This is a genomic window from Paenibacillus sp. P13VS, from assembly GCF_015143645.1.
Taxonomy (GTDB): Bacteria; Bacillota; Bacilli; order Paenibacillales; family Paenibacillaceae; genus Paenibacillus; species Paenibacillus xylanilyticus_A.
In genome coordinates this window covers 1-57,671 of record NZ_WYEV01000009.1, presented here as the reverse complement: position 1 = coordinate 57,671, position 57,671 = coordinate 1, and the positions used below count along the sequence as shown (strand labels likewise).

At 47.2% G+C, this 57,671-nt stretch carries 59 protein-coding genes, 1 rRNA gene and 1 riboswitch (1 of these 61 running past the window's edge); of the genes, 47 read left to right on the top strand and 13 right to left on the bottom strand.

All coding sequences use genetic code 11. From position 1 onward, the window contains the following. Window positions 1-161, top strand: the 3' portion of a protein-coding gene (locus tag GUA98_RS21745; protein ID WP_193724360.1) for a YcdB/YcdC domain-containing protein. It extends 2,221 nt beyond the left edge of the window; 161 of the gene's 2,382 nt are visible here — the last part of the coding sequence; its start codon lies off the left edge, out of view; it ends in the stop codon at window positions 159-161. 196 nt (window positions 162-357) lie between these two features. After that, window positions 358-1,485: a transglutaminase domain-containing protein gene (locus GUA98_RS21740; protein ID WP_183526069.1), complete on the top strand. Its 1,128-nt coding sequence runs from the start codon at window positions 358-360 to the stop codon at window positions 1,483-1,485. A 100-nt stretch (window positions 1,486-1,585) separates the two neighbouring features. On the opposite strand, the gene GUA98_RS21735 is transcribed toward GUA98_RS21740, so the two are convergent. Together GUA98_RS21735 and GUA98_RS21730 are read right to left on the bottom strand one after the other, a co-directional pair. Continuing rightward, window positions 1,586-3,064, bottom strand: coding sequence for an amino acid permease (locus GUA98_RS21735; protein ID WP_193724359.1), 1,479 nt, complete (start codon window positions 3,062-3,064; stop codon window positions 1,586-1,588). A gap of 117 nt (window positions 3,065-3,181) precedes the next feature. Beyond that, window positions 3,182-3,403: riboswitch (Lysine riboswitch) on the bottom strand. A 145-nt stretch (window positions 3,404-3,548) separates the two neighbouring features. Continuing rightward, window positions 3,549-4,691 carry a virulence factor gene (locus tag GUA98_RS21730; RefSeq protein ID WP_153979971.1) on the bottom strand — a complete coding sequence of 381 codons (1,143 nt, stop codon included), beginning with the start codon at window positions 4,689-4,691 and terminating at the stop codon, window positions 3,549-3,551. 225 nt (window positions 4,692-4,916) lie between these two features. Between GUA98_RS21730 and GUA98_RS21725 the strand changes: the two genes are divergently transcribed. Beyond that, window positions 4,917-5,381: a hypothetical protein gene (locus GUA98_RS21725; RefSeq protein ID WP_193724358.1), complete on the top strand. Its 465-nt coding sequence runs from the start codon at window positions 4,917-4,919 to the stop codon at window positions 5,379-5,381. Between the two features lie 15 nt (window positions 5,382-5,396). Here GUA98_RS21725 and GUA98_RS21720 read toward each other — a convergent pair whose 3' ends face one another. Continuing rightward, entirely contained in the window at window positions 5,397-6,095 is a 699-nt protein-coding gene (locus GUA98_RS21720) for a response regulator transcription factor (protein ID WP_193724357.1), read from the bottom strand. Window positions 6,096-6,436: 341 nt separating this feature from the next. On the opposite strand from GUA98_RS21720, the gene GUA98_RS21715 reads away from it, so the two are divergent. The 6 genes from GUA98_RS21715 to GUA98_RS21690 all read left to right on the top strand — a co-directional run bounded on the left by GUA98_RS21715 (window position 6,437) and on the right by GUA98_RS21690 (window position 15,114). Continuing rightward, complete coding sequence (locus tag GUA98_RS21715; protein WP_193724356.1) at window positions 6,437-9,283, top strand: ATP-binding protein; 2,847 nt, start codon at window positions 6,437-6,439, stop codon at window positions 9,281-9,283. Window positions 9,284-9,639: 356 nt separating this feature from the next. Beyond that, on the top strand, window positions 9,640-10,986 hold the full coding sequence (locus GUA98_RS21710; RefSeq protein ID WP_193724355.1) for a cytochrome ubiquinol oxidase subunit I: 1,347 nt from the start codon (window positions 9,640-9,642) through the stop codon (window positions 10,984-10,986). Then, complete coding sequence (locus GUA98_RS21705) at window positions 10,983-12,017, top strand: cytochrome d ubiquinol oxidase subunit II (protein ID WP_153979957.1); 1,035 nt, start codon at window positions 10,983-10,985, stop codon at window positions 12,015-12,017. Before GUA98_RS21710 ends, GUA98_RS21705 begins: the two co-directional genes overlap by 4 nt. A 5-nt stretch (window positions 12,018-12,022) precedes the next feature. After that, a complete protein-coding gene (gene cydS, locus GUA98_RS21700) occupies window positions 12,023-12,175 on the top strand; it encodes a cytochrome bd oxidase small subunit CydS (protein ID WP_153979956.1) in 153 nt (50 codons plus the stop codon). 67 nt (window positions 12,176-12,242) lie between these two features. Continuing rightward, on the top strand, window positions 12,243-13,283 hold the full coding sequence (locus tag GUA98_RS21695) for an MBL fold metallo-hydrolase (RefSeq protein ID WP_193724354.1): 1,041 nt from the start codon (window positions 12,243-12,245) through the stop codon (window positions 13,281-13,283). A gap of 205 nt (window positions 13,284-13,488) precedes the next feature. Beyond that, window positions 13,489-15,114, top strand: a complete 1,626-nt coding sequence (locus tag GUA98_RS21690) for an ABC-F family ATP-binding cassette domain-containing protein (RefSeq protein WP_193724353.1) — start codon at window positions 13,489-13,491, stop codon at window positions 15,112-15,114. 113 nt (window positions 15,115-15,227) lie between these two features. On the opposite strand, the gene GUA98_RS21685 is transcribed toward GUA98_RS21690, so the two are convergent. Beyond that, on the bottom strand, window positions 15,228-15,416 hold the full coding sequence (locus tag GUA98_RS21685; RefSeq protein ID WP_095292429.1) for a hypothetical protein: 189 nt from the start codon (window positions 15,414-15,416) through the stop codon (window positions 15,228-15,230). Window positions 15,417-15,707: 291 nt separating this feature from the next. Here GUA98_RS21685 and GUA98_RS21680 point away from each other — a divergent pair, with 291 nt between their 5' ends. Continuing rightward, on the top strand, window positions 15,708-16,595 hold the full coding sequence (locus GUA98_RS21680) for a cation diffusion facilitator family transporter (RefSeq protein ID WP_153979953.1): 888 nt from the start codon (window positions 15,708-15,710) through the stop codon (window positions 16,593-16,595). A 93-nt stretch (window positions 16,596-16,688) separates the two neighbouring features. Here GUA98_RS21680 and GUA98_RS21675 read toward each other — a convergent pair whose 3' ends face one another. Then, the gene (locus tag GUA98_RS21675) at window positions 16,689-17,150 is read right to left on the bottom strand and encodes a hypothetical protein (protein ID WP_193724352.1); all 462 of its coding nucleotides are present in this window, start codon (window positions 17,148-17,150) and stop codon (window positions 16,689-16,691) included. Between the two features lie 407 nt (window positions 17,151-17,557). Then, complete coding sequence (locus GUA98_RS21670; protein WP_082704249.1) at window positions 17,558-17,722, bottom strand: DUF1328 domain-containing protein; 165 nt, start codon at window positions 17,720-17,722, stop codon at window positions 17,558-17,560. 217 nt (window positions 17,723-17,939) lie between these two features. Between GUA98_RS21670 and GUA98_RS21665 the strand changes: the two genes are divergently transcribed. The 11 genes from GUA98_RS21665 (at window position 17,940) to GUA98_RS21615 (ending at window position 30,185) form a co-directional block, all read left to right on the top strand. After that, complete coding sequence (locus GUA98_RS21665; RefSeq protein WP_193724351.1) at window positions 17,940-18,452, top strand: DUF948 domain-containing protein; 513 nt, start codon at window positions 17,940-17,942, stop codon at window positions 18,450-18,452. 98 nt (window positions 18,453-18,550) lie between these two features. Then, window positions 18,551-19,063, top strand: coding sequence for a hypothetical protein (locus GUA98_RS21660; RefSeq protein WP_227779950.1), 513 nt, complete (start codon window positions 18,551-18,553; stop codon window positions 19,061-19,063). 102 nt (window positions 19,064-19,165) lie between these two features. After that, entirely contained in the window at window positions 19,166-19,510 is a 345-nt protein-coding gene (locus GUA98_RS21655) for a general stress protein (protein ID WP_095292442.1), read from the top strand. A 334-nt stretch (window positions 19,511-19,844) separates the two neighbouring features. Further along, on the top strand, window positions 19,845-21,014 hold the full coding sequence (locus GUA98_RS21650; protein WP_153979949.1) for a PP2C family protein-serine/threonine phosphatase: 1,170 nt from the start codon (window positions 19,845-19,847) through the stop codon (window positions 21,012-21,014). After that, a complete protein-coding gene (locus tag GUA98_RS21645) occupies window positions 21,011-24,730 on the top strand; it encodes a response regulator (protein ID WP_193724349.1) in 3,720 nt (1,239 codons plus the stop codon). Before GUA98_RS21650 ends, GUA98_RS21645 begins: the two co-directional genes overlap by 4 nt. A gap of 71 nt (window positions 24,731-24,801) precedes the next feature. Next, a complete protein-coding gene (locus GUA98_RS21640; protein ID WP_127539871.1) occupies window positions 24,802-25,674 on the top strand; it encodes a CheR family methyltransferase in 873 nt (290 codons plus the stop codon). Window positions 25,675-25,690: 16 nt separating this feature from the next. After that, window positions 25,691-27,364: a response regulator gene (locus GUA98_RS21635; protein WP_153979947.1), complete on the top strand. Its 1,674-nt coding sequence runs from the start codon at window positions 25,691-25,693 to the stop codon at window positions 27,362-27,364. An 86-nt stretch (window positions 27,365-27,450) separates the two neighbouring features. Continuing rightward, entirely contained in the window at window positions 27,451-27,789 is a 339-nt protein-coding gene (locus GUA98_RS21630; RefSeq protein ID WP_095361785.1) for an STAS domain-containing protein, read from the top strand. Between the two features lie 18 nt (window positions 27,790-27,807). Beyond that, a complete protein-coding gene (gene rsbW / locus GUA98_RS21625) occupies window positions 27,808-28,260 on the top strand; it encodes an anti-sigma B factor RsbW (protein WP_095361786.1) in 453 nt (150 codons plus the stop codon). Next, complete coding sequence (locus GUA98_RS21620; RefSeq protein WP_095292462.1) at window positions 28,257-29,030, top strand: sigma-70 family RNA polymerase sigma factor; 774 nt, start codon at window positions 28,257-28,259, stop codon at window positions 29,028-29,030. The genes rsbW and GUA98_RS21620 overlap by 4 nt, the downstream gene beginning before the upstream one ends. Before the next feature lie 126 nt (window positions 29,031-29,156). After that, window positions 29,157-30,185: a magnesium transporter CorA family protein gene (locus GUA98_RS21615; protein ID WP_321573903.1), complete on the top strand. Its 1,029-nt coding sequence runs from the start codon at window positions 29,157-29,159 to the stop codon at window positions 30,183-30,185. An 11-nt stretch (window positions 30,186-30,196) separates the two neighbouring features. Here the strand turns inward: GUA98_RS21615 and GUA98_RS21610 are convergent, their stop codons facing one another. The 4 genes from GUA98_RS21610 to GUA98_RS21595 all read right to left on the bottom strand — a co-directional run bounded on the left by GUA98_RS21610 (window position 30,197) and on the right by GUA98_RS21595 (window position 32,193). After that, window positions 30,197-30,562 (bottom strand): DUF5665 domain-containing protein, encoded by a 366-nt coding sequence (locus tag GUA98_RS21610; protein WP_193724348.1) that lies wholly within the window; start codon window positions 30,560-30,562, stop codon window positions 30,197-30,199. Between the two features lie 78 nt (window positions 30,563-30,640). Then, the gene (locus tag GUA98_RS21605; protein WP_193724347.1) at window positions 30,641-31,048 is read right to left on the bottom strand and encodes a YtxH domain-containing protein; all 408 of its coding nucleotides are present in this window, start codon (window positions 31,046-31,048) and stop codon (window positions 30,641-30,643) included. 63 nt (window positions 31,049-31,111) lie between these two features. Further along, window positions 31,112-31,369: a GlsB/YeaQ/YmgE family stress response membrane protein gene (locus tag GUA98_RS21600; RefSeq protein WP_127539878.1), complete on the bottom strand. Its 258-nt coding sequence runs from the start codon at window positions 31,367-31,369 to the stop codon at window positions 31,112-31,114. A gap of 128 nt (window positions 31,370-31,497) precedes the next feature. After that, a complete protein-coding gene (locus GUA98_RS21595; protein ID WP_153979944.1) occupies window positions 31,498-32,193 on the bottom strand; it encodes a phosphatase PAP2 family protein in 696 nt (231 codons plus the stop codon). Between the two features lie 179 nt (window positions 32,194-32,372). Between GUA98_RS21595 and GUA98_RS21590 the strand changes: the two genes are divergently transcribed. Together GUA98_RS21590 and GUA98_RS21585 are read left to right on the top strand one after the other, a co-directional pair. After that, entirely contained in the window at window positions 32,373-33,392 is a 1,020-nt protein-coding gene (locus GUA98_RS21590; RefSeq protein WP_153979943.1) for an asparaginase, read from the top strand. Window positions 33,393-33,534: 142 nt separating this feature from the next. Further along, complete coding sequence (locus GUA98_RS21585) at window positions 33,535-34,260, top strand: pirin family protein (RefSeq protein ID WP_153979942.1); 726 nt, start codon at window positions 33,535-33,537, stop codon at window positions 34,258-34,260. Between the two features lie 123 nt (window positions 34,261-34,383). Here the strand turns inward: GUA98_RS21585 and GUA98_RS21580 are convergent, their stop codons facing one another. Next, entirely contained in the window at window positions 34,384-34,608 is a 225-nt protein-coding gene (locus GUA98_RS21580) for a DUF1128 domain-containing protein (protein WP_095292560.1), read from the bottom strand. A gap of 158 nt (window positions 34,609-34,766) precedes the next feature. Here GUA98_RS21580 and yyaC point away from each other — a divergent pair, with 158 nt between their 5' ends. From yyaC to GUA98_RS21555, 5 genes are all read left to right on the top strand, one after another. Further along, entirely contained in the window at window positions 34,767-35,309 is a 543-nt protein-coding gene (gene yyaC / locus GUA98_RS21575) for a spore protease YyaC (RefSeq protein ID WP_227779948.1), read from the top strand. Between the two features lie 111 nt (window positions 35,310-35,420). Next, complete coding sequence (locus GUA98_RS21570; RefSeq protein WP_153979940.1) at window positions 35,421-36,215, top strand: alpha/beta fold hydrolase; 795 nt, start codon at window positions 35,421-35,423, stop codon at window positions 36,213-36,215. Between the two features lie 208 nt (window positions 36,216-36,423). Beyond that, window positions 36,424-37,113: a DUF6483 family protein gene (locus GUA98_RS21565; protein WP_153979939.1), complete on the top strand. Its 690-nt coding sequence runs from the start codon at window positions 36,424-36,426 to the stop codon at window positions 37,111-37,113. 110 nt (window positions 37,114-37,223) lie between these two features. Then, the gene (locus tag GUA98_RS21560; protein ID WP_227779946.1) at window positions 37,224-38,498 is read left to right on the top strand and encodes a class I SAM-dependent methyltransferase; all 1,275 of its coding nucleotides are present in this window, start codon (window positions 37,224-37,226) and stop codon (window positions 38,496-38,498) included. A 259-nt stretch (window positions 38,499-38,757) separates the two neighbouring features. Beyond that, a complete protein-coding gene (locus GUA98_RS21555; protein WP_193724346.1) occupies window positions 38,758-41,160 on the top strand; it encodes an O-antigen ligase family protein in 2,403 nt (800 codons plus the stop codon). Window positions 41,161-41,271: 111 nt separating this feature from the next. Here the strand turns inward: GUA98_RS21555 and GUA98_RS21550 are convergent, their stop codons facing one another. Then, complete coding sequence (locus GUA98_RS21550) at window positions 41,272-41,619, bottom strand: dehydrogenase (protein ID WP_095292492.1); 348 nt, start codon at window positions 41,617-41,619, stop codon at window positions 41,272-41,274. Window positions 41,620-41,780: 161 nt separating this feature from the next. On the opposite strand from GUA98_RS21550, the gene GUA98_RS21545 reads away from it, so the two are divergent. The 17 genes from GUA98_RS21545 (at window position 41,781) to GUA98_RS21465 (ending at window position 55,349) form a co-directional block, all read left to right on the top strand. Next, entirely contained in the window at window positions 41,781-42,395 is a 615-nt protein-coding gene (locus tag GUA98_RS21545; protein ID WP_153979936.1) for a DedA family protein, read from the top strand. Between the two features lie 2 nt (window positions 42,396-42,397). Then, entirely contained in the window at window positions 42,398-42,967 is a 570-nt protein-coding gene (locus tag GUA98_RS21540; RefSeq protein ID WP_095361800.1) for a thioredoxin family protein, read from the top strand. 6 nt (window positions 42,968-42,973) lie between these two features. Next, window positions 42,974-43,606, top strand: a complete 633-nt coding sequence (locus tag GUA98_RS21535; RefSeq protein WP_193724345.1) for an MBL fold metallo-hydrolase — start codon at window positions 42,974-42,976, stop codon at window positions 43,604-43,606. A 332-nt stretch (window positions 43,607-43,938) separates the two neighbouring features. Further along, window positions 43,939-44,190, top strand: coding sequence for a hypothetical protein (locus tag GUA98_RS21530; protein WP_153979934.1), 252 nt, complete (start codon window positions 43,939-43,941; stop codon window positions 44,188-44,190). 109 nt (window positions 44,191-44,299) lie between these two features. Then, window positions 44,300-44,827, top strand: coding sequence for an RNA polymerase sigma factor SigY (gene sigY / locus GUA98_RS21525; RefSeq protein WP_153980848.1), 528 nt, complete (start codon window positions 44,300-44,302; stop codon window positions 44,825-44,827). Between the two features lie 2 nt (window positions 44,828-44,829). Then, window positions 44,830-45,168 (top strand): DUF5345 family protein, encoded by a 339-nt coding sequence (locus GUA98_RS21520; protein ID WP_153979933.1) that lies wholly within the window; start codon window positions 44,830-44,832, stop codon window positions 45,166-45,168. Continuing rightward, a complete protein-coding gene (locus tag GUA98_RS21515; protein ID WP_227779943.1) occupies window positions 45,161-45,376 on the top strand; it encodes a hypothetical protein in 216 nt (71 codons plus the stop codon). The genes GUA98_RS21520 and GUA98_RS21515 overlap by 8 nt, the downstream gene beginning before the upstream one ends. A gap of 146 nt (window positions 45,377-45,522) precedes the next feature. After that, window positions 45,523-45,906 (top strand): ATPase, encoded by a 384-nt coding sequence (locus tag GUA98_RS21510; protein ID WP_095292512.1) that lies wholly within the window; start codon window positions 45,523-45,525, stop codon window positions 45,904-45,906. A gap of 220 nt (window positions 45,907-46,126) precedes the next feature. After that, window positions 46,127-46,414, top strand: a complete 288-nt coding sequence (gatC, locus tag GUA98_RS21505) for an Asp-tRNA(Asn)/Glu-tRNA(Gln) amidotransferase subunit GatC (protein WP_095292515.1) — start codon at window positions 46,127-46,129, stop codon at window positions 46,412-46,414. Between the two features lie 28 nt (window positions 46,415-46,442). Then, the gene (gatA, locus tag GUA98_RS21500) at window positions 46,443-47,900 is read left to right on the top strand and encodes an Asp-tRNA(Asn)/Glu-tRNA(Gln) amidotransferase subunit GatA (protein WP_095292518.1); all 1,458 of its coding nucleotides are present in this window, start codon (window positions 46,443-46,445) and stop codon (window positions 47,898-47,900) included. A 26-nt stretch (window positions 47,901-47,926) separates the two neighbouring features. Beyond that, a complete protein-coding gene (gene gatB, locus GUA98_RS21495; RefSeq protein WP_095292521.1) occupies window positions 47,927-49,366 on the top strand; it encodes an Asp-tRNA(Asn)/Glu-tRNA(Gln) amidotransferase subunit GatB in 1,440 nt (479 codons plus the stop codon). 141 nt (window positions 49,367-49,507) lie between these two features. Beyond that, window positions 49,508-49,972, top strand: a complete 465-nt coding sequence (locus GUA98_RS21490; RefSeq protein ID WP_153979932.1) for a GNAT family N-acetyltransferase — start codon at window positions 49,508-49,510, stop codon at window positions 49,970-49,972. A gap of 33 nt (window positions 49,973-50,005) precedes the next feature. Continuing rightward, the gene (locus GUA98_RS21485; RefSeq protein ID WP_127539905.1) at window positions 50,006-50,716 is read left to right on the top strand and encodes an MgtC/SapB family protein; all 711 of its coding nucleotides are present in this window, start codon (window positions 50,006-50,008) and stop codon (window positions 50,714-50,716) included. 146 nt (window positions 50,717-50,862) lie between these two features. Next, entirely contained in the window at window positions 50,863-51,456 is a 594-nt protein-coding gene (locus tag GUA98_RS21480; RefSeq protein WP_153979931.1) for a hypothetical protein, read from the top strand. 26 nt (window positions 51,457-51,482) lie between these two features. After that, window positions 51,483-52,886 carry a DUF4097 family beta strand repeat-containing protein gene (locus GUA98_RS21475; protein ID WP_193724344.1) on the top strand — a complete coding sequence of 468 codons (1,404 nt, stop codon included), beginning with the start codon at window positions 51,483-51,485 and terminating at the stop codon, window positions 52,884-52,886. Window positions 52,887-53,057: 171 nt separating this feature from the next. Beyond that, window positions 53,058-53,480, top strand: a complete 423-nt coding sequence (perR, locus tag GUA98_RS21470) for a peroxide-responsive transcriptional repressor PerR (protein WP_024631328.1) — start codon at window positions 53,058-53,060, stop codon at window positions 53,478-53,480. A gap of 120 nt (window positions 53,481-53,600) precedes the next feature. After that, window positions 53,601-55,349, top strand: a complete 1,749-nt coding sequence (locus GUA98_RS21465) for a glycosyl hydrolase family 18 protein (RefSeq protein ID WP_193724343.1) — start codon at window positions 53,601-53,603, stop codon at window positions 55,347-55,349. A gap of 143 nt (window positions 55,350-55,492) precedes the next feature. On the opposite strand, the gene GUA98_RS21460 is transcribed toward GUA98_RS21465, so the two are convergent. Further along, entirely contained in the window at window positions 55,493-55,891 is a 399-nt protein-coding gene (locus GUA98_RS21460; RefSeq protein ID WP_095292538.1) for a DUF2614 family zinc ribbon-containing protein, read from the bottom strand. A 131-nt stretch (window positions 55,892-56,022) separates the two neighbouring features. On the opposite strand from GUA98_RS21460, the gene GUA98_RS21455 reads away from it, so the two are divergent. Both GUA98_RS21455 and GUA98_RS21450 read left to right on the top strand, forming a co-directional pair. Then, a complete protein-coding gene (locus GUA98_RS21455; RefSeq protein ID WP_227779968.1) occupies window positions 56,023-56,895 on the top strand; it encodes a nucleotidyltransferase-like protein in 873 nt (290 codons plus the stop codon). A gap of 453 nt (window positions 56,896-57,348) precedes the next feature. Further along, a 16S ribosomal RNA gene (locus tag GUA98_RS21450) occupies window positions 57,349-57,671 on the top strand; the annotation flags it as partial.

Sequence of the window (57,671 nt, the reverse complement as noted above, 5' to 3'; positions counted from 1 at the left end):
CCGTATCTCTTAGCATGAAGCTGGGATTGCTTCCTTCCATTGAAGGACGTTTCATGCCGGCGCGCAAAGTGACTGTTGCTGAAGCGTCACAGGTACTGGAGCGATTGGCCAAGCTGCAGGGCAAGACAGATTCATTTATGACAGGTAGTCGTCTGTATTAAGAGGTATTCTTGCATAACCCGCTCTGGTAAGTCATAGGCTGGATATAGCGGGTATGTGTTTTTTTGCTGAAGACAAGGGAGACCTTCTGCGGAAGGTCTCTTTTGATGCTTTTCGACAAAACTAGAAGCCTGACGTCAGATCCTTTTGTGATACAATGAGGCTTGAGAATGTTGCAAAGAGAGGTGGTATCCTTTCATGGGCAAAAACGGAAAACGAGTGATCACCATATTGCTGGCAGGCTGTCTGATTGCGGTGGCTTTACCTCGTGCGGTTGACCTGGATCAACTGTATGCTGCATCCGACACATCAGATATTTCCACAACCAAGGATTTACGTCAGACGCTGCTTACAGCCATGTCACAGCGAACGGAGGAGCTTGTATTTACATACAAGGGCGATGTGAAAGGACTCAAAAAGCAGCTCCAGAGCTCCATTGATGAAGCAATGACCAGTGATCCCTATATCCAATATACCGTCAAGAGTTATGCTTTTAATTATAAAGGTTCCAACGTGTCGGCCGAGGTCCATGTGAATCTGTCCTACCGGGAGACCAAGGAACAGACCGATTACGTTAACCGCAAAGTAACCCATGTTTTAAAAGAGATTATTACACCTGGCATGACGAATCATGAAAAGGTAAAAGCGATCCATGACTGGATTGTTCTCCATCTTGCCTATGATACTTCTCTTCAGAAATACACGGCCTATGATGGACTTGTCACGGGCAGCACCGTATGTCAGGGGTATTCCCTGCTGGCATACCGGATGCTGGAACAGGTCGGCATTGAGAACCGGATTGTGGAAGGTACGGCAGGTGATCAGCTGCATGCGTGGAATATTGTGAAGCTGGACGGCAAATGGTACCACATGGACACGACCTGGGATGATCCGACACCTGACCGTAAAGGGAAAGTTAGCCATAATTACTATTTGCTCAGCGATGACGAGATGGCACGTGACCATATCTGGACGGGCAAAGGCAAATATCCGACTGCACCAGCTCCTTACCGGGAGGCCCTGCAAACCTTGATACAGAGCGGCGGCAGCAAGGCACCTGCGTATCAGAAGCTGTACCACACGCTGGAATATTCGCTCTATGACGAGAAAGATGCGGTTAGTGGACATTCCGCACTGGAAACCAAGGTGCAGAATGTGCTGAAGGAAGGTGGAACCACACTGACTTTCAGGTACAAAGGTACCGAGACCAGTCTGGTTGAAGATTTGCAGAATTTGTATCAGCTCGGGATGAAATCGATATCGTATTATGTGTCCAAAATGGAAGATACAACGGATCTGCGTGTGAAGATCAATTGGACGTTATGAATCAAGGCGGATGTAATAACGCCTTCATCTTATTCAAAACAAAATCCCCCTGCTTCTAAACCGTACAGAACGGTCAGAAGCAGGGGGATTTTCTATGAGATTACTGCGCAGAGGAATCCGTAGGGGAGAAGTCACATTCCTTCAGCGGCACCACTTTGGTTTTCTTGATCCACTTGTAACCAAGCCATAGAATCAGGAACAGCGGTACACTCAGGTAGGCAACAAGCGCTCCGCTCCAGTCGATCTGATCGCCCGTAAAGGCCTGGTAGTTCTGTCCGATAATAACGATGATACAGAGTACAAAAGCGAATATCGGTCCGAACGGGAACCAGCGTGCGCGATAAGGCAAGTCTTTCAAGTCCCTGCCCTGGGCAACATAAGCCCGGCGGAAGCGATAATGGCTGATGGCGATGCCTAGCCAGGTGATAAATCCACACATGCCGGAGGCATTCAGCAGCCAGGTATACACAATACCGTCACCGAACAGGGAAGCGAGAAACGCCAGCATGCCGACAGCTGTAGTTACAAGCAGGGCATTCATTGGAATGCCTTTTTTGTTCAGTCGTGCAAGGAAACGCGGCGCCTTGCCATCACGGGCAAGAGCATAGAGGACCCTGCTTGAAGCATACATGCCAGAGTTGCCGGCAGACAGCACAGAGGTCAGAATGACTGCATTCATGACCGAAGCTGCAATGGCAAGCCCGGCTTTTTCAAATACCAGCGTAAATGGACTGACACCGATATTGTTCAGATCACCTTTGAGCAGGTTCGGATGCGTATACGGGATGATCAAACTGATTACCGTGATAGCCAAAATGTAGAAGATCAGAATCCGCCAGAATACCTGCCGAATGGCACGAGGTACATTCTCACGCGGATTTTCACTCTCACCCGCAGCGACACCAATGAGCTCGGTTCCCTGGAAGGAGAACCCTGCAGCCATGAACACACCAAGTACGGCGAAGAATCCGCCATGGATGGGCGCATCACCCACTGTAAAGTTGCTGAAACCGACGGCTTCTCCGCCCATAATACCGAAGATCATCAGCACACCTACGGTCAAAAAGATAATGACGGTAGCCACTTTGATGATGGCAAACCAATATTCCGATTCGCCATAACCTTTAACAGAGAGCACATTCAGAGCAAAGATTAAAACGAGAAATAGCAGGCTCCATAACATGGACGAGCTGTCAGGGAACCAATACTTGATGAGTACCGTAGCTGCAGCCAGTTCGGCCGCAATGGTGACGGCCCAGTTGTACCAGAAATTCCAGCCCATGGCGAAGCCAAGTGCGGGATCAACGAAACGAGCGGCATACGTATTAAATGAACCGGAGTCAGGCATAAATGTAGCCAGTTCTCCAAGGCTTGTCATCAGAAAGTAAACCATGATGCCGACGGCGGCATATGCAATCAATGCTCCACCCGGTCCGGCTGTGGAGATGGCGGTACCACTTGCGAGGAACAGCCCTGTACCGATGGAGCCACCGAGGGCAATCATCGTCATATGCCGTGCACGCAATCCCTTTTTCAGGGAACCGTTTCCTGCTGTTGTTTGCTTGTTGCGGTCTTGCAATGAAAACACTCCTTCACTCAGCGTACTGATGATATGGATCAATGGCACTATACACACAAAAGACCGCAGGCTTCAGCCTGCGGTCTTGATATCCATTGTCCGCACCTGTCCCAGATGTTATAAGATAGCTCAACACAGAAGAATTCATACCCACCCATGCGGGCTGGTGTGCATCTCTGTGACAGTTCTGTACCTTTCGGCAGCAGCCCCAACCATACTGGACAAATGTAAGGAACCGTCCAGCAGGCTTCGGCGGGTGCACCTTTCGGCTGATCTCATGAGCGGCTCCTTAGCGCCTCCTTCAGCTTACTGATCGCACCCGCGACCTCTACCTCATCATCATGGATGAGGTGTATCTATTGTCTATGAAATTAGTGAATAGCAGAACGTTACATGCCATGTTCTGTTGCTCAAACAGACATTCAGTATACCTTTCCTTGTTTCATCATGCAATAACAAAAGTTGGATGTTCTCTTAACAAGGACTATTCCGTCTTTTTGTTGCGTCCGGCCATTTGCTGCCATACGGTACCTGCAGCCTGTTCACCGGATTCAATTCGCTCCAGTGCCATCTTGGCCTGCAGGCTAACTTCAAATTCAGGATCGTCCGCTGCCTTCCGCAGAGCTGGTTCTGCTTCTTCGGTTCCCACTTCATATAAGAAACGGGCTGCCCGCCAGCGCACGAGTTTGCTGCTGTCGGTGAGCGTAGCCGTCATCGCAGCGGTTGCAGCCGGGTCGCCGATATCGGACAAGGTGTCTCCAGCGGTACGACGTACGGCAGGGGAGCTGTCTTTGAGTGCTTCATACAGCAATTCCATGGCTTCCGGCGTTTTGATATCTCCAAGATAGACTACCGCCAACCGGCGTATCTGCATTTTACTGTCATGCAGAGCGCGGGCAATAAGCGGCAATCTCTCTTCTGTAGGCTCCATACCGTCAAAAGCTGCATAGCGTACATTCCAATCCTCACTGCTCAGTGCCGCTTCCAGCTCGGCACCTTCCAGCTTGCGGCGGCGTTCCACAAACTCTTCTGTATTGGTTCCGTGCGCAATGGCCTGTTCAATGACCTGCTTCAGACGCTCCGGAGGATAGGCTGCCTCCAGCTCCTGCTCAACCTCGCGGGCAATATCCGGCAATTCGCCGTACCGTACGCCGTAATCACTTAACTTACGTTCTTTGATCAGCGTTGCACTGGCCACTTCGGTAACGGCCTTAACGAATCGATCGGAGAGAGAGATTCGTTCTTCCTTTGCACCGGCTTTAACCCGAATCTGCATCGGAACCCCGCGGAAAAACTGTACAAATACCTGTGCTTCGCCAAAATGCTCGCCTGACGCATCCTCGGATTCAATCCAGTCGAGGTCAATTCCTTGTTGGCCCAGACGGTTCTGGACTTCTCCCAGAATGACGGACCAGTCGGCATTCCCCTTGCGATCCAGCGCCACGAAGTCCGTGGTATGAAACACACTTTTAACACCAGGAATATGGAGCATCTGGCGGATAAACGCTGGAGCAGAGCGTTCATTATCCAGCGTGTAGGTTCTGCGGATCCCGTCTTCGAGTCGCTCATCAAGATGAAGCATCATCGTATTGGGACTGGGTGTTGGTTCAATGGAAACAATATTCATCGGTTCATAACCTCCTGTACCGGATTCATCATTTAAGTTCCCGTGATAGCAACGGGTATATTCCTATTTTACATGAATGGAGGCAAACTGCGAAATGGATGACAAACCTTACATAGTTGTGTGAGAAGTACTAAGATTGTTAACACTTCTTTCATGTTCACTCACAAACATTTTTAAATGAAGATCGGCACAATAAGTAAAATGAAACAACTGGAGGTTACAACTATGGAACGTATAACCGTACTTTCGGACGGAAGCCGCGGTATTGCTTATGAGCATATTATCGATTTGTTTAACGAGTGGATGGAGGAAGAGCAGGAAGAACGCATTCGAAGCGAGGAACAAAACCAGAAGCCGGGTTCAAGATCTACTTGGGGCCGATCATGTTATTGCATTGTCGATTACATGGATGCAAGCCAGGCCGTCTCGGCATCCAATGCCATTCGTGCCTTTTTGCCACAGCTTCCACTTCTGGTCATTACCGATTTCCAATCGTCGATTCGCAGACAGCATGTGCAGCAGATTACAGGTAACGGACTCATTAAGATGATGCTGTGGAATCAGAGCGAGCCACATCAGCTTTATTTGGATATTCAGAAATGGCTGTACTCCACACTGCAGGAGCAAGAAGAAGCCATGCCCTCTGCCATGTCGATACAGAAATACACACGGAGAGGGCATAGCCACTAATTAAGGATTATTGAATTAGGTCACATACTTATAACCTGTTCCCCAAACGGTCTTGATATAGCGTGGATTTTTGGGGTCAGGTTCGATTTTCTTACGCAAACTGGAAATATGAACATCAATGGTACGGTCCAGGTAGGCTCGTTCCGATCCTTTAATTCGGTCCATAAGCTCATTACGGGTAAATACCTTGCCTGGATATTTGTACAATTCTTTCATGATCTCAAATTCAATATGAGTGACTTCGATTTCTACCCCGTTGACGAACAGTGTCCGTCTATACTCATTTACACTCACATGTCCCGTATGTTCTGATGGTTTATCCTCTTTTGCTGGTTTGTCAGGATAAGAAATGGCGGATCTGCGCAGCAGTGCCTTGATCCTTGCGTCCAGCTCCTTCAGACTAAAGGGCTTACATAGAAAATCATCCGCACCGTTATGTAATGCTCGGAGCCGGTCATTCAGCATTGTACTTGCTGAAATCATGAGAATCGGTACAGTGGAATGCTGGCGAAACGCATCTACCAGATCATTTCCATCCATTTCGGGCAGCATCAGATCAGTCACAACAATATCCGGCCCGAACTGCGGGAATCGTTGAAGTGCCTCACGGGCGTGATGAACCCGTTCTGTTATGTATCCTTCCTCCTCAAGAAAGAAAGCAATCATGTCAGCCAGATTTTTCTCATCTTCTATAAGAAGTACTTTGATAGACATAGAGGTCACACTCCTGATGAAAAGAATTTGTTAAGAAATTACTAAAAAAAAACTGAGTTTAGTGTAGAAATACCACAAATTTTTTAATGTTTATATTCCAATATATAGGATGTATATGTAGGGGAGTACAAACTTGAGAAGAGATTCAGTATTTTACCATGGCTGTGTCTATTTTGCCGATAAATCAAATTTTACCAACAGAAAAACCTTTTAATATATACAGTATAATGTATCAGGGGGATTTGAGGAAAGAAAAGTAGATAGAACGGCTCTCGTTTATAGGAGGTACCAACGTTGTTGTTGAATACGGATATAGAACTTGGCCAAGAGGATGGTAGTCCATGCTCCGAATAATGGCCGCCAAAGTGCTGGTATGGATTGTAGAGAAATTGCGAAACGCTTGGATAGGTACTGTGATTCTCATCGTGCTGGGAGCCCTGGGAAGCATATATCCACTTACGTTGTTTTATGGCGTCCAGTTAATGTTCGGCAGTGCTGCTGTGCTTGTTGCCCTTCGCTTGCATGGCGGAATGTATGGTTTTATCACCTTTGCTGGAATTAGTGGAATACACCTGCTTTATAATGGCCCAACTTCACATTGTCTCTATATGGTCTTCGGTCATTTCATTGAGTTGATCTGGATGCTGGGCTGGCAGATGCGTTGGAAGAACGGAAGCGTTATGAAGGCCAATGCTGTGTTTTGGGTCGTGATGTTATTACCTGTCCTGGGATATGGGCATTATATCCTGAACATGAATCTGGATGAAGTCAAGTATGCATACATGCATATTGCCGTGGTCAGTATGGTTAACGCGCTAATCGCGGGAATCATCATAGACTTCTGGATCACCAATGGCGAGCATCCATCGAAAAGGACAGGCACCATCCCGCTTAGCCGAATTGCTTTTAAATATGTGGTCGTGTTTGTTGTTGTGGTCTCCCTATTTCTTTTATCAGCTGATAGCCGCAGACAGTTAAGTCAAATTCATGAAACGATTATATTAAATATGAAACACGCAGCGAATGCAGTGACTCAGGATCTGGATAAACGATTTTTGACGGTGCAAAATATGCAGAAGGCCATGGAGCGTTATCATCATCTATTGGATGTAAACGTCATTATTCTGGATAAGAATGATCGCGTGGTTGCCTCTGGACTGGATACCGTATTCATTGGCGAATATTTAAATACAAGCAATTATCGTTATCTGAAAGAGGGGGAGTCCTCCATTATCTTCCGATCAGGAGACGCGTATTACAGCGATGCGCTCACCTACTGGAAGCATGCTTCATTTATCTATAAAGCAGATGTGGAGTCAGATACTTCTTACCGTGTTTTTGTGGAGACAAGTTCAGCCAATTATTACTCACGGATTGAAAGAATCTATCTGACTACCCTTCAGAGTCTGTTTCTCATTTTTGTAACATCGATGGTTGTGGCTGCCCCATTAAGCCGAAAGGTCGTAAGTCCACTGATCAGGCTTACTCGAATGACTGGTTTGCTCCCGAGATTATTATTTCGTAAAGGCAAAATGAATTGGCCAACAAGCCATGTCATGGAAGTTCAGATTTTGATTGGCAATCTGCGCATAATGGCAGATGTTCTGCTCGAACAATTCGAACAGATCCGCCAGGACAAATTAACACTGGAGGACAGGGTTCGTGCACGGACCAAGGAACTGAAAAACAGTGAGGAAATCAAACGCGCCATCATCGATTCATCCATTGATGCCATTATTGCTGTGGATTCTAATGGACTGATCATTGAGTTCAATCCCGAAGCCGAAAGAATGTTTGGGCTAAAACGGGAACAGGTTGTTCTCGAGACCAATGCTCCGTCTCTTTTTCAAGGGGCGAGTTGTATGGAAATCAAGAAGATGCTGGAGAGATATGAATATATCCGAGGCAAGCGCCATGTCAATGTTGAGGAGATTTCGGGTATTCGCAGAGATGGGTCGGTTTTCCCGATAGAATACAAAATTGTGGAGATTCAGCTGGGCAACAATGAGAGGCTGTATAACCTGTTTATCAAAGATATTACTGACAAAACACGAGCAGAGGAAGAACGTGTGCGTCATGCACTTGCGCTTGAGAAACTGAATGCAGAATTGTTTAATGAGAAAATTGCGATCCAGGAACAGCGCGATATCAGTGAACACTTTATTGAATCCGTTCGGGAAGGGCTGGTCATGTCCGATCGCACTGGCATGATTACCATCGTTAACCGAAGGGTCGAGGAAATGTTCGGCCTGGGTAACTTCCTGGGCAGATCAATTGAAGAATTTGCTCATGCCATGGACAAGGTTGTCCTGACGGATGACTTCAATCTGGTGGAGCAAACGAAGGCTTTTTTGCACGGGGAACGTGCTTTTGTGGAGACCGAATTCAGTTTTAATAACAAGGAAAAAAGCGTATTTTCCCTCTATATTAAACAGGTGGATGTGCCTGGCAAAAACCATGGGTTCCTGCTTGTGTTCCGTGACCGTACGGAAGAAGAACGCCTGAATCGGATGAAAAACGAGTTGATAAGCGTGGTATCCCATGAGCTGAGGACCCCAGTAGCAACCATTATGGGGTATGTAGAATTAATGATGATGTATGATTTACCTGCTTCTCAGCGACAGGAGTTTATGGAAACGATCTCGTCGGAGGGCAGCCGGCTTAGCAGCCTGCTTGAGGATGTACTGGACATCCAGCGTCTCGACAACGACGGCATGACTTATCATATGACCTATGTACCGCTTCTGGAATTAGTGGAAGGTGTTGCTGAGCAATGGAATATCAAATCCATCCAGCGTATCTATGTGCATGCCTTTAACGGCGATTTCTTTGCTTATGCAGACCAGAATCGGATGACTCAGGTGCTTCATAATCTGATTGGCAATGCAGTGAAATACTCACCAGGAACCGAACGGATTGACATTACCATGTGGGAAGAAAATGAGTGGATATGCATTGACGTACGCGACTACGGAATCGGCATTCCGGAAAATGTGCAGGACCAGCTGTTTGCGAAGTTTTACCGTGTGGATAACTCTGACCATAGGCAGATCGGCGGAACCGGACTTGGACTGTATATCTCACGCAAAATTGTCGAAGATCATCATGGAACGATTACGTTTATATCGGCAGTTGGCAAAGGAAGTACCTTCAAAGTACGTTTGCCCAAGCAGGAGGATCTCCTCTAGGCAGGGGAGTTGTTCAGAGGTGCCATGTTGCTGACTGCCTGGATACACTAAGTCTTTATTTTTCAGTGAACCATGTACTGAAGGATAAAGGCTTTTTTTGTTTTTCAAATTTTCAGGATAAAAAACCATGAACTTTTGCAAACTGTCTATAGCGCCATAATTTGCATCGGATCAAAAGGAGGATGGCAGGTATATGTTTCGCAAACAGGAGAAAACGCTCATTATTGTCTGCCTGGTCGCAGCAGTGGTCGTACTGTATGCCGTTGTAAAAAGTATCATGCGTATCATGAGTTATTGAGCTATTAGGACAAACAGACACATGAAGCTGTACATCATGATGAAGAGGAGTGTCACCCATGTCATCGCTGGACCCTGTTCTGCTCAGCCGGATTCTAACCGGTCTGACCCTGGCTGTACATATTATATTTGCCTCCATCGGCGTAGGCGTTCCGCTAATGATTGCGCTGGCCGAATGGCGAGGGCTGCGAACGAACGATATCCATTACACCTTGCTGGCACGCAGATGGGCAAGGGGATTTGTCATCACCGTAGCTGTAGGGGTTGTTACCGGAACCTCCATCGGTCTGCAGCTTAGCCTGCTGTGGCCAATGTTTATGCGGGTCGCGGGCCAGGCGATTGCCCTGCCGCTGTTTATGGAGACGTTCGCCTTTTTCGTGGAAGCGATCTTTCTGGGAATTTACCTGTATACCTGGGATCGGTTCAAGAAGAAATACACACACATGCTGCTGCTCATTCCGGTAGCACTGGGATCATCCGCTTCGGCAATATTCATTACAACTGTGAACTCCTTCATGAATCAGCCTCAAGGATTTACCTTGATTAATGGCATCATGAAGGACATTCATCCGATTGCAGCCATGTTGAACCCTGCTACGCCAACCAAGGTCTCTCACGTGCTGGGATCCTCATATACGCTCAGTGCTGGTATCCTTGCAGGTATCGCTGCGTTCAGTCTGCTGCGTGGCCGTGACCATGTCTATTACAAAAAGGCACTTAAGCTCACCACGGTGTGTGCCCTAGTGTTTGCAGTTAGTACAGTCATGCTCGGTGATTCCTCGGGCAAGTTTCTGGCCAAATACCAGCCGGAGAAGCTGGCTGCGGCAGAATGGCACTTCAAGACCATGAAGGAGGCCCCGCTCGTCTATGGTGGAATACTCGACGAGAATAATGAGGTGAAATATGCGATTGAAATTCCGTATGCGCTCAGTATTCTCGCGGGGAATCGGCTGGACACCGAAGTGAAGGGACTGGAAGAGTATCCTGCTGATCTGCGGCCGCCGTTGTCCATTCATTACATGTTTGACCTGAAGGTAACGACAGGGGTGATCATCCTGCTGATTCCTGTTCTGTATGTATTCCGCCGCTGGCTTCCGGGACGAAAGCCGTATCCGAAATGGCTCCTGCTCGGAATTGTTTTTCTCGGTCCACTGGCCATGATTGCCATTGAGCTGGGTTGGATGTTTGCCGAGGTAGGCAGGCAGCCATGGATTCTGCGGGGATACATGAAAGTGTCGGAAGCAGCTACTACCTCTACCTCGGTAGGATGGATGCTCGTTCTGTTCATCCTGTTATATCTGGTCCTTTGTTTTTCTGCTATTCGGGTGCTCAGCAAGCTGTTCCGGAACAAGGAAGCCGAGAAAGAGTTGGATTCGCTAGGACTTGAGGGAGGGATTGTCCATTGAGCTTCGAAATTGCTGGCATTGCGATATTATGGACATTTTTGTTTGGTTATCTGATCGTGGCTTCGATTGATTTTGGTGCAGGCTTTTTCAGTTTTTATAGCTTGCTCACAGGACATGAGAACAAAATCCATAACATTATTCAGCGCTACCTGTCACCAGTGTGGGAAGTGACGAATGTGTTTCTGATCTTTTTCGTCGTTGGTTTGGTAGGGTTCTATCCGGACAGTGCCTTTTATTATGGAACAGCTCTTCTGGTCCCCGGCTCCCTGGCTATTGTGCTGCTAGCTATTCGGGGTGTCTACTACGCGTACAATACCTATGGCAATCATGGTAAAAACAGTCGCATTTACATGGCTCTATATGGTGCGACGGGTTTATTGATCCCGGCTGTATTTTCTACGATATTGGCCATTTCAGAGGGCGGAATCATTGAGCAAGTTGGTGAGCAGGTGTTTTTTCGCTGGGGTGAATTCCTGACGAACCCATATACCTGGTCGGTTGTACTGCTTGCGCTTGTCAGTGTGCTTTATATTTCGGCGATGTTTCTGTCCTATTATGCCAAAAGAGCTGAAGATGAGGCGGCATTTGAAGTGCTGAGGGAATACGCACTGCTGTGGAGCTTGCCCACGATTTTTGCCAGCTTCCTGGCGTTCCTGCAGATTAACAAACAGAATCCCGTGCACTTTGATCAAATGGTCAATATTTCGTGGATGTTTATCGCATCGTTTATTTGTTTTGTGATTGCGGTCTCTCTTGTATGGAAGCGAAAGTACCTCGGCTCTTGCTTCATCGCCGTGATGCTTCAATTCGCCTTCGCCTGGTATGGATACGGCAGGTCGCATCTGCCTTATATCCTGTATCCGTACATTAACATCTATGACAGCTTTACCAACCGGACGATGGGGATCGCGCTCATCACGGCATTCAGTCTCGGTCTGCTGGTGTTGATTCCGTCGCTAATCCTCATTATGAAGCTGTTTCTGTTTGATGCGAATTACGTCCGTGGCCAATCGGGTAAAAAGAAAGGATGATCCTCATGAATCTGGAAGGGGTAACAGGCATTCCGGGCATAACGGGTTTGAGCTTCTTTGAGGAATTCACGATCATGTATGCACCGCCGCTCATTATTGTTGCTGCGATTGCGTTTCTGTTCGTGTATCTGGCAGTATGCAAAAACCCAAAAGATTAACGCACCTCTCTTTTTTCAAAACGACCTAGGTTGGGTTAAGATATTAGGAAGGGAGGAGGGCCCTTTCATGCCGAAAATCCGTTATAACAACATTGATAATGTAAGTACGGACAAAACGTTAAAGGAATTCAAGCAGTGGAGGGAGCAGCGGCGGAGCAAGGTGAAGGATTATTCCTATACCGTGCCCAAACACCCGCCTGAGCTGGATTACCTGCATGCCAACCGGGATGAGACAACGATTACCTGGATCGGTCACTCCACTTTTTTTATTCAATATTATGGACTGAACATCGTGACTGACCCCGTGTGGGCCGAAAAAATGGGATTTCAACGGAGACTGGGTCCCCCCGGTATTCCGATTCAAGATATTCCACCGCTGGATGTCATCCTGATCTCCCATTCTCACTATGATCATTTGCATCTCGCTTCATTGCGGAAGCTCGTTACTGCCAAAACCTTGCTGATTGTACCGGATGGGCTTAAACGAAAAATGGTGCGCAAGGGCTTCCATCGTTGCCATGAAATGAAGTGGTGGGAGCATATCGTGCTCGGCGGCGTCAAAATCACCTTTGTCCCTGCACAGCACTGGACCCGCCGGACGTTATTTGATACGAATACATCCCACTGGGGAGGCTATGTACTGGAGCAGCTTCATGGGCTGACGCCATCATCCGAGGAGAGTGCGGCTGCAAGTGAACAGAACGAACCGTCTTCAGATTCAAGAACGCAGACATCACAGCAATCAGAGGGACCGCCTGTTTTGTATTTTGTTGGGGATACAGGCTACTTTCAGGGCTTCAAAACGATTGGAGAGCGCTTTGACATCGGTGTTACATTAATGCCGATTGGTGCCTATGAACCCGAATGGTTTATGACATCCCAGCACGTCACGCCGGAAGAAGCGCTGCAAGGTTTCGTGGAGTCCGGTTCCCAGCTTATGGTTCCGATGCATTATGGCACGTTTAAACTCGCGGATGATACGCCTAAGGAAGCGCTGGATCGGCTGGAAGTTGAACGTGAACGACTCGGAATCCACAAAGAACGAATCCGGGTGCTCGGACACGGTGAGACCCTGCGTATTCGTCATGAGGATCATAGAAAGAGCTAACAAAAGCGGGCTAAATATGCTAAGGTAAGGATATATCCGCAGCAGTTGCACAATTACCAAAACTTTAACGAGTAAAAAGCGGCTAATTTTCGAATTTGCCGTTTTTTTGTGTTATAATATGGTGCCAGAATAGGCTACGGGATATTGAATCCATGATTGCTATGAATGCAGTAGCAGATTATTAAAATAAAGGATGGTATGCTTAATGATTAGTACAAGCGGCATCACGCTCCGCTACGGAAAACGTGCACTTTTTGAAGATGTGAATATCAAATTCACGCCAGGCAACTGTTATGGCCTGATCGGCGCCAACGGAGCCGGCAAATCAACATTCCTGAAAATTTTGTCCGGTGAAATTGAAGCAAACTCGGGAGAGGTGCACATCACCCCGGGCGAACGTATGGCCGTTTTGAAGCAAAACCACTTTGAATATGATGAGTACCCGGTTCTCGAAACCGTAATTATGGGCCACAGTCGTCTTTACTCGATTATGAAAGAGAAGGATGCACTGTATGCCAAAGCGGACTTTACTGAAGAAGATGGTCTGCGTGCTGGTGAGCTTGAAGGTGAATTCGCCGAGCTGAATGGCTGGGATGCTGAGCCGGATGCAGCGGCACTCCTGATCGGTCTGGGTATCGATCGTGACATGCATGAGAAGAAGATGACAGAGCTGAGTGGTAACGAGAAGGTTCGCGTTTTGCTGGCACAGGCATTGTTTGGTACTCCAAACAATCTGCTGCTCGATGAGCCTACCAACCACTTGGATCTTGAATCCATTCAATGGCTCGAGAACTTCCTGATGGATTATGAAGGTACCGTTATTGTGGTATCCCATGACCGTCACTTCTTGAACAAGGTATGTACACACATTGCGGATATCGATTTCGGTAAAATCCAGCTGTATGTAGGTAACTATGACTTCTGGTACGAATCCAGCCAACTGGCGCTCGCGTTGCAGCGTGATGCGAACAAGAAAAAAGAAGAGAAGATTAAAGAGCTGCAAGCCTTTATTCAACGTTTCTCCGCGAATGCATCCAAGTCGAAGCAAGCGACTTCGCGTAAGAAGCAGCTCGACAAAATCACGCTGGATGATCTTCGTCCATCAAACCGTAAATATCCGTTCATCAACTTCAAACCTGAGCGTGAAGCAGGCAAGCAATTGTTGACTGTCGATCGTGTAAGCAAATCGGTTGAAGGCGAGAACATGCTGAATGATATCAGCTTCGTGGTAAACAAAGGGGATAAAATTGCTTTTGTTGGTCCTAACGGTAATGCCAAATCTCTTCTGTTTGACGTTCTGATGGGCGAAGTAGAGGCTGAAGGCGGTGAATATACTTGGGGTGTAACGACAACTCAGGCATATTTCCCGAAAGACAACTCCAAATACTTTGACGGTGTAGAGATGACTCTGGTGGATTGGTTGCGTCAGTATTCCAAAGATCAGGATGAAACGTATCTGCGTGGGTTCCTGGGTCGTATGCTGTTCTCCGGAGAAGAAGCACTTAAAAAAGCGAGTGTGCTGTCCGGGGGAGAGAAAGTTCGCTGTATGCTGGCGAAGATGATGCAAACGGGCGCGAACGTACTCATTCTGGATGAGCCAACGAACCACTTGGATCTCGAATCCATCACGGCACTGAATAACGGTCTGATCGATTTTGACGGCACGATGCTGTTCACTTCCCATGACCATCAGTTCATCCAAACCATTGCGAACCGGATTATCGAAATTACGCCAAATGGCCTTATTGATCGCCAAATGAGCTATGATGAATATCTGGAAAGCGAAGAAATTAAAGAACTGCGCAAAAAAATGTACCCGGTTGAAGCTTAATTTAAAATATGGGGTACTGATACAGAACCCTATTGTGATTTAAAAAAGAACCGCAAGCCCTGTTGAAAGGAGCTTGCGGTTCTTTTTCTTGCATAAGCTGATCCGAGATTTCTCTAGGATCCGCCTGTACGGCGGCGCTGATTGTTAGGCTTTTTATTGTTTTGGCTCTTCATCGCTTTTGGTCCGCCTTCAAAGTAGGCGCTGGATTGGTTACCAGAGTTCGCCTGTTGTTTCTTCTGCGCCAGTTTCTGGCGTATCGCATCCTGCAAACTGATTTTTTTCGGTTCAGTGTTTTCGCTCATCATTGTTTCCCTCCCGGTCTTACAGTAAGCCGTCCAAATTGGACGGGATGTACCTATTTTATACGTTTTGCAAAAGCCCCACAAGGGCAACCTGATAATAAGCGGGGATCCTTCACTTTTAGACTAGGCCAACAATTTTTCTCTAAGCCTACAGCCATGCGGTTTAGCAACTTTGTTTCGGCTTCCCTACAGCCATGCAACCTGGCAACACTGTTTCTATAGACCCACAAGGGTGGCATTTGGTACCATGTAAAAACCGTAATACGAAACGTAAAAGGAGTGTCGCCCGGTTTGAACGCTTATGAAGAAATACGTAAAGGGGAGCGGGGGGCTTGGGTCAGCATTGCAGCTTATCTGATCTTGTCCGCCTTTAAGCTAATCTGTGGATATTTATTCGCTTCCAGCGCATTGCTGGCAGATGGTTTTAATAACCTTACGGATATTGTTGCTTCGGTTGCCGTATTGATTGGACTTCGGATTTCCCAGAAACCGCCTGACTCAGACCATGCTTATGGGCATTTCAGAGCAGAGACCGTTGCTGCTTTAATTGCATCCTTTATTATGGCCATGGTTGGACTTCAGGTTTTGGTTGAAGCAGTACGTTCATGGTATGTTGGGGACTTTGCAGCACCAAACTTATGGTCTGCTGCCGTTGCAGTAATCTGTGCGGTGGTTATGCTGGGGGTGTACCGCTATAATCATCGCTTGGCACTGCAGATTAACAATCAGGCACTTATGGCCGCGGCCAAGGATAATCGGTCAGATGCCTGGGTGAGTATCGGAGCGGCAGTCGGCATTGTGGGGGCCCAATTTGGTTTACCGTGGTTGGACAAGGTAGCCGCAATTGCTGTAGGACTTCTGATCTGCAAAACCGCTTGGGAAATCTTCCGGGATTCCACGCATCGCTTAACGGATGGATTCGATCAAGATCAGTTAACGGATCTTAGGTCATCTGTAGCACGGGTTCCTGGGGTAGAGATGATTAAGGACGTCAAGGCACGTGTCCATGGGAGTCATGTGCTTGTGGATGTGGTCATTGAAGTGGATGGAGGGCTTAGTTTAATTGAAGGTCATCGGATCTGTGATCAAGTGGAGGAACGGCTGAAGCGTTCACACAATATAATGCATGTTCACGTGCATGTTGAGCCGAGAATGGAAGACATGGCAGAACCTACATGAGTGATCTGAGCTAAATATTTTTGGTTAAAAAAAAAGAGGACAGACGCTATGAGCGCTGTCCTCTTTACTTATGTTCAGAACGATTATACGATACTATTTAATGGCAACGTGGATCCACGCTTTGCCTTTCCAAGTGTACACTTGAACCCATTCGCCACCATCGAAACCGTCTACAACTTCACCAGTTGTATCGATTACTTGGGCACTGAGTGCACCGATTGGTTTACCGTTAGGTGCATCGTAGAACCAAGTGCGCTCCAGAAGGTTAAGCAGCATGGTAGGTACAAGAACCTCATCACCTGGTTTAACAACAGGCTCGTCGAAGATTTTGTCATCATCCGTGCCATATGTTGCGCCAGTAACCGTTTCTGTTTTACCTTCTACGGTTTCTACAACCGGTTTGTTTACTTCAACAGCAGGTGTTGTTTCCACAGTTGTTGCCTGAGTTCCTGTCTCCGGAGTTACAGTTCCAGTAACCGCTTCCTCAGCGCCGGCAGCAGCAGCCATCGAACCCATCAAAGTCAAAGCAGCGGCAAAACTTACGATTTTTTTCATTGTTTTTTTCCTCCTCGGATTAGGTATGTAATTTGTTGTTCTGTGTTAAAAGTAACCAAGCGACCTCACTTGTGAATCAACATTTTAACAATATTTTCTTTTATTCTCCAGAGTCAACTGGAGCAATTGTGGGTATATGGGAAGCTTGTAAATATCAGACCACAGTGGGAGAAAACCGGGATGGCTATGTAAAAAAGTCCTGTTTGTGGTTAAAAATCCGGTTTAAAGAGAAGTGCGAATGGAATAGGGAAGAAAGGAGTGTAATACATAATAATTAGATGGGGGACCTTGTGCCCTGGGACAATCGATTCAAAAATGCAGACACATAACAAAAGCCTAACGGCTTTTGCAAGCACGCTAGGCTTTTGTATGTAATCTGTTGAAGAGATTATCCAGAGCAACCGGATTCATCGCATTCGACTGCGTCCGGTAATCAGGGAGATGACGAACAATACAACAAAGATGAAGAAGAGGACTTTAGCAATCGAAGCAGCTGCCTCAACAATACCGAAGAATCCGAAAATCCCTGCTACAAGAGCAATAACTAGAAATAGTACAGACCATTTCAACATGAGTATTCATCCTTTCGTTTGGGAATATGAGGTCAGCGATGTTCACTCCGCTGCCGTGTGTAGTTGTTCTTTAACCTGGGGGTTTTGTAATGAAACATCCATTGATTTTCCAAAAATAGGGAAGGTTAAAGTCCGTTCTAATTTTGTTTCGCGCCTGAAATGGTCGGGTAACTATAGCAATAACAAAACGATGTATATGAGAAAGCGAGGTTCTTCTATGATCTATCAAATTAGTGTGGCCTTGATTGCGGTGGCTTTTGCAGTATTGGTTTTCTTTTTGATTCGTACACTGAAATCGGCCCAGGGCTCACTGGACAACGTGTCCAAGACACTTCAGGAGGTTCAGAAAACGATTGATGAACTGAGTTATGAAGTGAAGCAGACGGTAAGACATGCCAACGATATTACAGTTGATGTGCAGCACAAGATGAAACAAATTGATCCGGTAATGGAATCGGTACAAAATCTGGGAGAGGTTTTGAATGAGGTGACCGAGGCCGCCAAACAGGTATCCACGACGATGATCGCCAAATTTCAAACGAAACGCAACAATCAAGACCCGCAAAACAAACGAGCAGAGGTAGCCAAAGTACAGACAACGCCTGCAACACCTACGGATCGGACCCTTCAAAGTTATCAGGCTACATATAATGATACGGCAAAGGGCGGGAAAAATTGGGTGAAGTATATCGATCTCGCGGCTAATGTGTGGCAACGTATGCGTAAATAACATGACCATGACCGCTGTGTAATCCTGAATGTCTTTCAGAGCGGTGATGAACTGAACTTGATGAAAGGGTGAGAATCATGATGAAACTACTGCTTGTTATGTTTAGCGTAATTTCTCCCTTTTCCGTTCAACCGGCGGCAGTACCTGCTGCTCAAGATATGCAATGGACGGTAGTGGAAGAAGAAGTGCCAGAGATTACTCTGGCTGCTGATCGATCCGGACCGGTTCGGCATTTTCAGACTCTGAATGGCATTTCCCTGGATGACAGCAAAGGACATATTATATCGGAGAAGGGTCAGCCCCTTCACAAAAAGGCAGATCCATATCTGGGTTGTCCCGAATATGAGTTTGCTGACGTCAAGGTTGGACTCTGTGAGGATACCGGAGAGATACAGTATATTCACATTGATGGAGCCGAGGAGCGCTTGAAACTCAACCAGCAGTGGATTGACATGAATGTCGGATCCATTCGCGAGGTTTTGGGTGAACCGTATGTGGTGGCTGAAGATGGAGAAGTGTATCTGCGGGGTAATCAAGCCATTAAGGTTTATATCAACCCCGGCACCGGGCAGATTGATGGAGTCGATCTGTTTGAAGATCATCTCCAGTAGAGGAGAAATGGTTTCTTATTAAAGAAGCGTTTCAAACCAATAGAGCAAGGTTATATATTAAAAGTAGCTCTAAAAGAAGATTATCAGAGGAGAGTGGAGACGATGAATTCAACCAATGCGCAAGCTTATGCAAAAGTGGTGGAAAACGGAGTTCAAGCGGTAGAAGCAGTGAAAGAGCTGCAGAATACCGGTTACCTTGCTGATCACATCTTCGTTCTGGCACACGAGAAGGATCGTACGGATCGAATTGCCGATACAGCGGATGCCAAGGAAATAGGCATCAAGGAAGAAGGCGTATTTGACTCCATGGCGAATTTGTTCCGATCACGTGGTGATGAACTCCGGGCCAAAATAGTATCCATGGGCTTTACAGAAGCTGAGGCAGACTTTTACGAGAGTGAACTCGATAAAGGCAAAGTGCTTGTTATTGCCAAGAAAAAGGATTAAATGGTTCAAATGGTAACTGAAGCATCCTGAACAGGACGGGCTTTAGATTCAAAAACATAGATAAGGAATGGGGATATCCCCATTCCTTATCTATGTTTTTGCGAGTTTGGAAGCGGGATCAGAACGCGGCAAAAACAGGGCAGCAAACAGGTGTTTTTTCCTGTGGTGGTGCCATTTACTGATAGAAGTTTTTTGCTTTTACGATTATAGTTATAGTAGGAAATATTATGTCTACCGCTGTATTGATCGCGAAAAATGTATATTTTGGGTTGTTACACGACTTGATAAAAATCGACAAACCCGGAACGGAACGCCACAGATAAGGGAGATAGAAATGAAAATACTTATTGTTGACGACAATCCGACGAATGTCATTATTATTCGAGAGATTCTGAAAAAAGAGAACTATCGTGACATTATAACCGCGAGTTCGGCTATGGAAATGTTTGAAGTTTTGGGAATCGGGGAGGAAAACAACGAACTTCGTCCCAGACCGTCGGATATTGACCTGATTCTGCTAGATATGATGATGCCTGAAATGGATGGAATTGAAGCTTGCGGTGTTGTTCAAAAATTCGAAAATCTTAAGGATATTCCTATTATCATGGTTACAGCAATCGGCGACTCCAAGAAACTTGCCGAAGCATTGGATGCAGGAGCGTCAGATTATGTAACCAAACCCATTAACAAGGTGGAGCTAATGGCCCGAATTCGGCTTGCTCTCCGTTTGAAGCAGGAGAAGGACTGGCATAAGGAACGTGATCAGCGCATTCAGGATGAGCTTAAGCTGGCTGCCATGGTGCAGAATGCGGTGTTAAGTCCGGCAATTGAGGATCCGTTATTCCATGTGAATGCCATCTATAAACCTTCTTTTGAACTGGCAGGAGATCTGTACTCCTGGTACCCGCTGGGTGAAGGACGATATGGTGTATTGCTGCTGGATATGATGGGGCATGGGATTTCTTCTTCTTTGTTTACCATGTTTATCGCTTCGGTATTGAAGGATACGGTTACGACCTACGTAGACCCCGAGAAGGTGATTCAGGAGCTGAATCGTCGCTTTAATCAGCTGCATCTGGAAAAGCAATTGGTACAGTACTACTTTACAGCTATATACCTGGTTGTAGATACCCGAATGAAGCGTATTGACTATGTCAACGCGGGGCATCCGCCAGCATTGTTTTTCCAGGAAGATGGACGTGTAGCGACTTTTGATGCCGTATGCTGTCCGGTAGGTTTGTTCGATAAGATGGATATTGAACCACAGACCATCCACTATGAGGGTGACGGACATATTGCGCTTTATACCGATGGACTGCTCGAGGCTGTTCAAGGGGATCAGGAGGAGCAACTGGAATTCCTGAAAGAGCAGCTGAAGGGCTCACATCAATGGAATGAAGCTCACATGCAGGCTGTGTTCTTTGACGACGAGATTCCCCAAGAGCGAGATGATGATAAATGCCTGGTGTGGATTACGTTAAATAAAGGGGCGGAAACGGAATGAAGATCAGAAATAAGCTGCTGATTGGTTTTACCGCTCTCATGGCCATCTTGATTGTACTTACATTTGTGAGCTATGAACGGCTGAATAGCAGCAATCAACAGGTTGATCAGATGTATCAGGAGCGGTACTTAAAGGTTAGATATACTTCGTCTGTACGCGGAGAAGTTAATGATATAGCGAAAGTGCTGGCTAACTTACTGCTTAACCCAAATAACTCAACGAATGCTGCAGAAAATGACCTTAAGGAAATGCAGGAGCGAGGAGAAGGTTTCCTCAAGGAAGTTCGTGAACGGGCGGATAGTGCAGGCGAGCATCAGCTGGTCGACCGTGTAGATGCTGCCTGGGAATCATATAATTCATACGCGACTAGACAGATTAGCTTGATGGCTCAGGGACGTGCGGAAGATGGGAACAACTACCGCAATTCAACGGGCCTTGCCGTGCAGAAGGAAGCTGTAGATAGTCTAAACGCGCTCTCCCGTTTTCAGGACCAAGAGATTGATGCCGAAATCAGGCAGGCGAACGAGGAGTATAACCGTGCCGTTCAGATTACCGTAGGCATTATGGTTGGTGGCTTGCTGCTGGCACTTGGTGTGATTTTGTGGGTACTCCCAAGTATTACACGAGGGCTGAATACAGTCTCGATGATGATTACAAGTTTCGGTAAAGGCCGATATCGTACCATCAGACGCATTCAGGTCAAGTCTACGGACGAAATTGGGCAGATTGCGAATGTATTCAAAGAGGTATCAGCAGACCTGGAAGAAAAACAGGAAGTCGAGAAAGCTTACATGCAGGCACAGCAGGATCAGAACTGGATGAGCTCCAACATAGCCAGAGTGCCTGAATTGCTGCGTGGTGTTGGTTCCATTCGCCAGATCTCGCAAATGTTTATCAGTGAGTTTACTCCGGTCCTTGGAGCACAGCTAGGCGTGGTTTATCTGATTGATGAAGAGAAGCATCCCGATGAGTTAAGACGATACGGGGCATACGCTTTCGAGGAGAACGAAGACATTGGCAAGGAAGTATATCGGGTTGGCGAAGGTTTAATTGGTCAAGCAGCGCTGGATATGAAACCGATTATTCTTGAAAATACGCCTGAAGATTACATTAAGCTTGGTTCAGCATCGGGTTCTACCCGCGCAACCAGCATTATGATCTTCCCTGTCGTCTTTGAAGATGAACTCATTGGTGTTGTGGAATTGGCTTCTTTTGAAGGTTTTAATGATCTGCATAAGCAGTTATTCTCTCAGCTCATTATGAATCTGGGTGTCATTCTTAATAACGTGCGCCGCCGCCTGCGTGTGGAGGAGCTGCTGCGTGAATCCCAGGCTCTTACAGAGGAACTCCAGGTTCAGTCCGAGGAACTGCAGACACAGCAGGAAGAACTGCGTCGTTCCAATGAAAATTTGGAAGAACAGACAGATGCCCTCAAGCGGTCCGAAGAACTGCTGCAGCGTCAGCAGGAAGAGCTGGAGCACTTTAATACCGAATTGATTGCCAAGACGCGTGCACTTGAAGAGCAGGTTCGTGAAGTCGAAGAGAAAAATGACGAGATTGAGAAAACGAAAACGCAGTTGGAACAGCAAGCCATGCAGCTGTCGATGACAAGCAAATACAAATCCGAATTCCTGGCCAATATGTCGCATGAACTTCGGACACCGCTGAACAGTTTGCTGATCCTGTCTCAATTACTGTCTGAAAACAAGGAAGGCAATCTGAGCAGCAAACAGCAGGAATATGCTCAAACGATCTATATGTCCGGTGCGGATCTGCTTAAAATGATCGATGAAATTTTGGACCTGTCCAAGGTAGACGCAGGGAAAATGGATATCAATTATGAGACGGTTCGAATGGATGAGTTGACCGCTTTTGTGAAACAAAACTTTGGGCCTATGGCCAATAAAAAAGAATTGGATCTCAACATTGAATTTGAAAGTAATCTACCGGAATGGGTGTATACTGACGGCCATCGTGTGAAGCAAATTTTACGCAACTTGTTATCCAATGCCTTCAAATTTACCAACCGGGGATCCGTGAGCATTATTGGACGGAAGATGAAGCCTGAAGAACTTCCGGGGTATCTGAACACCAATCAGGAATATATCGGATTTACTGTGAAGGATACAGGAATTGGAATCCCTTCAGACAAAACAGATCTGATCTTTGAAGCCTTCCAGCAGGTCGATGGAACTACCAGTCGCAAATACGGCGGAACCGGACTAGGCCTATCCATCAGTCGTGAACTTGCTCGTCTGCTTGGCGGAGCGATCCAGGTCGAGTCCTCTGAAGGTGTGGGCAGTTCGTTTACGTTATACCTTCCGGACAATCATGAAGAAGCAGCTCCGGAAGAGGAAGGTGCTTCCCTGGCGGCTGCATCTGCCGAGTATGATTCGTCTGCAAACCAATCCGGGACAATACGTTCAAGCAGACAAACAGTCATTGCACCAGAACCTGACAGTATTTCTCTAATGAATATGCCAGCAAACGACACGGCTGTATCCGTTCAGATGGATGACGATCAGGACAATCTGGTGGAGGGTGACAAAATTCTGCTTATTATTGAGGATGACGTGAATTTTGCTCATATTTTGATGGATATGGCGAGAGGAAGAGGATTTAAGGCAATTGTGGCAACTCAAGGAGACAAAGGGCTCGAAATGGCTCGTCAATATTTGCCAGATGCGATTATTCTCGACATTCAGCTTCCGGTCATGGATGGTTGGGCGATTCTGGGCGAACTGAAGAGCAGCTCGGCAACACGCCATATACCGGTTCATGTTATTTCCGTAATTGATGATATGAAGCAGGGATTGATGATGGGGGCCATTGCCTACCTGAAAAAACCATCCAGTAAGGATTCTCTGGATAAAGCCTTCTCGCATATCGAATCCTATACAGAGAACCAGTTGAAACATTTGCTTATTGTGGAAGATGACGAAGTACAGCGCAAAGCAATCATTGAACTCATCGGACATGATGATGTTGCCATAACGGCAGTGTCTACAGGCAGCGAGGCTTTAACCGAGCTCCATAGCCAGCGGTACGATTGTATGGTGCTGGATCTAATGTTGACGGACATGACCGGATTCGAGCTGCTTGACCAGATCAGGGATGATGAATATCTGAATGACCTGCCGATTATCATTTACACAGGCAAAGAGCTGGATAGCAAAGAAGAAATGAAGCTGCGCAAATATGCGGAGTCCATCATTATCAAAGACGTGAAATCACCAGAACGTCTGCTGGATGAGACAACCTTGTTCCTTCACCGGGTAGAAGCCAATCTGCCGGAGGACAAGCGCCGAATTCTGCAGAAACTGCATAACAAGGAAACCTTGTTTGAAGGTAAGAAAATACTGCTCGTGGATGATGATATTCGAAATGTATTTGCCCTTTCGAGTGTGCTTGAAGGCTATCGAATGGATGTTACGTTTGCTGAAAACGGGCGGGAAGCTCTTGAGATTTTGGATAAGAATCCGGATATCGACCTGGTGTTAATGGATATGATGATGCCGGAAATGGATGGATACGAAGCGATGACACGTATTCGGCAGATTCCGAGATTCGAGAAATTACCAATTATTGCACTGACAGCCAAAGCCATGAAAGATGATCGTGGCAAGTGTATTGAAGCTGGTGCATCCGATTATGTGAAGAAACCGATTCAAACAGATCAATTGTTATCATTAATGCGCGTGTGGTTGTATTCGTAACCCGATAGTTTGGGTAATGAACAACAATACAACGATTACGCAAGTAACAAATGAAGAAGTGGAGAGAATCTATGACACCGTGGGAACCTACCGAGGCTGATGAACAATCGGTCCGCATGCCGCAAGATGAAGAACGCGAATTGATTGAGATTGAGTTGTTATTGGAAGGTATGCACCGTCTATATGGATATGACTTTAGAAATTACGCATTGCCATCTTTGAGAAGAAGAATTTGGCACTACGCACATTCGGAAGGTCTTAAAACGATATCCGGACTTCAGGAAAAGGTTCTGCATGAACGTTCAGCATTCGAACGTTTTGTCCAGAATCTGTCCATTCCGGTGACCGAAATGTTTCGTGATCCTGCGCTCTTCCGGACATTCCGTGAAAAGATCATACCTGTGTTAAGGACATATCCTTATATTCGGATTTGGCACGCAGGCTGCTCCACGGGTGAAGAAGTGTATTCCATGGCGATTATGCTGCATGAGGAAGGTTTGTATGACAAGGCACGCATCTATGCCACTGATATGAATGATCGCTCACTGCAGCAGGCCAAGGAAGGCGTATACGGAATTGAAAAGATGAAATTATACACAACAAACTATTTGGAGGCAGGGGGTACGAGAGCCTTCTCCGAATACTATACAGCGAAGTATAACTCCGTTATGTTTCATCCTTATCTGCGAAAAAACATTATTTTTGCAGAGCATAATCTGGCAACAGACCGGTCATTTAACGAATTTAACGTTATCTTTTGCCGCAACGTCATGATTTATTTCAATGATGAATTAAGGAATCATGTGCATGGGCTATTTCATGAGAGCTTGAGCCATTTTGGCATTCTTGTTCTGGGATCCAAGGAATCGATCCATTTCACAGAATTCAGCGATGCTTACGAGCCGTTAGACCGGACGGAAAAAATATACCGGAAGATCAAATAGGGGGTTAGGGTTAGCCATGGGGCTCAATGAACCAATCCACATATTATTGGTAGATGACCGCCCCGAGAATCTGCTTGCTCTAGAAGCAGTTTTGGAATCGGAACAGTATAAACTCGTCAAGGCAACTTCTGGAGAAGAGGCACTTCGATGCTTGCTTAAAGACGAATTTGCGGTCATTGTGCTTGATGTGCAGATGCCTGGAATGGACGGAATTGAGACAGCGAAGTTAATTAAAGCACGTGACAAATCAAAGGACGTCCCCATTATCTTTATATCTGCCAACAGCAGGGAAGCAGAACATTTATTTGCCGGATATTCGGCAGGGGCCATCGATTACATGGTGAAGCCGTTTATCCCCCAGATTCTCAAATCCAAAATTGAGGGTTTTGTCGAGATGTTCATCACGAACAAACGGCTGAAAACCCAAACCATGCTGCTTCATCAGAAAACGCAGGAACTCGAGAAAATGAATCAGCAGCTGATTCAGGCAAAAGAGGAAGCGGAAATCGCGGCCAATGCCAAAACCGAATTTTTGGCGATGATGAGTCATGAGATCCGCACACCGATGAATGGTGTTATCGGGATGGTTGATTTGCTGATGGAGACGGAACTGAAGGATGAGCAGAAGGAATATATCGATATCGTGCGAAAGAGCGCGGATGCACTTGTCACGGTTATTAACGATATTCTTGATTTCACGAAGATGGAATCCGGGAAAATGGAGCTGGAGGAGCATCCGTTTGAACTCGTTACATGTATTAAAGAGGTATTGGGCCTGTTTGCTGTGGAAGCCGGTAAAAAGAATCTGGAGCTGGACTATTTCCTCGAGGATTCCGTTCCTGCCTTGGTGTACGGCGATATGGCTAGACTGCGTCAGGTCCTGATGAATCTGATTGCCAATGCCATCAAGTTTACGGACCAGGGTGGGGTCTACCTGATCGTATCTGTTAACGAAGAAAAAGACGGTAGAATGACCTTGGAATTTGCAGTAAAGGATACAGGTATAGGAATATCCTCAGACAAGGTGGATCGCCTGTTCCAGCCATTTTCTCAGTTGGATACATCGATGACACGCAAGTATGGTGGAACGGGCTTGGGGCTTGCCATTTGCCGGACGTTAGTGGAAATGATGGGTGGCAGCATCCATCTGGATACGAGCGAGAAGCGTGGGGCTACCTTTGTCTTCACCATTCAGGTACAGCGCTATGTAGAGACGGAACTGATCATCGGGAACGGAGAAGAACAACTGGAGAATGTGGAACGTTATGAAATGCAGCCTTCCGTATTGATTGTCGATGATCACCCCATTAACCAAAAGTTGATGGCGATTATGCTGAGCAAGCTGGGCTTCACATCCGATACCGCAGAAGATGGACAGAAGGCGCTGGATATGGTTCTAGAGAACCCAGGCTATGATTATATATTTATGGATTTGCAAATGCCGGTTATGGACGGATTGGAATGCACACGTAAAATTCGGGAAAGTCTTCCGAAGGAAAAGCAGCCTGTTGTACTGGCCATGACTGCTAATGTAATGGAGGGCATCCAGCAGCGCTGTCTTGCTGTCGGAATGGATGATTACATCAGTAAACCCGTTAAGATGGGCAGTGTGAAACAAAAATTGTCGCGATTTCAGGAAGACCGAAAGGGCTTCAAATCATCCTCCTCACCTATGAATCGAGCAAATTGAAATAATTGCTAATTATGATTTTGTTTCATCTGGGCACAAGTTGGGTTATTAGGTAAGGAAACCATTGATCAGGAGAGAGATGTCTAATGAATACAAATAAAAATGAAAAATTCAATGCAAAGACCGAAACACAGAACGGCGTGTGCACGGTATATCTTACTGGCGAACTGGATTTGTCGGTAGCTCCTGAATTTCGTTTGGTCATGGAGCCACTTGTGGACAACAAGGAGCAGGATTTAATTATTAACATGAAGGACCTGAAGTATATTGATAGCACAGGGATTGGAATCCTGCTATCTGTTCTGAAGGCACGACATGGAATGGAAGCACGCTTCGAAGTACAAGAAGTTCCTGCGCAGATTCAGAAGCTTTTTGATATGACGGGTATTGCCAAATTCTTTGTCTCACAGAAGAATTCCCAATAGGAAAGGATCGAAAAAGGAATGAATGCAGAAGTTCAAAGAGTCACCCTTAACTTACCGGCGACAGCTGATTATGTGGATATTGTTAGACTGAATCTTTATGGTGTAGCGTCCAAAATGGGATTTTCTTATGAGGACATTGAGGACATGAAAGTTGCTGTATCCGAAGCTTGTAACAACTCTGTATTGTATGCCTACTCACACGAAGGCGGTATGGTTGAGGTTGTTTTTGAAGTGGACAACGAAACATTGGCTATTACAGTCAAGGACGAGGGTGCAAGCTTCGAAAACGTCAACCCGGCAGTATCACGCGCAGGCCTTCATGACACTGAGCTGACAGATGCCCAAATCGGTGGACTTGGATTCTATCTGATGCAGGCCCTGATGGATGATGTCAGTGTTGAAAGTGAGACGGGCAAAGGTACGAAAGTCGTACTCGTAAAACGTCTTGCAAGAAGTGAGGAGAAAGTATGAACGAAAAAGTGACTCCCCCAGAGTCCATGTCTGAATCCGTAGGTTTGATCTGGGAATACCAGCAGACCAAGGATAACGAAATCGCAACAGTTCTTATCCGCAAATATGAACCGATGGTGAAGATGGCAGCAGGCAAGATTGCCCGGAATCGTCCGGATCTGTATGAAGATCTATATCAAACTGGCCAAATGGCTCTGATTCGCCTTCTACAGCAGTACGATATTAACCTAGGCATTCCGTTCGAACCTTATGCCATGAAAAGTATGATCGGTCATATGAAAAATTACCTCCGGGACAAATCCTGGTATATTCAGGTGCCTCGACGCATCAAGGAAAAAGGTGCATTAGTTCAGCATGCCATTGATGAATTGACGGTAAAGTTTGAACGCTCACCAAGTGTGGATGAGATTGCTGAATACCTTGACCTGACCCCAGAGGAAACCATCGAAGTATTAGCTGGTCGGGAATGTTACCACTACGTCTCACTGGATTCTCCACTATCTCAGGATGAAAGTGCAGCAACGCTTGGTGAACTCATCAGTGCAGACGTAAACGACTTTGATTCGGTGGAGAAACGGATGGACTTGCAGCAGGCATTGGGACAGTTGAAGGAACAGGAGCAGAAGGTGCTGATTTTGGCCTTCCAGGATGGTCAGTCTCAACGGGCAATAGCTCAAAAATTGGGTGTATCCCAGATGAGTGTGTCCCGAATTCAGAAGAGAGCTACTGAAAAACTGAAACAGATCATGTCAAATGCTTCAATGTTATGAGATGTAAATCCCTGATGTTGTTAAGTACGGCTTAAGAAGGACACGTGATTCCACTGGAATACATACGTGTCCTTTTTTGAAATTTGTTTTGGATGTGCTGTATATTATGAATCCAGGAGTGATGTTGTGACGGTGGATCGGGTCAAGCTTGCAGCCAGGCGTGACAAATTATCATTTTCGGAGCAGTGGGATTGGTGGGACTGGGTTGCACCAGAAGATGAGGAGATGGCCAAAGTAATAGAGGGTCTCACTGAAGAGTTTCCAGAGATGCAATACTTTCTTCGCAAGATCCCAGAGGTGCATTCCAATTACCTGTCTGTACGATATATGAACGGGACAGATCCGGTTATATTTGGTTCACTTCTATATGCAGTCAAAAATGAGAAAGAGAGTACACGCAAAGATAATCAGATGTTTTTTTATGTCGACCAAAAAAGTTTGGTAACGATCAATTTGGATGATAACACCAGAGGTATTATGAATACAGGAGAACGCTCGGCCATGCTGCACCAGTGTGACACTGCCCGTGATGGGATGTTTGTTCTGTTCCGGGCCATATTGCACTATTATCATGTGGGCATGGATCAGTTCGAGATGCATTTGCGTGAACTGGAACGGAAGATGGAATCGCGTAATGCTCGGACATTGATGGACCAAATTCTCGAAGCTCGGTTTGAGCTTTTGTATTGGAGCAACCTGTTTATCCCTTATTCTGAATTAATGGCTGCAGCGCGGGAGGCCTATCTGGATGATATTGAGGACAGTCGTTTCTTCAAGCAGCTGCAGCACCGGATTGAGCGGATGGAACGTCTCTTTCAGCACTATGAAAAAGAAATCGATACACTCATTTCTATAGATAATGCGACTTCCGGTGTGCGTGGTAACGAGATTATGAAGACACTAACCATCGTTACTTCAGTCTGTACGCCCGCAACGGCTGCCGGTGCAATCTGGGGGATGAACTTCGAGAACCTGCCTTTGATAGACAAGACATGGGGGGTTGTATTAGTCATCGGACTCATCCTCGCCAGCATGGCTAGCATGTATGTATGGATGATGATGAAAGGCTGGACCGGAGATTTGTTGAAGTTGAAGCCCACACAGCGACCGGCTGATGACCCCGGGAAACGGGGCAATTCCGTGCGGAAGGGATGATAGCTCTTCGCCTAGTTCTTATAATCGTCAATATATCCGAGCAGATCTGCAATGTATTGCCCCACAATCGGCATGTTTACAAATTGACTGAGTATAAGACCTAAAAGACCAAGGACAACAAAGGTTCCGAGGGTAAGTCCAAGTCCTCTCGCCATACCTGCAGTAAAATTGGTGATGATCCGTTTTTTGGGACTGGTGTAATTCTCGATAATATCCTTGATCTGTGCCTTTTCCAAACTGTCCGCAAGCTGATCCAGGCGTGTGTTCAGTTTTTTGACTTCATGGCGCAATTCAAAAGGATGCTCTGCCGTATCATACTGCTGCGATGGTTTGCTTCCAGTAACGGGGGTATTTCCGTTTAATGTGACTTTGCTCATGTGAGTCCTCCTCCTATTACAATGGATGAAAAATAGCCAGCTGAAACTCAGCTGGCTATTGACCATTCGCTCAAGCCATTACAGGCTGGTCGAATTCAGCTCTTTTCGTGCATCTTCCTTGGCTTCCTCAGAAGCGGAAGCAACCTCGCTAGTTGCTTTAGTTGCTTCGTCCGCTACATCCGCGGATGCTTTCCTTACCGATTCCATGACGTCGTTACGGCCTTGGTTCACCGTTTTTGCGATATCGGCAGTTTTCGTAGAAACAGTTTTAGCGAGTTCGGTAGCCTTGTCACTGACAACGGCAGCAACTTCTTTGGTGCGGTCGGTAACCAAACCAACCTTCTCGGTAAGGTCGCCGCGAAGTTCGCGTCCTGGTTTAGGGGCGAAGAGCAATGCTGCTGCTGCTCCCAGCAAGCCACCGATGAAAATGCCTTTTGCGAAAGTCGAACCGCTTTGTACAGGATATTGATCTTCTGCTTTATTCATGTCTAATCACTCCTTCTTTGAATTAAAAAACGTTTACGAAACAACGAACACCTTGTTGACCGATCAGGCAGCCTGTCTGAACAGCCTGGACACAAGCCCCAGCAAAAAGACAAAGAGTGCTGTACCGATAATGGCAGGGATCACTGCGAAATTACCGATAACGGGTCCCCAATTACCAAGCAGCAGTGCACCCAGCCAGGCTCCCACAAAACCGGCAACCATAGCTCCAATGATGCCTCCAGGCATATTGTGACCGGCAAGTGCATCTCCGATGAGGCCAATGATTACTGCCAAGATGATGCTGAGAATAATGCCCCACATAACAACCGCCTCCTTTACACTTGATGCAGGATGTTGTCTGTTCGCGTTTGCTTACTTCGTATATAAACGTCGTGCATCAAGCTGAAACAACTGAAGCAGATATGGGCATCCTGGAATTTGGAGGAAGTTCAGATCATTCGTTTGATTGCACCAATCATGCACACAAGCCAGGCCAGTCCGGCAACGAATCCGGCAAATACATCTGTAGGATAGTGCACGCCGAGCATAATTCGGCTAATTCCGATGAGACCGATAAACCCTACACCGCACAGAATAGGCAGCATAATGGAGGCAGACTGCGTTTGTCGTTCAATGGCCCAGATGACAAAAAACATGCCGTAAAATCCCATGGAAATCATGGCATGACCGCTGGGGAAACTATATCCATGAACCACCATTAAATGATCAAGTTCAGGCCGGCTTCGACGGAAAATTTCCTTCAATCCTATGTTAAGCAGCCACATGACTGCAAAGCTGCCCAGAACTACATAGCCATAGATGGAGTATCGTGAATTACGGTGTATAAAGAAGAGGGCCGCTGCACAGACTGCGGCTAATGCCGAGATCTTGAAAGAACCAATAGCAGTAATGAAGGTAATGACAGGCAGAAGGGCAAGGCGAGATTCAGAATGGAGATAAAACCAATGTTGAATTCGATCATCTAATTGAATAATAAAATGAGTCCCCAGCCAGGCACCTAATATGGCCAAAACAATGACTAGAGCAGAACTAAACAAAACGCCTAGCCCACTCCAGACAAATAGGGAGCGCCAAGGTAAACGCGGAGAATTTCTGAACAAAGAGGAATTGCTTTCACGCAGCATAAATGATATCTCCTTCAAGATAAGTTTGGTTAAACATTCCAGATTGCTATAGGCTTACCCGAAAATCATGTCGAAAAAACTGAAAAAACATTGCATTTGTACTATAATTTAAAGATATCCCATGCGGCGTATTGACGCAAAGCAGAGATGAGACTGGGAGCATAAAGGAGAGAACTCGCATGGAGAGTGCGTTGTTAGTTAAAGAATATCGTGCAGGCGTGATGGAATGCGCCCACTTTGGACACATAAGCATCACGAATGAAAACGGAGATGTTGTTTATTCGGCAGGAAATCCACATTTCAGAGCATTTACCCGCTCATCTGCCAAGCCTTTTCAGGCCATTCCAGGCATTCGTGCAGGCATTGCCGCACACTATGGGTTAACCTCCCAAGAAATTGCGATTATGGCATCTTCCCATCGTTCGGAGCCAGAGCATATTAAAGTGCTGGAGAAATTATCGGCCAAACTTGGATTGGGTGAAGAGTGCCTGATTTGCGCGGCAAGTTATCCATTGAATGATGATAGCCGAAATCAATGGCTGCGCAATCAAGGAGAGAAGCGAAGAATACTGCATAATTGTTCGGGGAAACACCTTGGCATTCTGGGTTACAGTCAGATGAAAAACTTCGATCTGGACAGTTACGCGGAGCGGGAGCATCCGGTGCAGCGTGAAATTCTGAAAACGATGGCTGACATGGCTGGAATTGAGCAGAAGGAAATTGAACTCGGGACGGATGGCTGCGGCTTTCCGGTATTTTCGTTGCCTTTATCGGCGTTGTCGAATGCATACCTGAAGCTGGCTTGCCCGGATTTAATTGAAGATGAACCGACACGCTCGGCAGTGGAAACCATTACGTCTGCCATGAATGATCAGCCTCTTATGGTTGGCGGAACCGGACGGGTGGATTCGGTGCTTCTGGAAGACAGCAATATTGTTGCTAAAGGCGGCTTCAAGGGTGTATTCGGTTTTGCACTGAAAAAGGAAAGGCTCGGGATCACCTTTAAAGTGCTCGACGGATCAGAAGATGAATGGGCATGGATTGCTAAATCAATCCTTGAGCAGATTGGATATTCCAATCGGACAACCATTGAACGACTGGCGCAAGTGTTCCCTCCTGAGATTCGCAATGATGCCGGAAATATGGTGGGACATGCCGATTGTGAATTCGTGCTTCACTCACCTGAAGAAAGCGTATAACCATAAGCTAGGGGCGTGATTAGAATCCCCGGACCCCGGGTAAAGATGAGATACCAACAGGTATTTATCTAAGCATTCATATACACGCAAGACCTGCTGTCAGATGTAGATAGCAGCTCTAAACCCTTGGAGGTGGATGAACATGATTAAAGTAGTGACATCGGAAGAAAGGCACACGTCGGATCGAGGTTGGATACACAGTGAGTTCAGCTTTTCTTTTGCAGATTATGACGATCCAAGCAATGCGCATTTTGGTTGCCTGCTGGCTCATAATGACAACACGCTGATGCCGCAGGAAGGCTTTAAACGACATCCACATCATGACCTGGAAATTGTAAGTTATGTAATATCCGGTAGGCTTAAGCATACAGACAGCATGGGAACGGAACAGATACTTGAGCCGGGAACGGTACAGGTGATGAGTGCAGGCACCGGTGTGGAACATTCGGAGACCAATCCGTCCGAGGATGAACCGGTACGTTTCCTGCAAATGTGGTTCCTGCCATCCCAGCGCATGCTGAAACCATCGTATACGAATCGGCAATTTGATCCGCAGGAGCAGCTGAATCGACTGTGCCCTGTTGTATCCGGACAGGGAGTGGAGGGAGCCGAAGGCGCACTTCCAATTGCACAGGATGTGACCTGTTACCTGACCCAACTGGAGTCCGGTAAAAAAATCATGTATCCACAGCATGAAGACAGACGTACACATCTTTTTCTAATCAGTGGTCATGTGGATATCACCTGTGCGGATGGGAATTTCAATCTGAAGCCAGGGGATGCGGCCCGTATTCGGAAAAGCTGCGATCTGCAGATTACGAGTACAGGCAGCGAAGTAGCGGAATTCGTACTGGTAGACTTGCCTTAACTTGCTTAAATGACAAGTCATGCTAAGTAAATGAGGGTATCAACGTAACACAAATAAAAAGGACCTGTGCTCCATGTGGTGGAGGCAGGCCCTTTTTATTTGTGCGAATGAAGATGGGTGCTTTTAAGCTTTACGCAGGTTCCCCAGTTCGGAAGCAACAGCTTCCACTTCGGAAATACTGAGATGCTCCTTGCTCATCACCATCTCATACAGATCATGCAGATCCTCGTATTTGTCGAGGGGGAATGCCGAAGCCTGCATAGCCGCACCGCTGGCCATACGCAGCTTGGTTTTGATCGCTTCAATCATATATTCCATGTTGGCCGCGTTCGGTTGTGTCAAATCCATCGTTATGTCCATCCCTTCCGTATCGGAAACTGTTGTCATTGTATCATGATTGGACAGGCACAGGCTAATGTTTTGCGGGAATCCCCCTGTATCGGATAAAATGTAAAAAAACAATATTCATTCACATCGCTTCTGTGCGTGTAAAGGAGGGAGAAAGATTGGCAGCATATAAGCGTGAGATGGTGCGCCACCAGAGTCGGGAAACTCCAAAAGGTGTGCCTGGAGAAGACCTGGTTTTATTTTTCAAACACATTTATGAGCAGCATTCACCTGATGAAATAACATTTGTTTGCATTGGAACGGATCGTTCATCGGGAGATGCACTCGGGCCTTTGACAGGAAGTCTGCTGGAGGAGCACGGAGTGGGTCATGTGGTAGGAACGCTGGCTGCACCTTGCGATGCAGATACACTGGAGAAACGGATGTCTCAGATCCCGGCACATCATGCCATTGTTGCGATTGATGCCTGTCTGGGTCCAAAGCATGCCACAGGTACATATTATCTTTCGCATCATGCGTTGAATCCGGCACAGTCCGTAGGGGGAAAGCTGCAGCCTGTTGGACATTATAGTGTGGCAGCTGTAGTAAACGTCAATGGTCCCAGGCCCTATTCCATCCTGCAGATGACTTCGCTTCACCTCGTCATGAACATGTCCCGAACGATCGCTGACGCAGCGTTTGCGGCGAGGAAAATGAGATAAACGTTTCATTCATGAGATGAAAGCTTAATAATATACAACTTGAATGACAAGAAGTTGGTTATATACAATGAAATATAATCAATTCAATTCGCGCAGAGAGAGGGATTCATTATGGAAAAAGTGATATGTGATGGAACGACGATATGTTACGCCGAACAAGGCAAGGGAGAAGCACTTATTTTGCTTCACGGCTACTGCGGCAGTTCATCCTATTGGGATGAAGTTGTGCCGGAGCTTGCACGTCATTATCGCTGCATCGTACCCGATCTGCGTGGACACGGTAAGACGGACGCTCCTATGGGAACATACACTATAGATCAAATGGGCAATGATGTACTGCAATTAATGGATGAGCTGAAGGTAGACAAGGCTGTGCTGCTTGGACACTCCATGGGAGGATATATCGCCCTTTCCATCGCTCAGCGTCATCCGGAACGACTAAAAGCCTTTGGTTTGATCCATTCTACCGCCTATCCGGATAGCGAAGAGGGCAAGGAAAAGCGTCTTCGTGCAGTATCGGCTATTCAGACGGATGGTATTGTAAGCTTTGTGGATGGATTGGTTCCAGGATTGTTTGCTCCTGAACATGTAGAGCAGTTATCTGCAAAAGTATCACGTGTCAAGGAAATCGGGTACCAGACCGCACCTCAAGGTGCAGCTGGAGCCGCACTGGCTATGCGGGAACGTCCGGATCGCCGTGATGTTTTATCGGCTACACCATTACCGGTTTTGCTGGTCGCAGGTGAAAAAGACCCTGTGATCCCGCCGGAACGCACATTTACGAGCGATAAACCGCATATTGTACAAGCGGTTATTGCCGGGGCGGGTCACATGAGTATGTATGAAGCACCCGAACAATTGATTCAGATCATTACTCAATTCATGAACGGTTTACCGAAGGCGTAAATCTCGAAATTCATTATTTTCAGCAAAGTCCATCATTCAGCATATATCGTTAGCCTAGGAAACCCCCGAGACGTCTCTACAAGACGACGGGGTTTTTTTGGCATCCTGGAATTCAAGAGGAGGTCCTTTTTTGGCTTTTTGTTAGGGCATGAATTAAACTAGCAATAATGGATGATGATCCGAATGAGCGAATGAGGGGGCATATTGGATGTTCAGAAAAGACTATCTGCTCCGCATGATGGAGGAAATGACCGAGGCGATTGGCAAAGCATTTACACTCAGACAACAGCGGAAACATACGGAGGCACTTTCGGAATTGGACGAGCTGCTTCGCAGGCAGTTTGGCATGAATTTGTCTTTGCTGAATTCTCTCCCTGCAGAGGATGTCATTGAAATGTTTCGTTTTCGCGGAGTCATTGAAGTGGACAATCTGCAGCAAGCCGCGCGTCTGATCGAAGAGGAAGCTTATATTTATGGAGAGAAGGCCAGAGTGGAAGGCATTGATGACCAGGAGAAGCAGGATTCAGAGGATGAAGGACTCATCCGGTTAATGAAATCATTACACTTTTATCTGTATGCCCTGAATCATGGTGCCAACCCGAAGCTGCTGGATGCACCGGAACGCGTGCAATCCATATTGGAACAAACGAAAGAATATGAACTTCCTGCCCGTACGGAGAAACAGCTTGCACTGTATCAAGAACAGCATGGGCGATATGATCTGGCCGAGAACAGCTGGTACCGCGTTCTGCGGGTAGGCGAGGGGCAGCTCGTGAATTATCGCGAAGATGTGAAGGCCTTTTACGAACGATTGAGCAAGCTTGAAGATGGGCAACTGGAACAGGGCGGCCTGCCACGTCAGGAAGTGGAGGAAGGTCTGGCTGAACTCATCCGCTAAGCGGAGAACCAAACAGGACATAAATGAATAAGGCTTGTTAGGTGTCTTCACTTGGAGCGGCACCGGAATTGTGGTATGGTTACGGTTGACCAAACCAAATCGAAAGTGAGATGTACCCCGTGGATTCATTGCGAAAGCTTATACAAGACATCTTTGAGCAGAATTCGCTGATTACAGCGACCTGGAGCCAGCTGCGCAGACGGGACAATGTCTCGTATACCAAAGTGCAAGTCAAGCCGGTAACGCTGAAGAATCAGCTGCATTATCAATTCGCATTTCATTATAACAATAAAGTGCTGCACGAGAATTTGACTCCGGCTGAAGCGATAGAACGCATGACTGTGCTGTGCGAAGAGACGTTTCGTCAAGGGCTCCTCTGTACGACAGAGGCAGATTATCAAATTTTGATCAGCAAAAAATATAAAGTATCCATTCTGACCAAATCTCCATCCAAGACGTCAGTGGATCTCTCGCATAACCGTAAGAAGCAATATGTGCTGGAAGAGGGAGTCCCTGTCTCGTTCCTGGTTGAGCTGGGCATTATGAATGAAGAAGGCCGGGTATTGGCCCGCAAGTACGATAAATTCAGACAGATCAATCGTTTTCTTGAAATGGTACAGGATGTCATTCCGTATCTGCCTGAGGGACGTCCGCTTACCATCGTTGATTTTGGCTGCGGGAAGTCCTATCTGACCTTTGCCCTCTATCACTACTTGTCGGTACAACAGCGCAGATCACTGAAGATCATCGGTCTTGACCTGAAAGCGGATGTCATTGAACATTGCAACGCTCTTGCACAAAGGCTGCACTATGGTGATCTGAAGTTCCTGGTTGGTGATATTGCTGACTACGACGAACTGAATGAAGTGGATATGGTCGTGACACTGCATGCCTGTGATACGGCTACCGATGCGGCATTGGAGAAAGCTGTCCGCTGGGGCGCTTCAGTCATACTGTCCGTACCGTGCTGTCAGCATGAGCTGTTTGACCAGATTGAATCTCCGGTAATGAATCCGCTATTGTCCCATGGAATTCTGAAGGAACGCTTCTCCGCCCTGGCAACAGATGCCATTCGTGCGAAGCTTCTGGATCTGATGGGTTACAAAACACAGCTGCTGGAATTCATTGATATGGAGCATACACCCAAAAATATTCTGATTCGTGCTGTGCGTGGACAGGCGGGTCAAACGGCTGATATGTGGAAGGAATACACGGAGTTCCGTGATTTCATACATGCAGATCCCTACTTGGAACGGGCTTGTGCAGACCTGCTGCCAGGTGGTGCCAATCCGATTGAAGCAGCAGAGGGCGATGTAACGGAACTTAATTCAGATCGTTCAAACGGGAAATCGACAGCCAGCCTAGATTCTTGTGACCACTGCTAATGTCGCAAAGCGCTAACCCTAGCTCGCGGATGGTCTGCCATGTCCAGGAATGGACATACTGGTAGGAGGGTCCCGTTATGGAAACGAATAAACGATTGTGCTTAGATGAATGAAAAGGATGACGGCGAGACATAAGACAGGAGACCCTATGAGGGTCTTCTGTCTTTTTTTGTATGTCATGCGTGCTACGTGCGAATGAAATGCAGCATGAGATTTGCAGTGTTTGTTCGATCAAAGAAGATGGGAAGGAGGTAGGCAGTTGCAGCAGCAGCGAAACGGTGATCACATGATTGAGCATCAGCAGGGTAAGAATCCAGCGGAAATAAATATGAATGTATGTGGCGCTGTGCCGATATCCGGTACGGATGCAGGAGATCTGAACTTGAGTTGTGAGTTTAAACAAGCAAAGAAAAAGACGTTTGGCTTGGATACATCGGTAGTAACGATGATATTGGGCGTGATCGGTACGATTATGTTGTTGGCTGCATGTCTGGGTCGGGGGCTATATTTTCCTTCCGATGTATACAGGATTATTTTGCTCTCTTCGGGGAGCCTTCTCATGGGAGTGATCATGCTTCTTCTGTTATATATACTGCGGAGTAAGAAAAATAACGCACTGAAAAATGGCTTAAGTTACGATATTTACAGTAATGAAGAAATGAAAATAGGATATTGGCATATGAATCTTAATGGCTGGATCATCTGGCCCATCCTCATGATGGTTTGTTATGGCCTGCATGCCTGGTTGGGTTCTGTAAGCACACAGGGCAGCATGGATGAAATGCAACGGTGGAGTTTGCTGGCTATCTTTGCCCTGCTCGCAGGGATGCTGGCTTCGTGTGCACACGGCGTGCGATGGTTCGCTGCCGGATGGCAGGCTGCAGGCAGCCTGCTTGTGTTCAGCGGCCTGCTTGCGGTGTGCGGCGTACTGCCGCTGCCTTACGCGGTCATGCGCACCGCTGACCCCGAGATCAGCTCCGCCGGTGCGAGGCTCGGCGGACTGCTGCAGTACCCCAATGCGTACGGCGCCGTTGTCGGCATGTACGCATTGGAGCGGCTGGCTGCAGTCGCGCGTGCCATGGCCCGTCCCGTGACGGCCTGGCGCCTTATCGCGGCAGCGCTGCCGCTTATGCCCGCGCAAGCCGCGCTCCTGCTGAGCGAGTCGCGCGGCGCCTGGCTGGCGACAGGCATCGCCGCCGCCAGCGCCTTCGCTTGGCAGCGGCGCGGAGACCGCCTGCCGCTGCTGCTGGCCATGGCCGCGCCCCTGGCGAGCGCGGCCTGGCTGTACCGCCAGCTGGCTGCTGCCCAGCTGGCGCCTGCACCCGTGCCCGGCCTGCTGGCCCTGGCCGGGGCATGGGCAGCTGCGCTGCTCGGCACGCTGCTGCTGTGCCGCCTGTGGCACAGCGGCGCCAGGGCACGCGCCGCTGCCTTGACGGCCATGGCACTGGCGGTTACCACCGCCGCCATGCTGGCCGTGGCCTCCACCGCCGAACGACTCGCGGCAGGTGTCGGCACAGGGCTGTCCCGCCTCCGGATGTGGCGGGACGCCCTGGAGATCTGGTCCGGGGCCGCATGGCTTGGCCACGGAGGAGATACATGGCGCAGCATGTTCCGCGCCATTCAATCCTCGCCTTATGTCGGAGGCGAGGTCCACAACGGCCTGATCGATATTGCCCTTGATACGGGCCTGATCGGCCTAATCATGATCGGCGCCTGGTTTGCTTTTACCATTCGGAATACCGTGAAATACGCAGCAGGCTTAATGCCCTCCGTGCTTGTTTTTGTTTTGCATGGGGCCATGGATTTTGACTGGAGCTTCACATTGGTATGGATGCTCTTTATCTGGCTGGGAGCATGGTCATACGCATATACTAATGAACAGCGTACAGCCGCAGCGGACGAGCATGCCGTAATCCAGGCAAGACAGGGACCAGCAGTTATTACGAACGAACGCACAGTACAACCATCGCTTCTGTCCAACGAGTTTTCATATCAGGCGATCCGAACAATGCGGACCATACCATGGTTGACTTCCCTGGCCATCCTGATTTGGTTTGGGGGGACTGTCTGGCTTGCGGGGCGTAATGTCTTGGCGGAAGTAGAGTATCGTTTGGCTGGATCTGCACCACAAGAAATGATTCAGCATAAGGCAGAATTAGAAGCTGCATTTCACGCAAATCCATACCGACCGGAGATCGCCATCTCTCTTTCCCGTACCCTTTCAGCCCATGATGCAGAGAAACTGCTGCTGAGCAGCTTGTCCCACTCCCCGGCAGAGCCGCGGCTCTACCAGGAGCTGGGGAAACGAGCAGCCCAAGCAGGACAGGGAGCACAGGCTGGCAAGTACTTTGAACAAGCAATTGCATTGAATCGATATGATACCCATATTCAGTCCGCAGCGTTGTACTGGATGATTCATGCCTCCCGTCAGGAATGGGCTGCCGGTTACACGGACCGAGCCAGGCAGACTGCCGCAGCAGGTGTGCGAATGTATGAGCTTTACGAACAGTTGAGTGCGACAGTGGCTGCAGGAAAGGCACGTAATGATCGCCAGTTTATCTTAGATGACGATGCTGCCGTTTACATCACTCATTTACGTATTCTTGCATCGGCTGCCGTTCCTCAGGAATGGACCAGACAGACTTACAAACCACCTGGGTAACACCTGCGTATGCTTCTCTTAAACATGAATTAGGGCAGATCTGCTCAAGGAACGTTTCCTTGTTTCTGTGCGTGCTTCTACCTGTAATAAATGCTCTGAATCCTCTGTGTTCTACAGACGATATCCGCCGAACGCCTGCTGGAATGCAGCCTGAAGCGGTTCAATGTCCACATTCCATAGAGAAGCTATATCTGCACTTACGTCATTGTTCCACCACTCGCATAATTTCTTTCGATTGTCCCGGTTTTCACCGATCCAGAGCAAATTGGCAATCACCTTTCCATAATAGAGTTCTTCCGCCTGTTTCATCTGATCGGGAGAAATGTAGACTTTCAGCCGTTTCGCTGTCCGGTACAGCTCCTTGCTGCAAGCTCTGCGGATCCCTCTCGCGGAAGGTAACTTCTGGCTAGGATTGCTATGTTTGACCGGGGGAGTGCCGGGTGTTGATTTGGGTGACATCTTCTCACGCTCCTCTCCCGATACCATATGCGAAGGATGACTTGCAGGACACTAACCCGGGTCGATGAAGTAGCAACAAACTGCAGCCCTGTGCTAAAATAGGGACGAACATCCATGGTGCTGCGGAGCACCGCCAATCAGGATGAAGAAAGAGGGTCGAGATGGACGTTATTCATAACATTGTCGGTCAATTGTTCGAATGGATTCAGAGCCTTGGATACTTTGGAATTATGCTGGGATTAATGCTCGAAGTCATCCCCAGTGAAATTGTACTGGCATATGGAGGGTTTCTCGTTTCACAGGGCAATATCAATTTCTTAGGTGCAATGATATTCGGTACCGTGGGCGGTGTAGTAGCTCAGCTCTTTATTTACTGGATTGGCCGTTATGGCGGCAGACCTGTGCTGGAACGTTACGGAAAATACATACTGATCCAGAAAAAACACATCGACCATTCCGAGGAATGGTTTCGCAAGTATGGAACGGGTGTCATTTTCACGGCGCGTTTTGTCCCGGTTGTGCGTCATGCCATCTCGATACCTGCAGGCATATCTAAAATGCATACAGGCAGGTTCATACTGCTGACAACACTTGCTGTTATACCTTGGACTGCATTGTTTATATATTTAGGGATGGTACTCGGAGATCAATGGGAACATATTAACGAAAAAGCAGCACCTTACATTATGCCGATTCTGCTCGTTGCACTCGCACTTATGATTATTTATGTACTTATTAAATGGATGAATGTTCGAAAAAAGAGAGGAAGTGTTTAGTGATGGGTAAACCAAACTTGTCTCACAAATTCGGTAAAGGTCTGCCGCCGAAGGACTTCATTGAGAGCATGACCAAGAACCAAAGCGAATTTCAAAAGAACTATGACAGCTTCTCCTGGCCAAGCGAAGAGGATCGTGAGTTTTTCGAGAGCTTGAACCACCGCGATGATCTGCGCGTTTTGATTTTGGCTGCTGACTGGTGTGGGGATGTTGTTCGCAACATACCTGTGGTGTTTCAGGCGCTGGAGATCTCGGGTATTCCAACCGAAGTTTTGATTATGGAAAATCATCCTGAAGTGATGGATGAATTCCTTACGATGGGCGGCCGTTCCGTACCTATCGTTATTTTTGCCGATACAGGCGGACATGTGCTGGGTCAATGGGGACCACGCCCTCAGCATGTACAGGAAGTGATGGTTGAATTTAAACGCGAGAACCCGGATCGTGATGCAGCTGATTATCAGGAGAAGATGGCTGTCGTACGTCAGGAGATCGGTAAACGCTATGGGGAAGGAACGGAGTCGCATGCAGTCATTATTCGTGAGCTGCGTGAACTGATTTCGGGTTACTAATCCAAGATGCTGAACATTCGTACATTTACACTCGGTCCGCTCCAGACGAATGCATATCTGCTGCAAGGGGAAGATCCGGGGAAAGCTGTTATCATTGATCCGGGCATGAACCCGGGCCCGCTGCTCAAAGCCATTCAAGACTTGGAGATTGAAGCGATTTTGCTGACACATGCGCATTTTGATCATATGGGCGGTGTGGACGAAATTCGCAAATTGAAGGGCTGTCCAGTCTATTTGCATGATTTGGAGAGTGACTGGCTCACCTCTCCGAAACTGAATGGATCGTTGAACTGGCCGCAGGCTTCACCGCCTCTTTCGACTGATCCTGCAGAATATGCGATGGATGAAGGACAGACCCTCGAGTTTGTTGGGCATACATTTAAGGTATATCATACACCTGGACATTCCCCAGGCAGCGTAAGCCTGCTGTGCGGTAATGATTTGTTTGCAGGAGACGTTCTGTTCCGCATGGGCGTAGGGAGAACAGATCTGACGGGTGGACGGGGACGAGACTTGATCGATTCGATTCAAAACAAGCTGTATACCTTTGCTGATGAAGTGAAGGTATACCCCGGTCATGGCCCTAAAACAACCATCGGTTATGAGAAGCAGAATAATCCTTACGTTTCCGCAAGATAATCGACATTTAAGTGAAGAAAGTCTGGACAAGTGACAATTTTTTCATTAGAATAGCAATTAGTTGTTACAAGCGTTAAGGCATCATCTAACTAAAGCTTTAAATAGCAGTACCCTAACTTGCGAAGCACGCAGACTGTGGTCTATACCCGGTTTGCGTTCTTTTTTTGTTTTCAGCAATATTGGCAAGGGAAGAGTCATCGAGATACAACTTACATAAGGAAAGTATTGTAATGCAGACAGCTTAGAATCTGAATAGCAAGTACATGGAACGGAACCCTAGAACGTAGTATTTAATTGGTGAAGCATGAGGAACAAGAGAGCGGGGAGAAGAAGTGGAGAAAAAGCGCGTTATACCTTTTGAACGCCGTGCCAAGTATTCAGCAATGGAAGAGACTCGCCGGGTGATGGATACTGGCAAGCTTGAGTTAGCAACGGATCGTCCTCAACTACATAGCTACAGAAGCAAGGCAATGAATGAACCTTTGGAACAGCAGCAAAATATATGGAGAAGTCGAGTTTTGAGCAGCGGAGCCCGCAACCAGCCCTGGTTCGACAAGCTGCAGGAATACCGGAATGAAGTCTGATTGCCCGGGAAATTGTCGGCTTCAGATTTTTTTGTAATTCATTTGAACGTTTATGCAGAGACTGTCGTATTAACACAAGAATGAACGGGAAGCAGAGGTGAAGAACCAGATGGAAGCAGCCGAACTGGAAGAGGTCCGCAGGGCAGCAGCTGGAGATGATGCTGCGCTGGCGGCGCTGCTTCAACGTCATTATGCTTTCGTGTACAAATACTTGGTCAAGGTTACGATGGATCCTAACGCTGCTGAGGAAACCGTTCAGGATACGATGATTCGATGTATGGAAAATATTCATCGTTATGACGGTTCGTCTGCCTTTTCATCCTGGATGATTACCATTGCTACACGCATCTATATTGACAAGACAAGGCGTAAGAAAAGAGAAAATGGCTGGTTGGATATGATCCGTAGTGAGGCCGTTAGACGATTTCGATGGCAGTTTGAGAGCCGGGATGAAGAATGGACGGACGTCATGGATGCCATGACCAGGTTAACACCGGAACACCGTGTTGCTGTACTGTTGAAGCACTATTATGGCTATGGTTATGATGAGATTGGAGAAATGCTCGGTATTCCAGCCGGAACGGCGAAATCACGAACGGCCTATGGCCTTCGTCAATTGAGAAAGGAGTTGGGATAAGCATGAGCAGGACGGATGAACAAGATGAGCAAGAGCTCCTCGAACGACTGCAGCAGCAGATGAAAGTGCTGGATGACGCATATGAGCCAGTGAGTGTACCTTCATTAGCCTCGCTGGAAGTGCAGGTCAGAGAACGTAGACGAATCAAACGCCGCAAGAATCTGATCGAGATGATTTTGTTCTGGGTGATCGGGCTGATGGTCATTGCTTCCGGGGCGCTGCTGTTCCTGTCTGCTCCAGCTCTTTATGTGGGTATCCAGGCTGTTGGGGTAGCGGCAGCAGTGACAGCAGCAATCGTTTGGGCGGGCAAACATCGGAAGGAGGAGGCTTCTCATGAATAATATGCATTATTCATTGAATGAGATCTCTCCAATCTGGATGATATTGATTGCAATCCTTTTGTTCGTGCAAGGAACATGGATTTTTCAGGATGCACGTAAACGTGGGCGTTTCCCCTGGTTATGGGGATTATGGGGAATCACCGGATTCCCGACACCACTTATTGTATATTGGTTCGTAGTTATTCGTTCAGGTCGCAGACGGTCTTAACCTATAGGATAGACGATTGATAATCTGGTGATAAAAAAGATTTTGCACAAATATGTTGTTTAATTCTAGTAATCGTAGACATCGTTATTCTTTTCTAGTAGACTATAAAAATAAATATGAAAGATAGACTACCAGGAGGTTAGACGATGCTGCGATTAGGAGAAAAGGTTGTCATCGTCGCGGATGCGTTTGAGCAGAATCTTCCTGTGGGGGAATATGGTTACATCATCGCTTATGACCGGAATCCGGACAATGCGTTCGATTACGTGCTTCGAGTGCCGCAGGTGAACCGGAACTTTTTTGTTCCATCCGGCGACGTCGATCTGGAAGAGGTTCTGCTGAAGCAGGAAGCTGAGCGGGTCGAGCGAGAAGCGTTGATAGATTACGCCCTTGCGACACACAACGAGAAACTGTTTCATCACCTGATGAACGGAGATATTCAAGCTGTGGAAGAGGAAGAGGAAACCGCGAACGATGTTATGTCACAGGCGGATTTTATAAAGCAGGTTAATCTGCGTGCATGGATTTAAGATCTAGAGAGTCGGCTGATGCCGGCTCTTTTTTGATGATTGCATGGACTCCGATGATTGGGGTTATTTTGCTTATTAGACAAGTCAGGTCATTTGCATTGAATTGTCGAACCATCTCCCCTATAATGAAAAAAGTTATCTTGGGACTTTAGCCCGTTAAACGAGCGATTCGTTTCAGGCAGTTTCGGGAAGGTGAACGAAATGAAGGAGGCATCCGGAAATGAGTATTTCGAATAATGACGTTCAGCATGTGGCCAAGCTGGCCCGGCTCAATTTGACTTCTGAAGAAGAACAGACGCTTACAGGACAGCTGAACGCAATTTTAAAATATGCAGAGAAGCTGAATGAGCTGGATACTGAGAACATTGAGCCAACGACTCACGTTCTGCATGTCAGCAATGTGATGCGTGAGGATGAAACGAAGGAAAGCCTGCCAATCGAACAGGTGATGCGCAATGCACCGGAAGAAGAAGACGGGCAGTTTAAAGTGCCTGCTGTAATGGAATAACGGATAACCGGAAGGAGGACGAAATACCGTGAGTTTATTTGAACAATCGTTGCCTGAGTTACATAACAAGCTGCACGCCAAGGAATTGTCGGTCAGCGACCTGGTGGACCAAGCATATCAGAACATTAGTGCACGTGAAGACAAAGTTAAAGCATATCTTGCGCTGGATGAGGAACAGGCTCGTTCCCGTGCGCGTCAGCTGGATGACCGGCTCGTCAGTGGCGAGGAGAAAGGTTTGCTCTTTGGATTACCGGTAGGTATTAAGGATAATATCGTTACGAACGGACTGCGCACGACGTGCGGCAGCCAGTTTTTGCGCAACTTCGACCCGGTGTATGATGCAACGGTTGTCGAAAAGCTGAGAGCTGCAGATACAGTGACAATCGGTAAACTGAACATGGATGAATTCGCCATGGGCGGCTCGAATGAAAATTCAAGTTTCTATCCTGTACGCAACCCATGGGCGCTGGATCGTGTTCCAGGTGGCTCAAGTGGTGGTTCTGCGGCTGCAGTGGCTGCAGGCGAAGCGTACTTCACGCTTGGATCAGACACGGGCGGTTCCATTAGACAACCTGCTTCGTATTGCGGCGTTGTCGGCATGAAGCCGACTTATGGACTCGTTTCGCGTTTTGGATTGGTTGCATTTGCTTCCTCATTGGATCAGATCGGACCTCTGACGAAAAACGTTGAAGATTCTGCTTATGTACTGCAAGCAATTGCTGGCTATGATGCCAAAGATTCGACATCTGCAAAAGTGGAGATCCCGGACTACTTGAGCGGACTGACAGGTGATGTCAAAGGACTGCGCATTGCCGTACCGAAGGAGTACATTGGAGAAGGTGTTGATCCGCAAGTGAAAGAGACCATTCTCTCTGCCTTGAAAGTGCTTGAGGGACTCGGTGCTACTTGGGAAGAGGTATCCCTTCCGCATACCGAATATGCGGTGGCTACGTATTATTTGCTCGCTTCTTCTGAAGCTTCTTCCAATCTGGCCCGGTTTGACGGCGTGCGTTATGGCGTACGTGCAGATAACCCGGACAACCTGCTTGATCTGTATCACCAATCCCGCAGCCAAGGCTTTGGTCCGGAAGTGAAGCGTCGTATCATGCTTGGTACGTATGCGCTCAGCTCGGGTTACTATGATGCCTACTACCTGAAAGCTCAAAAAGTGCGGACATTGATCAAACAGGATTTCGATGACGTATTTGCCAAATATGATGTCATTATTGGACCTACTGCGCCTACAACCGCATTTAAACTGGGTTCCCAGGTGGATGATCCACTTACCATGTATCTCAATGACATCCTGACCATTCCGGTCAGTCTGGCCGGCGTACCTGCAGTGAGCATCCCGTGCGGCTTCTCGGATGGATTGCCTGTTGGCATGCAGATTATCGGTAAAGCCTTTGATGAAACGACTGTACTGCGCGTTGCGCATGCGTTTGAACAAAATACAGAATTCCACAAGCAGCGTCCGCAGCTGTAGACTGCCCGGAACGGAGGAATATTGAAATGTCTGCATCTAAATATGAAACGGTCATTGGACTTGAGGTCCATGTGGAGTTGCATACCAACTCCAAAATCTTTTGCGGCTGTTCTACGGCCTTTGGAGCACCACCAAACACCCATACTTGTCCCGTCTGTCTCGGACATCCGGGCGTATTGCCTGTACTGAACCGTCAGGCTGTGGATTATGCCATGAAAGCAGCGATGGCCCTTAACTGTACCATTGCTGATGTCAGCAAATTCGATCGTAAAAACTATTTCTACCCGGATTCACCAAAAGCCTACCAGATCTCACAATTCGATCAACCGATCGGTGAGAACGGGTGGATTGATATTGAAGTAAACGGAGAAACGAAACGAATTGGCATTACCCGTCTTCATCTGGAAGAGGATGCAGGTAAGCTTACTCACGTGGATGGCGGCTATGCTTCATTGGTTGACTTCAACCGTGTGGGTACACCTCTCGTGGAGATTGTATCCGAACCGGAAATTTCTTCGCCGGAGGAAGCACGTGCATATCTGGAAAAATTGCGTGCGATCATGCAGTACTGCGATGTGTCGGACGTGAAAATGGAAGAAGGCTCCCTCCGTTGTGACGCCAACATCAGTTTGCGTCCGCATGGGCAGGAGAAGCTGGGAACAAGAGCTGAACTGAAAAACATGAACTCTTTCCGTGGCGTTCAGCGCGGTTTGGAATATGAGCAGTTCCGTCAGGCTGAAATATTGGATGACGGCGGCGAAGTGGTTCAGGAGACACGTCGCTGGGATGAAGCGCAAGGGAAAACGCTGACGATGCGTGGCAAAGAGCAGGCGCACGATTATCGCTATTTCCCGGATCCGGATCTGGTCAAGCTGCATATTGATGCAGCCTGGAAAGAGCGAATCAAGGCTTCGATACCGGAGCTCCCTGACGAGCGCAAAGCACGTTATACGGCTGATTACGGATTGCCTAATTATGATGCAGAGGTGATCACCTCATCCAAAGCGGTTGCTGATCTTTTTGAAGACAGCCTGAAATATACGCAGGATGCCAAAGCCGTATCCAACTGGATTATGGGCGACCTGCTTGGTTATCTGAACAACAGCAACCTGGAATTGTCTCAGGTGCCTCTGACGGGTCAGGGACTTGGTGAGATGATCGGATTGCTGGAGAAGGGCACGATTAGCAGCAAAATTGCCAAAACCGTCTTTAAGGAAATGCTGGAGAGCGGCAAGCTTCCACAGCAGATCGTTGAGGAAAAAGGTCTTGTGCAAATCAGTGACGAAGGTGCCATTCTTGCCATTGTAGAGCAGGTTGTTGCGAACAACCCTCAATCCGTGGAGGATTACAAGGCAGGCAAACAGAAAGCGATCGGCTTCCTGGTAGGACAGGTTATGAAAGAAAGTAAAGGCAAGGCTAATCCGGGTCTGGTTAATCAACTGCTTGCAGATGTACTGAACCGCTAATCCATCCGGTAAGGCCGGACAGAAAGAGGCTCGTCCCTGTGACAGCCTCTTTTCTTATTTTTATAAGGCAAACACATGTGGTAAATAATCATGTACAGGTGTAATCGAATTCAGTTGCGTACGAAGGAGATGAGGGCGAGAATGAAGATTCAATTACTGTCGCTGAATGATCTGGAGACCACAGGACAGCTATGGCGGCTTCAGCATGTAGCCTATCGACTCGAAGCGGAGATGATTGGTTTTCAGGATATTCCGCCTTTGATGGATACGATCGAATCTCTGCAGAGCTGCGGGGAGACCTTTTACGGCTGCCTGGATGATGAAGAAGAACTCCTGGGTGCTGTTGCAGTGGCGGAGGAAGAGAAGGGCACATTGACGATCACACGTATGATGGTGCACCCTGAGCATTTTCGCAAAGGTATCGCAGCCGCATTAATGAGGCATGTATTCGAGCAGTACCCGGATCTTCCGCGGTATATCGTATCAACAGGTACATTGAACCAACCCGCTGTCAATTTATATACCAAATTCGGTTTCATACCTGTAGAGGTTACGTCGATTGCACCAGGTGTGGAATTAACGACATTTCATAAGAATAAACATTAATTATGTGAATTTTTTGAAGGAGGAATACCAGTTTTGGGCAATCCTTGGTTTATCGATGAGTGGCACATTTTATTGCGATTATTACTAGCCATGCTGCTTGGAGGACTTGTAGGTCTGGAGCGTGAACGTTCCAATCATGCTGCTGGTCTGCGTACCCACATTCTGGTCTGTCTCGGGTCTGCACTGATCATGATGTTGTCTGTTTATGGTTTTAAGGATTTTGCCAATGAATTAAATGTGCGGATTGATCCGGCTCGTCTGGCAACAGCGGTTATTACGGGTGTCGGCTTCCTGGGAGCGGGTACGATCCTGTTTACAGGAAAATCCATTACAGGACTTACCACCGCCGCTTCGATCTGGGTTGTAGCAGCCATTGGGCTGGCAGCAGGTGCGGGATTCTTTTTCGCCTCCATCGTATCTACGGTTCTGGTACTGCTTAATCTGTGGGTGTTCAACAAGCTGGAGCTCAGGTATATACGAGGAAACAAACTGCATGTCGTCACCCTGCATACGTTGTCTGAACCCGGCTTCCTGGAGCAGGTGTCTTCATTCATGGAGCAGGAGAAAATTAAAATACGCAAAATTACAGTCAATGAGCAGGATCTGGCTTTTGCCGAAGTCATTTCGGTTGAACGAAAGATTGAGATTGTCCTCCACGTACATGTACCACATGAACTCAATACAGTGCAGCTGGTAACTAAGCTAAGGCAGTGGGAGCATGTGACCAAAGTATCCATTGAATAAATCGTGAAACCCTCCTTAGGCCTGTTGTGCCGGAGGGTTTTTAATCATATCCATATTTCTTCCAGTTACTCTCCGCGCTCTTTAGGGTACTATCTAACCAAATGCATGTAGAGCGGGAATGCTATTTTATAAGAAAGGAGTATGTCATGAAAAGTAAACATCCGTCCGGAAAAAGGAGACAAACGGCCAAAACCAAGCCGCTTCGAAATCGGACACATAAATTTATTGCCGGATTGCTCAGTGCAATCATTCCTGGCCTGGGTCATATTTATTTGCGGCTGTATATGAGAGGTCTGACGTTTATGCTGCTTGTCTTACTCGACCTGTCAGCGCTTTTGTATTTTTCATCTATTGGCATACAGATTAATGTGCCCCTTTTAATTTTGCTCGCTTTGTTCATTCCAGTGATCTACTTTTATAATGTATTCGATGTACTGCAATCTGCGGATTGGGTCATGATGCGGAGACGCAGAGCTGCAACGCATGGAAATACGGACAAGCCTTTAATGAACGAGCGGGCTGTTGGTGAGGCCTTTATGGCATGGGAGCGAGGCATTTCGTTTGGACTGCTGCTTATTGTTGGTGGCGGGTTGATGGTGCTCTTCTTCCGCAAACCTCGCTGGTTTCAGGAGATGCTCGCTTTGTATGGTGGATATGTTTTTGCCGGTGTACTCATTATTGTAGGGCTGATCCTGTTCGGCCGTGAGATCTGGGTCATGCTGCGCAAGAAAAAAGGTTAGATTCGGAGAATGGAGGAGGGAAAATAATGAACCGTAAAGTCCGGGTCGGTCGCTATACGGCTGCCGCCTTAATCGTAGCGGTCGGTGTGCTGTTGATTTTGGATAAACGGTGGGGAACTGACTACGTATATGAAATGGTCGACTGGTGGCCATTGCTGCTAATCGCATTGGGTGTGGAATACATACTGTTGTTCCTGTGGACGCGCAGCAAGAAAAAGACATCCGCTGATGAGCTGCAGGATGAGAAAGTGAAGATGCGCTTCAGACCGGATGCCAAAGGCATCTTGGCTTCCCTTGTGCTAACGGCTGCGGTATTTATTGTGACAGAACAGGATCACTATATGCACTTATGGAACAGGGTGAGCCTTAATTTGGGAGCAGCCTCCATGGACTATAGCCAGGCAGCAGGGTACATGCAGGACAAGGGGACGATCCGCGTACCTGTCGGTATGGATACTTCCGATCTTGTCGTGCAGGGGGTTAATGGAGATATTTCGGTACAGCGCGGAGATACGGAAGAGATAGAGGTGCGCACCGTAGTATGGGTAGATAAGACATCCGAGGTAGAGGCAAAAGCTGTGGCAGATGCATCGTTTGTTGAAACAGACGGCACCAAGGTTATTCATATTACCGCAACGGGCAAGACTTATGGAGATAACGATAAAACACAGCCTCGCATGAATATGACGATTACGATCCCGGATGACCGGCGTTTTAATCTGGACATTCGCACTTCCAATGGAGCCATTTTGTTAAATCGGCCGGAGGCAATTAGCACTATTGTTGCTGAAACGGGGAATGGACGTATCCGGATTACGAATGCGGTAGGTGACATTACGGGCAAAACGTTAAATGGCGATGTGATTGTGGCCAATGCGATGGGGAATGTTGATCTGGATAGCAACCGGGGAGATATGAAGGCCCGCGGAGTTTCAGGAGATGTAGATTTGACCACACAGGTGGGGAGCATTAGCATTACGGATTCAATTGGTGATTTTACCGCTGAAACACGGAACGGAAATATTACGCTGGATGGCGCAAATCTCGCAATCAGGGCTCAGTCGCTGAATGGCAGCATTAGCATCGTTTCCTCCAAAATAGGTGGGGATTGGGATGTATACAGTGCGGTTGGTGCAATCAGCATTTTGTTGCCTCATCAGGGTGATTACAGTCTGAGCGGCTCCAGCAGTTACGGTGATCTGAAGACTGACCTGCCATTTACAGTGCAAAATAAAACCATTGAAGGCCAGCTTGGCGAAGGGGAATACACGGTTAAAATTGAAGGGAATAGCGACCTTACCATTAATCGCAACCCGGATGTGCCTTCAGCTGATACGAACAGTTCAAATCCGGAAGACATGGATGGCGATTTGGAGCAGAACGAAGATAACGGGGAGAATTCCCAGGATAATACCTCTGAAGTTCCGTAACTGCCGCGTTGACAATAAACTTACAATCGCCGTACAATAAAATAATAAAAGGCAAGGTTACATGGAAGGAAAGATTAAACGTCCTGTTCTTTGTCAAGAATCAACTCTGATGGATAAGATGGTATTGGATCTTGTTTATTCAGGAGAATGAAAGGTAAGGCGGTGGGTTTTATGGCAACACGTGTCCAACATGCGTTGGAGCATCTGAAGACGACCGGTGTCCGTATTACACCCCAGCGCCATGCCATATTGAATTATCTGATGGAATCCATGGGGCATCCGACTGCCGATGAAATTTACCGTGCGCTTGAACCCCAATTTCCCAGTATGAGCGTGGCGACTGTATATAACAATCTGAAGATGTTTCTGGAGGCCGGCATGGTTCGGGAATTGACATACGGAGATAACTCCAGCCGCTTCGATGCCAATGTGACGGATCATTACCATGTCATTTGTGATAAATGCGGTAAAATTGAAGACTTCAGTTATCCTTCGCTCAAAAGCGTTGAGCTCCAGGCGGAATCAAGTACCGGATTTGAAGTCCACGGGCACCGATTGGAAGTTTATGGTGTTTGTAAAAGTTGCAGGGATTAAGAGAGATGAATTACAATATTAACGTGCAGAATTCAGTTTGAGTTCTACACGTTTTTTGTTTTTTTAATCAAAGATTACATGTATGATTTTTACGCGGCAATGATATCTTCATGATTCAGCATGATTAACGGAGGTAGGCATTTGAGTAGAAAAAGCAGATATACAAGGCAGAAGAAGAGGCGTTCGTTCTGGCCTGGTTTTTTGGGAGCTTGTCTTATTGCAGGCGGTGCTTACTGGTTTATAACGAATGTATGGCTGAACCAGGTTCACGAGGACCCCGATTGGATCGGAATGAATCAGCCTATTTTTGTGGATGGTCAATTGATGGATAGTGAAGCTTCAGGAACGGGGGAGGAGCTTAAACTGCCGGTGAACGTACTGCAGGAGGCAATTGATCCTGGTATACGTTACGAAGCGGACACAGGCGATATCATTATTGCGACTCCGCAGCGTGTGCTTCATATGAAGGAAGGCAGCACCAAGGCCGAGCTCAATCATAAGGACTACCCAATGTCAGTTGAGCCTGAGGTCATCGGAGGAGAGGCATACATTCCTCTTAAGCCCTTGAAGGAAGTTTACGGGATTGCCGTACAGGAAGATACATCTACGGGTGCAGTTATATTGATGCGTGGAGGAGACACCATTCAATATGCGGAGATTGATACCTTGTCATCCAAAGCGGATAAAACCATTCCTTTGTACAAACGTGGAGGAGAGTCTTCCCCGATTATTGCGGATATGGAACAGAACGCCCGGGTACGGGTATGGCAGACAGGTGATGCGCAGAGTTTTGTTCAGCTGGATAACGGCTATGCCGGTTATGTGGATAATAAGTACGTTTCCCTGACAGAGAAAAAGGAGCTGGACAAGCCCAAATTCACTCTGACGTCTGCTGAGAAGAAGTGGCAGAATAAAACGGTAAATCTGGTGTGGGAGGCGGTATATAACCGTCAGCCTGATGTCAGTTCCATAGGCAAGATGCCGGGTGTGAACGTGGTTAGTCCAACGTGGTTCCATATTACGGACGGCCAAGGCAATGTGAAGAGTAAAGCCGATAAAGCGTATGTTAACTGGGCTCACCGTTCCGGAATGGAAGTATGGGGACTGATGGATAACAGTTTCGACCCGGATATTACAAAAGAGGCCGTAGCCTCATACGAGACCCGTACGCATATCATCGAACAGATGCTGCAATACGCCCAGACCTATCAATTGGATGGCATCAATATTGATTTCGAGAACGTATATACCGATGATGGACCCAACATTACTCAATTTGTTCGTGAGATTAAAGCGATGGCACGCATCCACGGACTCATGCTCTCCATTGATGTAACTCCAAAATCCAATAGTGAAATGTGGTCTGCATTTCTGGATCGACGTTCACTCGGTTCCTTTGTCGATTACATGATGGTTATGGCGTACGATGAGCACTGGGCTGCCAGTCCGAAGGCTGGTTCCGTCGCTTCGCTGCCTTGGACAGAGGCCGCTATGAGAAAAATTCTTGAAGAAGATGAAGTGCCTTCTAACAAATTGATTATGTCTGTTCCGCTGTATACACGAATCTGGACAGAAGAAGCAGACGAACAGGGAGAGATTAAAGTATCTTCCAAAGCGGTCGGAATGGATACTGTTGCTGATCTGATCAAAGAGAAGAAGCTCAAACCTGCGTTGGACTCTCAAACTGGACAGAATTATGTGGAATTTACTGAGGATGGGGCGACCAAGAAAATTTGGATAGAAGATGCCGTTTCTTTACAGGCCCGTGTAGAACTCATAGAATCACTCAAACTGGGTGGTGTAGCTGCCTGGAATCGCAGTTTTGCTAACGCATCAGCATGGAAGACATTACAACAGGTAAGTCGTTAGAGATAAACGGTTACTGAACTTATCTTTTTTATATGATTCGAATCCATTCATTGTTTGGAAAAAACGCAAAAAGGCTCGGTCTAGATACCGGGCCTTTTTTGTTGTTTACTCGTTCATCTTAGATGTGAAGTGAATGAGTGATGCTAGCCTTTTGGACTAATACGGTGATCCGTATCAGAAATAGATGGAGAAGGCGCTTTCAGATGAGGACGGTTTGTGTTCGCTTGATTAGGATCCAGAGTGAGGATGGTATGGCAGAACATACAACGATCCGTCTTGCCGAGCATTTTGGTCATTTTACCGCATTCAGGGCAATCCACTTGAACAGCGCTTGTAGACAACATTCCAGCCCAGAAGTAGATGGCCAGACTGGCCATCATGGCAACGAGTCCGATGACGAGTCCCACGGCTGCAAACACTTTGCCTGCATGTCCCCAAAACACAATTCCGGCAGTTCCCAGTACCATTAGCCCCATGCCTAGCATGGTGAGTAACAATCCCCAAGTGCGAAAAGCATTAATTTTAGCTGATTTAAAAATCATGAAAAATGCTCCTATCGTATGAGTAGTATCGGACCTGGAAAAGAAGGAAACTTTAGTCTGCATGTAGAATTACATTATAACTGACTTGGCGTTGAACTGCCATGAATTGTATGGAGGGAATCGTGGAATTAATGAACCTAGCTTTTTTATCCGGACAGTCGGAAGAGTCGGGGGCAGTTGGGGCTATCGCTTATTCCCATCCGGGTGAGCGATTCCACGGCTCCCTGATTCAGGATTTCGAATTGCTTGTTCTCATTGTCTGTGATACGGATCAAAGTATGTCGGACGTTGGTCATTACCGCTATGGGGACTTGCGCTATCAAATCATCTACGCGGGCCGTAACCAACTGCAGAGCAGCGTAATTACGGGGGATAATAACAATCTCATGCAATGCTTGATTGAGGGCGAGATCATATGGGAATCAGAAGGCGCCTTGAGTGCCCTGAGGGAAGAGCTATCCGCCTTTGGATTGGAGCTGCGGGAACAAAAGCTGCTGCATGAATTCGCAAGTTTTTTGAGAATGTATGTGGAGGCCAAGCGGCACATTCAGGAAGGGCACGTCGTTGATGCTTATTACAGTGTACTGGAGGCTTTGGGTAACTGGGCCAGGATTGTATTGATAGAACATGGAGTATACCCTGATCATGCTGTTTGGACACATGTGCAGAGTATGGATCGAGCGCTATGGAAGCTCTATCAGGAGCTTACGGTAAGCTCGGAGACGTTGGAACAGCGGGTGGAACTTGTTCTTCTTGCCTGTGAATTTTCTGTCATGTCCAAAATGGGTGATTGCTCGGAATTGCTTCTGCGGGTAATTAGAAGCCGAAAAGAAGCATGGAGAGTGGACGAGCTGGTCCATCATCCTCAATTAAGATTTGTAGGAGAAGATCTCCCTTTAATTCTGCGAAAACTAGTTCTTCGTTCTATTGTAAAGGAATCGGCTGGCTGGCCATCCCTGATAGGAGGCGAAGGGCGGGAGATTCGATATTGGATCGAAGCCTGAACAAGGCCGTATAGTTGAATGAATTGGTTTGGCAAAAGGAGGGGAAACCTTCCTTTTTTGTTTGTCATATAAATTATTAAAAACAGGTTGACTCGTACTTATGGAATGTGATACATTATATTTCGTTCCCCAAACGGGCTTTTAGAAAAAAACTTGTGAGGGACATGTTGAGAACTTAATGATTTGAAAAAAGAATCAAAAAAAAGTTCTTGACGAAGAGATACTGAATGTGATACATTATTTAAGTCGCCGCCGAAAACGCGGTTGACAAAAAAAGATGAATCACAAACAACGTTTGATCTTTGAAAACTGAACAACGAGTGAGTAACGATCTTACTTGTAAGATCGATGCTGAGAAATTGGTACAAGTCATCTGACTGTATGATTTCGAAGCGAAAATGAGATTTTTAATCTCGTCAGATTCAAAATGAGCTAATCGCTCTTTTCAATACTTTATTGGAGAGTTTGATCCTGGCTCAGGACGAACGCTGGCGGCATGCCTAATACATGCAAGTCGAGCGGAGTTGATAGGAAGCTTGCTTCCTTGATACTTAGCGGCGGACGGGTGAGTAACACGTAGGCAACCTGCCCTCAAGCTTGGGACAACTACCGGAAACGGTAGCTAATACCGAATACTTGCTTTCTTCGCCTGAAGGAAGCTGGAAAGACGGAGCAATCTGTCACTTGAGGATGGGCCTGCGGCGCATTAGCTAGTTGGTGAGGTAACGGCTCACCAAGGCGACGATGCGTAGCCGACCTGAGAGGGTGATCGGCCA

What these genes read in the sequence shown, in the direction of transcription:
- GUA98_RS21455 (WP_227779968.1), top strand. Translation starts at nt 56,023, where the DNA reads ATGAACCTAGCTTTTTTATCCGGACAGTCGGAAGAGTCGGGGGCAGTT.
- GUA98_RS21600 (WP_127539878.1), bottom strand. Translation starts at nt 31,369, where the DNA reads ATGTGGGGCATTATTCTCAGCATCATCTTGGCAGTAATCATTGGCCTC.
- GUA98_RS21510 (WP_095292512.1), top strand. Translation starts at nt 45,523, where the DNA reads ATGCTGCGATTAGGAGAAAAGGTTGTCATCGTCGCGGATGCGTTTGAG.
- GUA98_RS21670 (WP_082704249.1), bottom strand. Translation starts at nt 17,722, where the DNA reads ATGTTGAAATGGTCTGTACTATTTCTAGTTATTGCTCTTGTAGCAGGG.
- GUA98_RS21585 (WP_153979942.1), top strand. Translation starts at nt 33,535, where the DNA reads ATGATTAAAGTAGTGACATCGGAAGAAAGGCACACGTCGGATCGAGGT.
- GUA98_RS21535 (WP_193724345.1), top strand. Translation starts at nt 42,974, where the DNA reads ATGCTGAACATTCGTACATTTACACTCGGTCCGCTCCAGACGAATGCA.
- GUA98_RS21610 (WP_193724348.1), bottom strand. Translation starts at nt 30,562, where the DNA reads ATGAGCAAAGTCACATTAAACGGAAATACCCCCGTTACTGGAAGCAAA.
- GUA98_RS21665 (WP_193724351.1), top strand. Translation starts at nt 17,940, where the DNA reads ATGATCTATCAAATTAGTGTGGCCTTGATTGCGGTGGCTTTTGCAGTA.
- GUA98_RS21545 (WP_153979936.1), top strand. Translation starts at nt 41,781, where the DNA reads ATGGACGTTATTCATAACATTGTCGGTCAATTGTTCGAATGGATTCAG.
- GUA98_RS21690 (WP_193724353.1), top strand. Translation starts at nt 13,489, where the DNA reads ATGATTAGTACAAGCGGCATCACGCTCCGCTACGGAAAACGTGCACTT.
- GUA98_RS21710 (WP_193724355.1), top strand. Translation starts at nt 9,640, where the DNA reads ATGTCATCGCTGGACCCTGTTCTGCTCAGCCGGATTCTAACCGGTCTG.
- GUA98_RS21475 (WP_193724344.1), top strand. Translation starts at nt 51,483, where the DNA reads ATGAACCGTAAAGTCCGGGTCGGTCGCTATACGGCTGCCGCCTTAATC.
- GUA98_RS21645 (WP_193724349.1), top strand. Translation starts at nt 21,011, where the DNA reads ATGAAGATCAGAAATAAGCTGCTGATTGGTTTTACCGCTCTCATGGCC.
- cydS (WP_153979956.1), top strand. Translation starts at nt 12,023, where the DNA reads ATGAATCTGGAAGGGGTAACAGGCATTCCGGGCATAACGGGTTTGAGC.
- GUA98_RS21740 (WP_183526069.1), top strand. Translation starts at nt 358, where the DNA reads ATGGGCAAAAACGGAAAACGAGTGATCACCATATTGCTGGCAGGCTGT.
- GUA98_RS21465 (WP_193724343.1), top strand. Translation starts at nt 53,601, where the DNA reads ATGATTAACGGAGGTAGGCATTTGAGTAGAAAAAGCAGATATACAAGG.
- GUA98_RS21695 (WP_193724354.1), top strand. Translation starts at nt 12,243, where the DNA reads ATGCCGAAAATCCGTTATAACAACATTGATAATGTAAGTACGGACAAA.
- GUA98_RS21520 (WP_153979933.1), top strand. Translation starts at nt 44,830, where the DNA reads ATGAGCAGGACGGATGAACAAGATGAGCAAGAGCTCCTCGAACGACTG.
- GUA98_RS21620 (WP_095292462.1), top strand. Translation starts at nt 28,257, where the DNA reads ATGAACGAAAAAGTGACTCCCCCAGAGTCCATGTCTGAATCCGTAGGT.
- GUA98_RS21635 (WP_153979947.1), top strand. Translation starts at nt 25,691, where the DNA reads ATGGGGCTCAATGAACCAATCCACATATTATTGGTAGATGACCGCCCC.
- GUA98_RS21605 (WP_193724347.1), bottom strand. Translation starts at nt 31,048, where the DNA reads ATGAATAAAGCAGAAGATCAATATCCTGTACAAAGCGGTTCGACTTTC.
- GUA98_RS21675 (WP_193724352.1), bottom strand. Translation starts at nt 17,150, where the DNA reads ATGAAAAAAATCGTAAGTTTTGCCGCTGCTTTGACTTTGATGGGTTCG.
- gatC (WP_095292515.1), top strand. Translation starts at nt 46,127, where the DNA reads ATGAGTATTTCGAATAATGACGTTCAGCATGTGGCCAAGCTGGCCCGG.
- GUA98_RS21650 (WP_153979949.1), top strand. Translation starts at nt 19,845, where the DNA reads ATGAAAATACTTATTGTTGACGACAATCCGACGAATGTCATTATTATT.
- GUA98_RS21595 (WP_153979944.1), bottom strand. Translation starts at nt 32,193, where the DNA reads ATGCTGCGTGAAAGCAATTCCTCTTTGTTCAGAAATTCTCCGCGTTTA.
- GUA98_RS21460 (WP_095292538.1), bottom strand. Translation starts at nt 55,891, where the DNA reads ATGATTTTTAAATCAGCTAAAATTAATGCTTTTCGCACTTGGGGATTG.
- sigY (WP_153980848.1), top strand. Translation starts at nt 44,300, where the DNA reads ATGGAAGCAGCCGAACTGGAAGAGGTCCGCAGGGCAGCAGCTGGAGAT.
- GUA98_RS21570 (WP_153979940.1), top strand. Translation starts at nt 35,421, where the DNA reads ATGGAAAAAGTGATATGTGATGGAACGACGATATGTTACGCCGAACAA.
- GUA98_RS21730 (WP_153979971.1), bottom strand. Translation starts at nt 4,691, where the DNA reads ATGAATATTGTTTCCATTGAACCAACACCCAGTCCCAATACGATGATG.
- GUA98_RS21590 (WP_153979943.1), top strand. Translation starts at nt 32,373, where the DNA reads ATGGAGAGTGCGTTGTTAGTTAAAGAATATCGTGCAGGCGTGATGGAA.
- GUA98_RS21540 (WP_095361800.1), top strand. Translation starts at nt 42,398, where the DNA reads ATGGGTAAACCAAACTTGTCTCACAAATTCGGTAAAGGTCTGCCGCCG.
- GUA98_RS21725 (WP_193724358.1), top strand. Translation starts at nt 4,917, where the DNA reads ATGGAACGTATAACCGTACTTTCGGACGGAAGCCGCGGTATTGCTTAT.
- GUA98_RS21490 (WP_153979932.1), top strand. Translation starts at nt 49,508, where the DNA reads ATGAAGATTCAATTACTGTCGCTGAATGATCTGGAGACCACAGGACAG.
- rsbW (WP_095361786.1), top strand. Translation starts at nt 27,808, where the DNA reads ATGAATGCAGAAGTTCAAAGAGTCACCCTTAACTTACCGGCGACAGCT.
- GUA98_RS21550 (WP_095292492.1), bottom strand. Translation starts at nt 41,619, where the DNA reads ATGTCACCCAAATCAACACCCGGCACTCCCCCGGTCAAACATAGCAAT.
- perR (WP_024631328.1), top strand. Translation starts at nt 53,058, where the DNA reads ATGGCAACACGTGTCCAACATGCGTTGGAGCATCTGAAGACGACCGGT.
- GUA98_RS21685 (WP_095292429.1), bottom strand. Translation starts at nt 15,416, where the DNA reads ATGAGCGAAAACACTGAACCGAAAAAAATCAGTTTGCAGGATGCGATA.
- GUA98_RS21480 (WP_153979931.1), top strand. Translation starts at nt 50,863, where the DNA reads ATGAAAAGTAAACATCCGTCCGGAAAAAGGAGACAAACGGCCAAAACC.
- GUA98_RS21515 (WP_227779943.1), top strand. Translation starts at nt 45,161, where the DNA reads ATGAATAATATGCATTATTCATTGAATGAGATCTCTCCAATCTGGATG.
- gatB (WP_095292521.1), top strand. Translation starts at nt 47,927, where the DNA reads ATGTCTGCATCTAAATATGAAACGGTCATTGGACTTGAGGTCCATGTG.
- GUA98_RS21580 (WP_095292560.1), bottom strand. Translation starts at nt 34,608, where the DNA reads ATGGATTTGACACAACCGAACGCGGCCAACATGGAATATATGATTGAA.
- GUA98_RS21630 (WP_095361785.1), top strand. Translation starts at nt 27,451, where the DNA reads ATGAATACAAATAAAAATGAAAAATTCAATGCAAAGACCGAAACACAG.
- GUA98_RS21655 (WP_095292442.1), top strand. Translation starts at nt 19,166, where the DNA reads ATGAATTCAACCAATGCGCAAGCTTATGCAAAAGTGGTGGAAAACGGA.
- GUA98_RS21565 (WP_153979939.1), top strand. Translation starts at nt 36,424, where the DNA reads ATGTTCAGAAAAGACTATCTGCTCCGCATGATGGAGGAAATGACCGAG.
- GUA98_RS21715 (WP_193724356.1), top strand. Translation starts at nt 6,437, where the DNA reads ATGCTCCGAATAATGGCCGCCAAAGTGCTGGTATGGATTGTAGAGAAA.
- GUA98_RS21660 (WP_227779950.1), top strand. Translation starts at nt 18,551, where the DNA reads ATGTTTAGCGTAATTTCTCCCTTTTCCGTTCAACCGGCGGCAGTACCT.
- GUA98_RS21720 (WP_193724357.1), bottom strand. Translation starts at nt 6,095, where the DNA reads ATGTCTATCAAAGTACTTCTTATAGAAGATGAGAAAAATCTGGCTGAC.
- GUA98_RS21640 (WP_127539871.1), top strand. Translation starts at nt 24,802, where the DNA reads ATGACACCGTGGGAACCTACCGAGGCTGATGAACAATCGGTCCGCATG.
- GUA98_RS21560 (WP_227779946.1), top strand. Translation starts at nt 37,224, where the DNA reads ATGTACCCCGTGGATTCATTGCGAAAGCTTATACAAGACATCTTTGAG.